The following is a 55125-nucleotide window of genomic DNA, read 5'->3' as shown; positions in this document are numbered from 1 at the left end:
CATTGCGTGCTGATCAACTATCCCGCCGTCGAAAAGCAGCAATGGGACCAGGTCGTGACGCGTATCAGCCATAGCCTGAGCGGCGGCTGAACCGGGTCACAAGCAAAAGCGCAGCCTGACCGCCAACGCGACGAGAAGACCGCGCTCGGTCGCTTCCGCGCCCGCGCGGTCCCAGCAGCCTTCAGAACGCGCCAGCGAACAGGACATATCGAAAGATCGGCATCAACAACGACCGGGCATGCAGCAAGCGCGCGCGTGCACGGCGGGCGGCGCTCAGGCAGCCCGCCGTGCGGCGGAGTTAGTCGACCTCCTGGATGACCATGCGCGATTCGGGATCGACCAGCATCACGTGGCTGCCCGAATAGACGTAGCGATACTTGGTGAGCGACGGACCCCAATCGCTTGGCACCGTCGCGAGCTCGACGTCACGCGGGACCGGCGAGCCGACCACGATCTTTTCGCGCGTCTCGACCGGGCGGATCTTGTGCTCGGTGACGTAGGAATGGATCTTGGTGCGATATTCCGGTTCGATCTGCACGGCTGCATGCCCGGCGCCGGTGGTGGTGACAACAGTGGATTGCGCCATTGCGCTCGTCGACACGAGCAGAGCGGCGGCTGAAATCAGCAGGAACTTCTTCATCGCGTTCTCCCTCGCCGCTGGATGCGGCGCTGCGATGAACTCGTGATCGGCCTGCTCGTTCCGAATGAACGAGGGAACATTTGCCGGTCTTTCCTATTGCCCTTTCGCGCAGCAAGCGCGGCGATGTCGAGCGGGGAGCAGGCGCTGGAAATCGGAACCCGTGACTGCCGGCGCGCTGGGAAAAATTCAACGCCAGCCAAGCGCCGGCGCGACGTGCGTCAAGATCGCCTCGATCGCATGGGCGCAATAGTCCACGCCGAGCTGATTGGGGATGGTCAGCAGCAGCGTGTCGGCCTCGGCAATCGCCTCATCCTGTCGCAACTGCTCGATCAGCACGTCCGGCTCGGCGGCATAGGAGCGGCCGAAGATCGCGCGTGTGCTGGGATCAATGAAGCCGATCTGGTCCTCGCCTCCGCGCTCGCCGCCGAAATAGGCGCGGTCGCGATCGTCGATCAGCGCAAAGATGCTGCGGCTGACGGAGACGCGCGGCTCGCGGGTGTGGCCTGCTTCCTTCCACGCCGCGCGATAGCTACGGATTTGCGCGGCCTGCTGCACGTGAAAAGCCTCGCCAGTTTCGTCGTTCTTCAGCGTCGAGCTTTGCAAATTCATGCCGAGTTTTGCAGCCCATACCGCGGTGGCGTTCGAGCCGGCGCCCCACCAGATCCGTTCGCGCAGGCCCGCGGCATGCGGCTCCAGGCGCAACAGGCCGGGTGGGTTGGGAAACATCGGCTGCGGATTGGGCTCGGCAAAACCCTCGCCCCGCAAGAGATCGAGGAAGACTTCCGCGTGGCGCCGGCCCATGTCGGCGTCGCTCTGGCCCTCGGCCGGCCGATAACCGAAATAGCGCCAGCCGTCGATCACCTGCTCCGGCGAGCCGCGGCTGATGCCGAGTTGGAGCCGTCCGCCGGCAATGAGATCGGCGGAGCCCGCATCCTCCACCATGTAAAGCGGGTTCTCGTAGCGCATGTCGATCACGGCCGTGCCGATCTCGATCGTGCTGGTCCTGGCGCCGACCGCGGCGAGCAGGGGAAAGGGCGAAGCCAGCTGCCGCGCGAAATGATGCACGCGGAAATACGCGCCGTCCAACCCGAGCTGTTCCGCCGCGACGGCCAGCTCGATCGATTGCAGCAGCGTGTCCGCCGCCGAACGGGTCTGCGATTGCGGCGAGGGTGTCCAATGTCCGAAGGAGAGAAATCCGATTTTCTTCATGACACCAATCTATGGACGATCAGGCCTGTTTGCGATGGGCCGGCCCGAGCGAGGCGGTGTATCTTTTGCGTCGTTAGGTCGCGTTTTGCGGCGAGATATTAGACCCTCATGGTGAGGAGCCCGCCAAAGCGGGCGTCTCGAACCATGCAGGCCGAGCTCGTCCGGCCTCCCGCAGCCATATGCGATAGCCTTGCCCAAAATCCAAGGGCCTTGATGTCCAGCAGTGACGATGACGCGCCTATCGGCTTGAAATAATGCGTGGCTACGGAAAGTTGCCCGGAATTCCCATAGCGCCCATGGCGTCCGCGCTTTGCGCAGACACGGCAGGCAGTTCCCCCTTAACCATTTCGCTCTACCGTGGGCTGAATTAGCTGGCGATTGTCGGCACGGGTGTTGCCTCCTTGCGACAGCAAGGCACGTTCAGCCGGTATAGACTGGTCGAGATCCGAAGCCCCTGTGCGGTCTTCGGCTGTGAATCGTCCACTGGTGGGTCAAGTCGTGAGTAAAGCCGGTGATTGAGACGGGTCGCATCGTTGCCCCAGCAGTCTGGTTCGCCTTGTCGATCGCCGCGGCCCTTGGCGGTTGTGCCGGACGTCCCTCGCAGGGCGTTCTCGTTCCAACAGCGCAGGTCGCTCCCGGAAACACAAATGTCCCTATCTACGTCGTAACCAATCGCAAGCGATCCGACGTCGATCCGGGAGAGATGTTCAGCGGTGAACGTTCGGACGAACTGTCCTTTGCCGAGGTGACCGTCTCGATCCCGCCGGATGCCGCGCGGAAGATCGGCGAAGTGCAGTGGCCGGCGAGCCTGCCCGGCGACCCCCAACGGGATTTCACGACCGTGTCGGCGGACTATCTCGACAAGACGCACTTCGCTGCGTCTGTCACCGCGGCGATGAAGCAGTCCGGTCGCAACAAGGTGCTTGTCTTCGTCCACGGCTTCAACAACCGCTTCGATGATGCGGTCTACCGCTTCGCGCAGATCGTTCACGATTCCAAGGTGCCGGTCGTTCCTGTGCTTTTCACCTGGCCATCGCGCGGCGAGCTGAGGCTGCGCGCCTATACGTATGACCGGGAAAGCGCCAATTTCTCGCGAGACGCGCTCGACAATCTGTTGAGCACGCTCGACGCCTCCCCTGCCGTCGGCGAAGTCTATCTTCTGGCTCATTCGATGGGCAATTGGATCGCACTGGAAGCGCTGCGTACGCGTGCGATCCGCGGCCCTTCTGTCGCGTCGAAACGCAGCAAGCTGAAGAATGTGATACTGGTGGCACCCGACGTGGATGTCGATGTCTTCCGCTCGCAACTGAACCGGATGGGCGGCGCGCGGCCCCCCATCTCGCTGTTTGTCTCGCGTGACGACGGCGCGCTCTCGCTGTCGAAGACGATATGGGGCGACGTCGCCCGCCTGGGCGATATCGACCCGACTCAGGAGCCTTACCGAAGCGAGCTCGCGCGGGATCGGATCGACGTCTACGATCTGACCAAGCTGGCGGTCGCCGGCGATGACGCGCATGACCGGGCTTTCGAGCAGGCGGGTTCTGTCGTCGCGATGATGCGCCAACGCATGGCGCACGGCCAGGTCCTCGGCGAGCAAAAGGTGGACACAAATCCGCTCGCGCGGCTCGCCGAATAGCCGTGACGCTTCATGCGTAGGCTACCCAGCCGCGGAAAGTGAACCCGGTGTAGAACAGCGTCGGGTCGGAGAAGCCGGCGTCGTGCAAAATCGCTTCATCGCGCTCGGGTGCCAGAATGCTCAATTGCCCGTCGATCGCTTTCCGGGCGGCAGCCGCCTTGTCGGGCTCGACGCCGGAAGCCGCCAGAAACGCGGAATATCGCGAGAACCAAACGGGCCGCTCGTCGGCGCCGTCGGGGATGCTGAAATGGGCAACCACGAAGGGCGCACCCGGCTTGAGGCGGCGGCGGATCTCGGAGGCTATTCGCAGCCGCTCCTCGGCGCCGACGAAGTGCAGGGTCAGGAGGCAGGTGGCGCCGTCGAATGGCCCGGCCGGTGCATCGTCGACATAGCCCCGGTGGAGATCCGCACGCGAAGCGAATGAGCCCAACGTTTGCTTCGCGAGATCCAGCATCGCCGCGGACGGGTCCACGCCGTCAAAGGTCCAGAGCGGCTGAGCCTGCGCGAAGGCCCTCAACTCCAGGCCACCGCCGGCGCCGAGGACGAGTACTCGCGCATCGTCGGTTGCGCGCTCGGCCAAGAGGATCGCAGCCATGGACAGCATCGCATTGTAGCCTGGAACGAACCGCGGCGGTCCTTCCGTGTATTTCGCCACCATCTCCGGATCGGAGAACGCGTTCTGAATGTCGGTCAAGATATTGTCCTGCTGAATGAGATCGTCACGCGTGATGCGCGCTCATGCCCTGAAGCTTTCGAGACCCGAGTCGCTTGCGCAGAACGTCGCTCAGCATCGCCAGCGTCACCTCGCCAAAGCGCGCCAGCAGCAGCGTCTCCGCATCGCTGAATGCCTGATCGAGGGCGGCATTGACGGCCTGCTCGACCAGGCAACCCGGCGCCTCGGTTCGATTGCCCATGGCGAGAAGCGAAGGGCTGCCGAGCGCAATGTAGACGTCGCGCAGCGTCACCTTCGACAGGTCGCAAGCGAGCGTCCAGCCGCCGCCGTGCCCCTTCTCGGAGCGGACGTAACCGAGGTCCCGCAAGCCCGCCATGACGCGGCGGATCACCACCGGGTTGGTGTCCATCGCCTTCGCCAGTGTCTCTGACGTGAAGGGACCGGGCTGCTGCGCCATGTGGAGGAGGACATGGAGCACGCCAGATAATCGGCTGTCTCGTTTCATGTAACTTACAATGTTGCATGATTGAGCTGACGTCAACCGGTTTCGCGCGTATGATGACGGCAAGCCTTTCTGAATTTGGACGAGAATCTAAGTTCTGGCGGTCGTTGCCAGATCGGAGGCCGAGTCATGGCTCGCACAGTTCGGAAGTCCGGAGCGAAAGAGGTCCCGCTCTCCGAGATCAAGGATAATCTGTCTCGCTACCTTCGTGAGGCCGAGACGCAGGAGATCGTTATCACGCGTCATGGCAAGCCGGCCGGTGTGCTGATTGGATTCGAATCGGGGGACGACTGGTTCGAATACCGCTTGGAGCATGATCCTCGTTTCGTGCAACGCGTCGAACAGGCGCGGAACAGCCTGCGTGCGGGACGCGGTGTGAAGCTCAAGGATATCGATACGGAGTAGCGGAGGCGCCCATATCACGATGATGCCATCCTGCGCCTGTTTTGCCCGACGGGTCAAGCGATTTTCGGTTTTTCGGAAATGTCGTGCTCGGACAACACGCTTATGCGCGATGTCGATTCATGCCCATCTCATCGCGCCTTAAGCTCTTGATTTCGCTAACCCCGGCTACTGTGCATGGGGTTGTTTTCGACTTTTGTTTTGAAGGCGCGAAGGTGTCAGGAGAGATCCGGCGTCCGCCCGCTATTTCATCACCCGCAGACCCTTGGTCGTGAACCGCTGCGTCTTGCCGCCGGGGCGGAGCGGACGCTTGGTGCCGGCGGCCTTGCCGGTGCCGGGCGGCTGGTGCGCAGGCACGAGCTGGTCGGGGCGTGAGCCGATCAGGTCGCGGCGGCCCATCTCGATTAAGGCTTCGCGCAGCACGGGCCAATTGTCGGGGTCGTGATAGCGCAGGAACGCCTTGTGCAGGCGGCGCTGACGCAGGCCCTTGATCGCTTCGACCTTGTCGCTGCCGCCGCGGCGCACGCCGCGCAGCGGATTGACGCCGGTGTGGTACATCGCCGTTGCGGTCGCCATCGGCGAGGGCAGGAAGGTCTGCACCTGGTCGGCGCGATAACGGTTCTTCTTGAGCCAGAGCGCGAGGTTCATCATGTCCTCGTCGGTCGTGCCCGGATGCGCCGCGATGAAGTACGGGATCAGATAGTATTTCTTGCCGGCCTGCTCGGCGGCAGCATCGAACATCCGCTTGAACTTGTTGTAGGCGCCGATGCCCGGCTTCATCATCTTGTCGAGCGGGCCGCGCTCGGTATGCTCAGGGGCGATCTTCAGGTAGCCGCCGACGTGATGGGTGACGAGCTCCTTGATGTATTCGGGGCTCTCGACCGCGAGGTCGTAGCGCACGCCCGAGGCGACCATCACCTTCTTGATGCCCTTGGTCTCGCGCACCTTGCGATAGAGCCGGATCAGATCGTCATGCGAGGTGTTGAGGTTCGGGCAGATCTCGGGGAAGACGCAGGACGGCCGGCGGCACGCGGCCTCGACCTTCGGGTCCTTGCACGCCATCCGGTACATGTTGGCGGTGGGGCCGCCGATGTCGGAGATCACGCCGGTGAAGCCCGGCGTCTTGTCGCGGATCTTTTCGATCTCGCGCAGGATCGAGCCTTCCGAGCGGTTCTGGATGATGCGGCCCTCGTGCTCGGTGATCGAGCAGAAGGTGCAGCCGCCGAAACAGCCGCGCATGATCGTGACCGAGAACTTGATCATGTCCCAGGCGGGGATTCTTGCCTCGCCATAGGACGGATGCGGCGCGCGCGCGTAAGGCAGGTCGTAGACCGCGTCCATCTCCTCGCTGGTCAGCGGGATCGGCGGCGGGTTGAGCCAGAGGTCGCGGTCGCCGTGCCGCTGCACCAGCGGACGCGCGTTGCCGGGATTGCTCTCACGATGCAGCACGCGCGACGCGCGCGCATAAGCTTCCTTGTCCTGCTCGACCTGCTCCAGCGCCGGCAGACGGATCACCGTCGCGCCTTTCTGGCGCGTGGCGCCCTCGTCGGCGGAATCGAGATCGTCGGCGTGCAGCTCGGCATAGTCCTCGGGCACGCGGCGAAACAGTGCGACGCCCCTGATGTCGTCGAGCTCGCGGGGCGCTTCGCCCGCGGCGAGGCGGTTGGCGACTTCGACGACGGCGCGCTCGGCGTTGCCGTAGAGCAGCAGATCGGCCTTGGCGTCGGCCAGCACCGAGCGGCGCACCTTGTCGGACCAGTAGTCGTAATGCGCGATCCGGCGCAGCGACGCCTCGATGCCGCCGAGCACGATCGGCACATCCTTGAACGCCTCGCGGCAGCGCTGCGCGTAGACGATGGTGCAGCGGTCCGGCCGCTTGCCGCCTTCGCCGCCGGCCGTATAGGCGTCGTCGCTGCGCAGGCGGCGATCCGCGGTGTAGCGGTTCACCATGGAGTCCATGTTGCCGCCGGTGACGCCGAAGAACACTTTTGGCTTGCCTAACGCCCTGAACGGCTCGGCCGACTGCCAGTCCGGCTGCGCGATGATGCCGACGCGGAAACCCTGCGCCTCGAGCAGGCGGCCAATGATCGCCATGCCAAAGCTCGGATGGTCGACATAGGCATCGCCCGTCACCAGCACGATGTCGCAGGCGTCCCAGCCGAGCGCGTCCATCTCGGCGCGGCTCATCGGGAGGAACGGCGCCGGCTTGCGCGGGCGCGCCTGGGCCATCAGGGGCTTTTCGGCGGTGATGATTTGGGTGTCCATGGCGCACAGGCATAGGGCTCCGGGCTACCGAATACAACCGACGGACGCGTGAAAGATTAAGGTTCCGCAGGCGGCAAACCGGGCGGGGCGGGCGTCGAGCCGACAGCGTATCCCTGCCGCGTGAGGAACCATCTGCCTTCGCGAACATTTTGATGGGAGAGTTCGCGGCGAGCCCGGCGCGCGCTTGTATCCAGGATCTGGATCGCCTCGATATTCGCCTCGGCGGTGGGGGAGCTGTGAGTACAGTCATCGAGAATTTGCTGTCGCGGAAGCAGAAGCTTGTGGAACAACTCGAGAAGACGCAGTCGGTCGAGGACCGCGACAAAATTGAGCACCAGCTCGAACAGATCAACACCGCGCTGGATTTTCTCGACAGGCCGGGATCGAGAGACGCGCGGTAGGATCGCTCAGTCCACGCTTAACGCTCTTGCGTAGACCAGGCCCGAATTGGTGATGTGCGTCGTCATCGCCGCTTCGAAGGAGGCGTGCTCGCCGCGCGCGAACAGATCGAGCAGCTTGCGATGCTCGTCGAAGGAGGCGCGGGTGCGCACGTCGATCGGCGAGGTCAGATTGGTGCGGAGCGCGGCGACGCGGCCCGAGACGAGCTGGTAGGATTCGGCGAGGTAGCGGTTGCCGCAATGTGCGAACAGGCCCTCGTGAAAGCTGGCGTCGGCGCGGCCATAGGCGATGTTGTCCTTGGCCTCGACCGCCGGCTCCATCGCCGCGATCGCATCGTTCATGGTCGCGATCGCGCCGTCGCGGTCGTGGCGAAAGGCGAGCTCGGCGGCCTTGGGTTCGAGCGCGATGCGGAAGGTGCAGAGCGCATTGATGTCCTCCGCGCTCGGCGTGAACACAAAACTGCCGACCTGCGGCCGGATCACCACGAGCCCCTGCGCCTGCAACTGGCCCATCGCCTCGCGCACCGGCGTACGGCTGACGCCAAAGGAATTTGCCACCATCTCCTCGGAGATGGCAGCACCGAGCGCAAACTCACCGTCGATGATCGCCTGCCGCAGCCGCAGCATCACCCGCTGCGACAGCGATTTCGGCGCATCGAGCTTCAGCGAGCGCATGGATGCTCTCAGATGACCTTGCCAGGGTTGAGCAGATGATCGGGATCGAGCGCGGCCTTCAACGTGCGCATCAGGGCGATCTCGGGCTCGCCGCGCGTATGTCCCAGCCATTTCCTCTTCAGCGTGCCGATGCCGTGCTCGGCGGAAACGCTGCCGCCCATGTCGCGCACGAGACCATAGATGATCGTGTCCATCTCCTCCTTGGGCTGCTGCTCGACGGGAAGACCCGTGACCCAGGAGACGAGGTGCAGATTGCCGTCGCCGATGTGACCGTAATAGACGCTCTCGCAGCCCGCGATGCCGGAGGCGAGCGCTGCCTTGCAGCGCGTGGCGAACTCGTCCATCCGCGCCACTGCAAGTCCGATGTCGTAGGAGATGTGCGGACCCAGCACCTGGCCGAATTCGGCGCAGATGTCGCGCACGCGCCAAAACGCCTGCGTCTGCGCCAGCGATTGCGCCACGGCGGTATCCGCGAGCAGCCCGCGCTCCATCAGCTCTTCGAGCCAGGCCTGGAAGCGCGGTGCATCAAGGCTCTCGTCGGTGCCTTGTGCCTCGACCAGCACATAGAGGCCGTGGCCGGCGGCGACCGGCGGCTTCACGCCGGCGCGCGTCGTGATGACGTTCCAATAGTCCGGCCACATCACCTCGAACGCCGAGAGCAGCGGGCCGAGCCCACTGCGTGCGGCATCGAGCAGCGCGATCACCGCCGCATAATCCTTCAGCGCGCAGAGGGCGGCCATGGTCGAGCGCGGTTTCGAAAACAGCCGCAGCACCACGCGGGTGATGATCCCAAGCGTGCCTTCCGAGCCGATGAAGAGATGCTTCAGATCGTAGCCGGCATTGTTCTTCATCAGCTTGTTGAGGCTGGTGATGATGGTGCCGTCGGGCAGCACGACTTCGAGACCGAGCACCAGCTCGCGCGTCATGCCGTAGCGGATCACGCGGTTGCCGCCGGCATTGGTCGAGAGATTGCCGCCGATCGTGCAGGAGCCGCGCGAGCCGAGATCGAGCGGAAAGAAGAAGCCGGCTTCGTCGGCAGCCTTCTGGATCGTCTCCAGCGGCGTGCCGGATTTCACCGTCATCGTCATCGAGGCACGATCGATCTCCTCGATGCCGGTCATCCGCTCCAGCGAGATCGCGACCCAGCCGGCTTCGGGCGCGGCGCCGCGGCAGAGCCCGGTCAAGCCGCCCTGTGGCACGAAGGGCAGGCGCGCCTGCCGGCAGGTTTCAATCGCATCGGCAACGCCCTGCGCGTCGAGCGGCCGGATCACTGCGAGCGGCGTCTGCGGCAGGCTCGCGCTCCAGTCGTTGCAATTGCGCGCGGGCACGTCGCTGCCGGTCAGCACGGCTGCGGCACCGAGCTTGTCACGCAAGGCAGCGAGTAACGGCTCGGGATGTCTGACGGGGGTCACCATGTTCATGCGAGACCTCCTCTCAATTTGGCTGCGCATCATGCGCGCCGTGACGGCGGAAAGGAATTGCGTCCATCTTGTATGTAAGGTACAAGATGAAAAGTAAAGCAAAAACAAGGCTCGGTAAGCTGTCTAAGGTCATTGGGGATCAGGGGGCTTATTCGGGAGCCGCAGCATGGGTGGTGCTATGACGGAGGCAATTCGCGGGTTCTGGGTGGCGTCGGCGACGCCGCTGGCGACGGACGGCAGCGTGGACTCCGCCACGCTTGCCGCTCATGCCAAAAAACTCTTCGGCAAGGGCGTCGACGGCGTCGTGCTGTTCGGCACCACCGGCGAGGGCACCTCGTTCAATGTTGCCGAACGCGTCGCAACCATCGAAGCCGTGCTCAGGGCCGGCCTGCCGGCGGAGCGCATCGGCATCGGCGGCGGCTTCCCCGCCATCAGCGACTGCATCGCGCTGACACGCGCCGTGCTCGGTCTTGGTCTGCGCCACGTGCTGTATCTGCCGCCTTACTTCGACCGCAGCGTCACGCCTGAAGGCATCGAGGACGCGTTTGCGGCGATCTTCGACAGTGTCGCCGACGATCGTCTACGCGCCTATCTCTATCATATTCCGCAGGTCTCGGGCGTCGCGATCCCAACGGCGGTCGCGGCGAATTTGCGCAAGCGTTACGGCAAGGTGGTTGCGGGCCTGAAGGACTCCAGCGGCGACTTCAAGCAGTTCCAGGCATTCCGCGCCGCTGCGCCGGAACTCGCCATCACCGTCGGCAACGAAACCGACATCGCGCGTGCGATCGCCGGCGGCGGCGCCGGCACCATCTGCGGCATGGCCAACATCACGCCGGAGCTGGTCAAGGCGATGATCGACGGCAAGGATATCGAAGCGCGCATGCAGGCCGCGGTCGATATCGTGGTGAAGTCGCCATCCTTCCTGACGACGCTGAAGGCCATTCTCGCCGCGCAGACCGGTGACGCCGGCTGGTTGCGCGTGCGTCCGCCGCTGCGTGCGTTGTCGGACGGCACCGCGCTCAAGGCGAAGCTGGACGAACTGACCAGCCCCGTGATCGCCTGAGCGCGCGTTTCATTCGCGGTGAACCTCCGCGATGCGCGCCGACATGGCGCGGGCCGCAACCAGCGCGGCCGCGAAGCCTGCCGCCGCGCCGACGCCGAGCGCCCAGCGCGGGCCCAGATTGTCCGCCACCCATCCGACAATCGGTGCGCCGATCGGCGTGCCGCCCAGCGCGACGCCGAGGCGCAGCGCCATCACGCGCCCCCTCATCCGCGGTTCGGTGGAGAGCTGCATCATGGCGTTCGAGGTATTCGTGACCGTTAGCGCCGCGACACCGATCAGGACAAGGCTGCCGGCGAACAGCCAGTAGCTGGGTGCAAGCGCGGCCAGCGTGCATCCTGCCCCGAAAGCCGCAGCCCCCAGCAGCAGCGAGACAAACCGTGGCTGTGCGCGCCCCGCGGCCAGCAGTGCGCCCGAGATCGTGCCGACCGCCATCGTCGAGGACAAGAGGCCAAAGCCGCGCGCATCGGTGTGGAAGACGCTGACTGCCATGGTCGAGATGAAGATCGGAAAATTCAGCCCGAACGTGCCGATCAGGAACAGCATGATCATGATCGCCCTGAGATCGCTGCACGACCACACGTAGCGAAACCCCTCGGTCATGCCGCCCTTGGTCCGGTGCGCCCGCGCATTGGGGCGAAGCTCCGAGGTGCGCAGCAAGGCGAGTGATCCGAGCACCGCCATGAAGGATGCGGCATTGAGCAGGAAGGCCCATCCTGTGCCGATCGAGGCGATGAAGATCCCTGCGACCGCGGGCTCGACCATCCGTGCGGCATTGAAGGACGTCGAGTTCAGCGCGATCGCATTGGAGAGCTCGCCGTCGCCGACGAGCTCGGCCACGAATGTCTGGCGCACCGGCGCGTCGAAGGCTGCGGCGCAGCCGAACAGGAAGGCAAACACGTACACATGCCAGAGCTGCACCAGGCCAGTGACGGTGAGAAGGCCGAGAACGAGCGCCAGCACGCCCATCGTCGCCTGAGTCGCGACCAGAAGCCGTCGCTGGTTGAAATGATCGGCGGCAAAGCCCGTCCACGGCATCAGCAAAAGCTGCGGCCCGAACTGGAGCGCCATCACCACGCCGACGGCCGACGCATTGTGTCGTGTGAGCTCGGTGAGCACGAGCCAGTCCTGCGCGGCGCGCTGCATCCACGTCCCGGTATTGGATACCAGCGCGCCTGCAGCCCAGACGCGGTAATTGTAGTTCCGCAGTGAGCGAAACGTGGCCGCGGCCGGCGCGCTCACGAACCCGCAGGCCGGTTGCCGCCGTGGAACTGGCCGAACCGCCGCGCGCAAAACAAGCTGAGCAGCACGGCGCCCGGTCCGAGGGCTGCGACGTCGCCGGTGTCCAGCAGTGAAAACGCTCCGACACGACAAACCAGGAGATATCCGACGACGAGGTTGAAGAAGCCCCAGAGCACGTTAACCGTCGACGAGGACAGCCCTTCTCCTCGCGGTTTTGCAAACGGGGTCTGGAACGGTTCGCCGCGCAAGCCACTGACGAGATGCGGAATGGTGTTCGCGAGACACGCGCCGCCGAAGAAATAGGATACGAAATGAAGCCAGTTCATGCCTGCGCGCTCCGTGTTGCCAATAGATCGATGATCGCCTGCGTCGAGCCGCTCTCGCCGAGCCGCGGAAAGACGTTGGCGATGCTGTAGTCGTGAGCCTCGGAACGCGGATCGGTCATGGCGTCGGTGGCAAGGGTGACGTTGAAGCCCGCCTCGTAAGCCTGGCGCGCGGTGGACTCGACGCCGGTGCCGGTGGCGACGCCGGCGATGACGACCTGCGTGACGCCGCGCTGCCGCAACTGGCTCTCGAGATCGGTGCTGGCAAATGCGCCCCATGTCCGCTTGGTCACGGCGATATCGTCGGGCTGTCGATCGAGCTCGGGAATGAGATCGGTCCATCCGTCCGGGAACGGACCGCCAGGGCGCGGCCGCTCGGTGCGGCCCGGTGCGCCGCCAGCGACATTGACCAGCACGACCGGCAGGCGATGCCGCCGAAACGCCGCGGCAAGCGTGCTGGCGCGCGCCACGACGTCGCCCATGGAGTGAACGGAAGGGAAGCCGACGATGCCGCGTTGCAGGTCGACGATGATGAGCGCGGTGATCGGGTCGAGCGTTGTCAGAGCCATGATCATGTCCTTCCGGCAGCGCGGCGTGGCTGCGTCAATCGTCGACGAGCCGTTTGAGCAAGGAGACGGCGGCGGCCAATTCGTCCTGCTCCCGCGGTGACAGCCGTGCCGAAATGGTGCGCGAGAGCCAATCCTGCCGGGCGGCGCGACCGACCCGGATCCAGTCGCGGCACGCTTTCGTCAGCGACAGAATGGTCTGACGGCCGTCCTCCGGGTCGGGGGCGCCACTGACCAGGCCTGCGGCCAGAAGAGCGGCGACTGCGGTGCTCATCGATTGTGGACGCATCTTTTCCGATCGCGCCAGGCTCGACACTGTGGCAGGGCCATCCTTTTCCAGGCGGAGCAGGATCGACACCTGAGACGGCGTCAGATCCTCCGGACCTGCTTGCTCGCGCAGCCGGCGCTTGAGCTTTCCGACCAGCGAACGGAGGTCTTCTGCGAGCGCGCCGGCGCGCGCGGACGGGCGTTGGTCCGACGAATTGATCATGGCGGAGTGAATGGCATATATGAAGCTAAACTGTAAAGACCATCTGTACAGTTAGTCTGAACAAAAGGACGTGAGCGGAAATGCCCGCCGCAACACTGGCGGCGGGGTGAGCTTGCGCGAGCGCCGAGGTCGCGGCACTCGTGCGACATGGCGTCGCGTCGATGACGCCTCGTCAGCATCGACATTGAGCAGATGCGCTCGTTTCGCGCGCGTTCCAATCGCGACGCTCCGGTCCCTGCTCACGAAAGCGTCGCAGCATCGGGCGCCGCATGATTGCGCGACCGTTCCTCCTCTTAGAACGATTCAATCCTAGAGCGATTCAAGTCGCCGCCATGTTCTCTTCTCTCGCAGCGGCTGGTAGATGCGCCAACTTCAATGCTGTGACTTGGAAGTGAATCGAAAGTGCGTGCTCCTGTGGATGGCCGTTGTGCCAGCGGTCATCGAAATCGCGCCGGCAAGAGCCGCGCTAGCCTTCTCATCGGAGCGGCCGTGCTGCTCGCCGGATATCCCTTCGACACCACCACCGTGCAGGCGCAAACGGCCCTGCCGCCGGTGAATGTGGATGCGCCGACGCAGCGGCCGAAATCGGCGCGCGCCTCGGAGCAGTCGCAACGACGCACACAGACGGCCGCGCGTCGTAACTCGAATGCAGTTTCACCCGCAGCACCGACGCCGTCCGAACGTGCTGCGGCGGACGCCGCCGCGCAACAGGCCGCAAAGCTCGGCTATCGCGCGATGCCGAGCGCGAGCACGCTGCGCTCGGGCGCGTCGCCGCTCGACACCTCACAATCCGTCAACGTCGTGCCGGCGCAGGTTCTCAAGGACCAATTGCCGCGCAACATCGACGATGCGTTGGTCAACATCAGCGGTATCACCCAGACCAACACGCTCGCGGGCACCCAGGACGCCGTGATCCGCCGCGGTTTCGGCGACAACCGCGACGGCTCGATCATGCGCAACGGCATGCCGCTGGTGCAGGGCCGCAGCTTGAACGCCGCGGTCGACAGTGTCGAGGTGCTGAAGGGACCCGCCTCGCTGCTCTACGGCATCATGGATCCCGGCGGCATCGTCAATACGATCAGCAAGCGTCCCGAGCTCTATCAGCATGGCTCGGTCACGCTGCTCGGCTCGACCTACGCGAACAATCGCAACGGCGCGGACGGCACCCTCGACCTCACCGGTCCGATCGGTGACGGTGGTCTCGCCTATCGCTTCATCGGCTATGGTGTCAGCGAGGATTATTGGCGCAATTTCGGCCGCCATCGGGAAATGCTGGTGAATCCGTCGCTCGCCTGGTACGGCGAGACCACGACGGTTCAGCTCACTTATGAGCACCGTGAGTTCATCTATCCATTCGACCGCGGTACTGCCTTCGTGAACGGCGCCCCGCTGGCGATCCCGGCGACGCGCCGGCTCGACGAACACTTCAACAACATGTGGGGCACGTCCGACCTGATGCAGGGCTCGGTCGAACAGAAGCTCGACGAGAATTGGAAGGTCACGGCGGCTTACAGCTATAACACCGAGACTTTCAGCGCCAACCAGCTCCGCATCACCAAAGTCGACGCCACGACCGGCGTCGAAACCCGCAGCAACGACGGCACCAGGAACTCGCTGAGCAACGCCAGCTACGGCACCTCCTATCTGCAGGGTGACGTCTGGGTCGGCGGCTTCCGCAACGAGATCCTGTTCGGCGGCGAGGCGATGTATCGCACGATCGACCGCCGCGACCTGATCCGCCAAGCGACTCCCAGCTTCAACTTCTACAACCCGGTCTACGGACTGGTCATACCGGGCACGACCGTCTCGGCAACCGATAGCGAGCAGACCGACAAGCTCGGCACCCGAGGGTTCTTCGCCCAGGACACGTTCCATCTGACCAACTGGCTGTCCGTGGTGGGCGGCGTGCGCTGGATGGAATACGAACAACTCGCCGGAAAGGGCCGGCCTCTGTTCATCACCAACACCAATCTGGCGGGCGACAAGGTGCTGCCGCTCGGCGGCGTCATCGTCAAGCTGAGCGACCAGCTCTCCTACTACGTGAGCTATACGCAGTCGCTGAAGCCGACGTCGGTTATCGCGGCGTTCACCACCGGCTTCGTCGTCGACTCCACTATCGCGCCTGAAGAGGGAACGCAGTGGGAGACCGGCCTGAAGTTCGACGTCAACAAGCGGCTGTCGGGCACCCTGGCGGTCTACGACATCCAGAAGAAGAACGTGCTGGTGCTGGATGACATCGGCGGCGGCAAGTCGGCGGCGCGCACCTCCGGCGCGGCCCGGTCGCGCGGTGTCGAACTCGACGTCACCGGCAGACTGACGGACGAATGGAGCATGATCGGAAGTTATGGCTATACCGACGCGCGCCTGATCAACGATCCCGCTGTTGGCAATGCAAAGTTGTTCAACGCCGCGATGAACACTGCTTCGCTCTATCTCGTCTATGATTTCGGCGACCGGCTGCCCGGACGCCTGCGCGTCGGCGGCGGCGCACACTATGTCGGCGACCGCCCGGGTGACTCCGCCAACACATTCTTCCTGCCAGCTTACACCGTTGCAGACATCTTCGCGACCTACGATACCAAAATCGACACGGTGCCTGTGACCTATCAGTTCAACGTCAAGAACCTGTTCGACAAGGTCTATTACACCTCCACAACCGGAAACGCCTTGAACGTCGCGTTGGGCGACGGCCGCCGTATCTCGCTGTCGGCGACGGTGAAGTTCTAGCGATGGAGCTGCGGCGCAAAGACGATGATGGCTCGGTCATTCCGATTGGGAGGGCCTGCGCCGATGCATAGGCTCGGGCACACCATCAAGGCGGCGCTGCTCCAGGTCCATTCCATTGCGGGCCTCGTGCTCACGCTGCTGTTCTCCCTGATCGCGCTGACCGGCGTGATCATGAGCTTTGAGGACGAGATCGTCGACCATCTGAATGCCGGCATCATGCATGTCGCGCCGCGGACGACGCCGCCGCTGCTGCCGGATCAGCTGGTGGCGCAGCTGAAGGCGGTGCCGGATGCCGGCAAGGTCGCGGCCATCATGCTGTCGAGCGATCCGTCGGCGGCTGTGCATGTCCGCTTCGCCCGCGACGAGCAGCGCGCGCGGCCGTCCTCGCTCTATGTCGACCCCTACGACGCGCACGTGCTGGGCGCGGCGCGCGGCGAGGAGTTCTTCGCAACGGTGCGCAGGCTGCATCGCTGGCTGCTCATTCTCGGCGATGCCAAGGGTTGGGGACGTCAGATCACCGGCGTTGCCGCGCTGGGCCTGATCGTGATGCTGGTCTCGGGCCTCGTGCTGCGCTGGCCGCGTCGCGCCGGCAGCGTGAAGATGTGGCTGAAGCCGAATTTCGGGCCCAGCGGCCGCGGCCTGCATCGCTCGTTGCACGCCGTCATCGGCACCTGGGTGCTTCCGGTCTATCTCGTCATGACGCTCACAGGGCTCTGGTACTCGTTTGACTGGTACAAGGACGGCGTGGTCTGGCTGCTGTCGCGTCCGCATTTGGCGGCGGCGAAGATGCAGCCGAAGCAATCGCGTCCACCCGGCCGTCCCGAACCGGCTCAACCGGTCGGGTTCGACCGCGCATGGTCGGCCCTCCAGCATGAGGAGAGCGACGGTTTCGCCAGGGCGCAGTTGACGCTCCCGGCCGGCCCGGGCACTGTGATGCGGATCCGGTCGTGGGGTAAGGATTCCTCGCTCGACACCGCACGCGACGAATTCCGCATCGATGCCGTCTCCGGTCAGGTCGTCTCGGCCGAGCGCTATGCCGACAAGTCGTTCGGCGAGAAGATCATCGCCAACGTGCTCGACATCCACCGCGGGGCGGTCCTGGGCTGGCCCGGCAAGCTCGCCTTCATGATCGCCGCAGCGCTGATGCCGCTGTTCTCGGTCACCGGCATCCTGCTCTATCTGTCGCGCCGCAAGCTGCGGCGCCCGGCGCTGCCACCGCTCGGGCGGCTCGTTCCGGGCGAGTGAGTTGCTGCCGGAAAGGCTAGCCAACACCGCGACAATCGTTCAAAAGCCCATGGCACGTCCTTGTTCGGGTTCACGCCATGAATTTTCCCTCCGTCACTCCCGCCGATATCCGCCGCGCGCTGCTGTTGCGCGAGGAGATCGCGCTGCTCGATCTCAGGCACGAGGCGGCTTTCGCTACCGGCCATCCGCTGTTCGCGGCCAACATGGCCGTCGACCGGATCGCGATCGAGGCCGCGGTGCGGCTGCCGCGCAAGGACGCGCCGGTCGTGCTCCTTGATGGCGGCGAGGGGCTGGTCGCAGCAGGCGCCGAACGCCTCGCGGCGCTCGGCTACAGCGATGTCCGCGCGCTTGATGGCGGGCTGAAAGCCTGGCGCGCAGCGGGCTACGAGGTGTTCGAGGACGTCAACTCCTACTCCAAAGCCTTTGGCGAGCTGGTCGAGGCACGTCGCCACACGCCGTCATTCAGCGCTGACGAAGTGGCAAAACTGATCGCGGACAAGGCCAACATCGCCATCCTCGACGTCCGCCGCTTCGACGAATATGCCACCATGAACATTCCGGGTTCGGTCAGCGTGCCCGGTGCGGAACTGGTGCTGCGGGCCGGTCAGGCCGCGCCCGATCCCGACACCACCATTATCGTCAATTGTGCCGGTCGCACCCGCTCGATCATCGGCACCCAGTCGCTGATCAACGCCGGCGTGCCCAACAAGGTACGGGCGCTGCGCAACGGCACGATCGGTTGGACCCTGGCGCGGCACACGCTCGATCACGGCGCCGACCGGCGCGGCGCGATCGGGTCGTTCGAGGGCGGACCCGCCAATGCTCGCGATGTCGCCTATCGCGCGGGCGTCCGCCATATCGGCGCGAACGAAATGTCGGCGCTGGTCGCGCAGTCCGATCGCACACTCTATCGTTTCGATGTGCGCGACGCGGAGGAGTATGTGGCCGGTCATCTCCCGGGCTTCCGCCACTATCCCGGTGGCCAGCTCGTGCAGGAGACCGACATGGCCGCGCCGGTGCGCGGCGCGCGCATCCTCCTGACCGACGACAAGGGCGTGCGCGCCGACATGACGGCCTCCTGGCTCGCGCAGATGGGCTGGGAGGTCTATGTGCTCGAAGGCGGCTATGCCGGCACGCTCGAGGTCGGCCCGCCGCTCGTGCTGCCGAAGCCCGACCAAGCGCATCGCTACCGCCGCCCCTATGAGGGAACCGACATCGCCGAGCGCGCGATGCAGGCCTATCTCGACTGGGAATATGGTCTCGTCGACCAGCTCCGCCGCGACGGCACGCACGGATTCTATGTGATCTGAGAGCGGCCGCGTTGATCCACCGGAGTTGTACGGGGCGGCCGCGCGGCCTTGCCACGCCGCGCGAATGATGGTCGATTTTAACCCAAATCAGTTTTGCGTTCTGCCCAGACATCCCGGCTCCCAGGGATCCCGGATCGAGCGAAGCGAAATCCTGGTTTCATGCCTATTGTGCTGCGCCTCGTCGGCGGTCTATGTGCTGCGGCAAAGCCGCCATTCATGGAGATATTATGCCAGCCCCAGGCCAAAGCCCTGAGCGGAGCGCGAAGGCGCTGCTGCTTGAAGGTGTCAACGACAGCGCGGTGGATCTGTTCAGGAGCGCGGGCTTCACCAATGTCGAGCGCCTGACCAAGGCGCTGGACGGCGAGGCACTGCGCCAGGCGCTCAAGGGCGTGACGCTGCTCGGTATCCGCTCCCGCACCCAGATCACCGACGCGGTGCTGCAAGCCGCCGATGGGCTGCTCGCGGTCGGCTGCTTCAGCGTCGGCACCAACCAGGTCGATCTGCTGGCGGCGCGCAAGCGCGGCATTCCCGTGTTCAACGCGCCGTTCTCCAATACGCGCAGCGTCGCGGAACTCGTGATCGGCGAGATCGTGATGCTGCTGCGGCAGATTTTTCCGCGCTCGGTGTCGGCCCATGACGGCGGCTGGGACAAGTCCGCCGCCGGCAGCCGCGAGGTGCGCGGCCGGACGCTCGGCATCATCGGCTACGGCAATATCGGCTCGCAACTCTCGACGCTCGCCGAAGCCATGGGCATGCGGGTGATCTATTACGATCGCACCGACAAGCTCCGCCATGGCAACACCGAGCCGGTCGAGAAGCTGGAAGAGCTGCTGGCGCAGAGCGACGTGGTCAGCCTGCATGTGCCGGAAACGCCGGAGACATCAGGCATGATCGGCGAGAAGGAGCTGCGGGCGATGAAGCCGGGCTCGTTCCTGATCAACAATAGCCGCGGCACGGTGGTCGATCTCGATGCGCTCGCAGGCGCACTGCGTGACGGCCACATCGCCGGTGCCGCCATCGACGTGTTTCCGGTCGAGCCGTCCTCGAATTCGGAGCGCTTCAAGAGCCCGCTGCAGGGCCTCGGCAACGTCATCCTCACGCCGCATGTCGGTGGTTCGACCGAAGAAGCGCAGGAGCGCATCGGCGGCGAGGTGGCGCGCAAGCTGGTCGACTATTTCATCACGGGATCGACGATGGGCGCGGTGAATTTCCCGGAAGTGCAGCTGCATCTGCGTCCCTCCGGCGTGCGCTTCAGCCATGTCCATCGCAACGTGCCGGGCATGTTGCGCCGGCTGAACGAGGTCTTCCTCCAGCGCGACATCAACATTGCCGCGCAATATCTGGAGACCGCGGGCGACCTCGGCTATGTCGTGCTGGACGCCGATCTCGGCGGCGAGGATTCAGGCGCGCTGCTGGCGCAGATCCGCGCGCTCGAGGGCACGATCGGCGCGCGGCTGGTATTCGAGCACTAGACGGCGGAACGTCACGTTCCGGTTGCATTGCTCGGCCTAAGCTCTCTAAACTGTATCATCTTTGGCGTGTGACAATTCGCGTCGAATTTGAGCTTCAGTTGCGTGGGTACCGCCATGGAACGGGACACCGTACTGATCGATCTCGCGCTTCAAGGCGGCGGTTCGCACGGCGCCTTCTCCTGGGGCGTGCTCGACCGCCTGCTGGAGGAAAAATGGCTGACCATCGCCGCGATCTCCGGAACGTCTGCCGGCGCGATGAACGCGGCGGTGCTGGCGGATGGCTGGACCGCCGGCGGCGCCGAGGGCGCGCGCGATGCGCTGGAGCAATATTGGCGCCGTGTCTCGAAGGCCGCGGCCTTCAGCCCGCTGCAGCGTTCGCCGCTCGATCGGTTGATGGGGCGCTGGACGCTCGATACGTCGCCCTTCTACATCCTGACCGATCTGATGTCGCGGGTGCTGTCGCCCTACGATCTCAATCCGACGGGCTATCATCCGCTGCGCGCGGTGCTGGCCGAGAGCATCGATTTCGAGCGGCTTGCGCGCTCGCCGATCCAGCTCTTCATCACCGCGACGCGGGTGCGCACCGGCCGCGGACGCATCTTCCGCAACGCCGAGATCACGGCGGATGTGCTACTGGCATCGGCCTGTCTGCCGACCATGTTCCGCGCGATCGAGATCGACGGCGAGCCCTATTGGGACGGCGGTTACGCCGGTAACCCGACCATCACGCCGCTGGTCCGTGAGAGCGACGCGCACGACACCATTCTCGTTCAGATCAACCCGACCGAGCGGCTGGAGGAGCCGCGAACCGCCGCGGAGATCCTCAACCGTCTCAACGAAATCTCCTTCAACTCGCCGCTGATGAAGGAGCTGCGGATGATCGCACTGCTGCGCCAGGCGGCCGATCCGGGCAGCGGCGAGGGCGCGCGCTGGGCGAAAATGCGGACGCATCGGATCAAGAGCGACATGCTGGCGAAGTTCGGCGCATCGTCGAAACTCAATGCGGAATGGGAGTTCGTCTCGATGCTGCGTGGCGAGGGGCGTATCGCCGCAGATGCGTTCCTCACCGAACACGGTGCGGATATCGGCCGGCAATCGACCGCCGATCTCGATGTCCTCCTGGCGGAGTGCTGAGGCATGGGGCTTCTCGGCCTCTTCGTCGGGCTCGGCCTGCTCGTCCTGTTTGCCTTTCGCGGCTGGAGCGTGCTGCTGCTCGCGCCGCTCGCCGCGCTCGTTGCCGCGCTGTTCGGCGGCGAGCCGCTGCTGGCGAACCTGACTCAGGTTTTCATGGTGAATGCCGCGGGATTTCTGGCGCAATTCTTCCCGATCTTCCTGCTCGGTGCCGTGTTCGGCAAATTGATGGACGATAGCGGCGCGGTGACGTCGGTTGCCGCCTTCATGGCCAAGCGTCTCGGCGAGCGCCGCGTGATCCTCGCGGTCGTGCTGGCCGGCGCGCTCGTCACCTATGGCGGCGTTAGCCTGTTCGTCGCGTTCTTCGTCATCGTGCCGATGGCTCGCTCGCTGTTTCGTGCGGCTGCAATTCCGCGCCGGTTGATTCCGGCCACGATCGTTCTGGGCACGTCGACCTTCACTATGTCGGCCTTGCCAGGCACGCCCTCGATCCAGAATGCGATCCCGATGCCGTTCTTCGGCACGACGCCGTTTGCCGCGCCGGGCCTCGGCATCGTCGCCTCCCTCATGATGCTCGGATCGGGATTTTGGTGGCTGCATCGCGCCGAGGCCAAGGCTAGGTGCGCCGGGGAGGGTTATGGTGATGACGTCGAGGATGCGACTGAACGCGCCGCATCCGACGAGCTCGTGCGCGAACGCGCGACGACGGCGCGCGAGTTCGATCCAGCCGAGATGAAGCACGGCCATCGCAGCAGCGAGCCCTCGCCGGTCCTGAGCGCCGTCCTGCCACTGGTCGTCGTCGTGGCCGTCAATCTCGTGATGTCCCTCGCGGTGCTGCCGCGGCTCGACGTCGGCTATCTCGCCGAGCGGCGTTTTGGCGAGACGTCGCTTGCCGCCGTTGCGGGCGTGTGGTCGGTCACCGTCGCCCTGGCCGCGGCGATCGTCACGACCATCGCGCTGAACTGGGCGCGCCTGCCGGCGTTGCGGCAGACCATGGACGCAGGGGCCAATGCGTCGGTGCTGCCGGCGTTCAGCGTCGCCAGTCTCGTCGGATTCGGCGCGGTTATTGCCTCGCTGCCGGCATTCGCGCTGGTGCGCGAATGGGTGCTCGCGATCGAAGGCGGCCCGCTGGTCTCGCTCGCGGTCGCGACCAATATCCTGGCGGCGCTGACCGGCTCGGCGTCGGGCGGCCTGACGATCGCGCTCGATGCGCTCGGCCAGACCTATGTCGATCTCGCTGCCCGCACCGGCATCGACCTTGCGCTGATGCACCGCGTGGCGGTGATCGGCTCGGGGACGCTGGACATCCTGCCGCACAATGGTGCTGTGGTCAGCCTGCTCGCGATCTGCGGCCTGACCCATCGCGACAGCTATTTCGACATCGTGATGGTGGGCATCGTGACGTCGCTGCTGGCGCTGGTGGCCGTGATTGCGCTGGGAGAAGCGCTGGGATCGTTCTGATCGAAAGACGTAGCCGCAGGCGCCGCCTATGCCGCCAGCCGGTCGAGCAAGGCCAGCATGACCGGCGCGTCCGGCATCGGCAGCACAGCGTCGATCCGTTCGAGCAGGCGCGACTGCAACAGCGCGTTCCGCGCCTTGCCGATGGTGCCGAGCGGTCCGCGGAAGCCGTGATCCTCCCAGGCCATTTCGAGCAGGCTCTCGCTCATCAGGGCTTCGATGAGATCGTCGGCCTGACGCTCGATGCTGATGAGCGGATGGGCCGAGAACACCGTGGGCTGCGGATAGAGGATGACGGGCTTGGCCGGTGCATTGGCCTCCAGCCGTTTCCAGCGGTCCGCATCCTGCAGCACCCATTCGACCAGCTGGTTCTCATAGCCGACGATCAGCGGCTGCGCGCCCGCGCCGCCGGCGATGTAATCGTCGAACAGCTTGCCGGATGACGGCGGCTTGAAGCCCATGCGGCGGAACACGGTGGCGACATCGCCGTCGATCTTGCCCAGCGTCTCCGACATAACGACGTCGCCAGACAACAGACTCGCTGCAAGGCCTGCGAACATAAAACCTGAATTGGATTTGTTCGGATCGGTCGAGACCACCCGGGCACGGCCGAACAGGTCGGAGACGCCGATCGCCGACCAGTTCTCGCCGGCGATGATGGCCTTGAGCAGCTTTGACAGATCCACGGTGTAGCGTGGCCCACCGGCAGGCTGGGCAATGCCGCCCTTCACGAGGCCGTCGGCAATGCGATCCCAGGAATAGAGCACGATCGGCGAGTTGAAGATCACCTGGTCGCGCGAGATCTTGACGCCCGAGGAGCGCGCCACCTCGACCAGCACGGAAGACGATGGCCAGAGGAATTGCGGCTTCTGGTCCAGCAGTGCGCGCTCGCGAACCATTTCGACAGAGCCCGCGCGGCGGCCGTCGAGGATCAATCCGAATCGGCGCTCCAGCGTGTTCTTGACACGGGCGTTGGCGAGAAAGCCCTCCTTCTCGCCGCCGGCAAAGCCGAACAGCCGCTTGGCTTCGCCGAAGCGACCGGCGATCTCGGGATGCTCGCGCAGGTAAACATAGCCGCCGGTCGCCGCCGCGCTCGCAGCGACGAGGCCGATGCCGAAGGCGCGGCGCGAGATAGCCATCAGGACGTTCCTCTCTTGGTCTCGACCGGCGTTGCCGGCGGCATCGGGCCGATGTCCTCGTCAAGCGAGCTTTTCAACAGCTTCAGCTCGATGTCCAGCTTGTCGAGGTCGGCATCCCTGAGATGGGCGGCATAGCGGGTGAAGGCGCCGTCGAGCCGCTCGATCATGTCGCCCGTGGCTGCAAGGCGCGCGGTGTCAGGCACGGCGCTCTTCTCCAGCGTGCGGTAGGCTTCGGCGATCTCGGCTGCGCGCGGCAGATAATAGGTCAGGAACCGTCGCACCCGGTCGAGCCGCAAGGGATCGTTCTCGATGGCTGCAAAAATGTCGCGGGCGATCTGCACGAGATGACGGATGCGGTCGGCGACCGCGCGGGTGCGGATTGCCGATGCGGTATATTCCATCCGTTCGGCCAGCGGCTCGGCTTCGGCCAGCAGCTCGTTTGCGAACTCGATCTTGCCGCGGGCGACGCCGCGGGCTTCCAGCGCGGCGAACCGGTTCCTCGGCGCCAGCGCCACGCCGATGCCGCCCCCGGCAGCCGCGCTGATCGCGAGCGCGATCCAGAACGGCATGGCGAGCCCGATCGCGAGCGACGGCAGCAGCACCGCAGCTGCCGCTCCACCCGCGATCCAGCCAAGCCCGGACGGCATTGCGGCCATTCAGTTGTATCCTCGTACGGCGCGGAACGCGTCGGTGAGACTCTTGCTGCCGTCGAACACGCGTCCGCCGGTCAGCTTTGCCAGATTGTCGAGCTGAGCACGATCTACCTCGGCGCCGAACGTCACCCCAAACACCGGCACGCGATGTCCATCGGCGCGCCAGGCGCTCTCGAACGTCGACATTGCGCCCTGGCTCTTGCCGTCAGTCATGATGACGATTGCCGGCAGATGCTGGCCGTCGTTGAGCTGCGGCTTCATGGCCGCGAGCGCCTGGGCACCGCAGGTATAGAAGTCGGTGCCGCCGCCGGCGCGCAATTCGAGCGCGCGTGCGAGCAGGCCGGTCTGCTCGTTCTCGTCGCCGCTGGCGCGCGCCGACCAGAGAATGTGATCGCTGAATGGCAGGACCAGGATTTCGTCCGACTTTGTCCATTGCACCAGCACCTCGCGGGTCCGCGCCGGCGTGAGCAGGAAACGCATCGCGTCGAGCAGCTGCGTTTCGCCGGCGCCTTGCATGCTGCCGGAGACGTCGAGGCAGAGCGCGGTCAGCGACGGCCGGCGCAGCGCTTCCTGATAGATCAGGAGCGCCTTCTGAATGACCGCGGGTTCCGGTGGACGGATCACGGTCACCGGCCGCGATGGATCGAGATTCGTCTTCGGGTCGGCCGCAAGCGGTGTGGCGCGGCCAATCTCGACCCGCCGGCCGGTCTTGGCGATCCTGGCTTGGGCATCGCCGTTGAGCAGAAAGGTCTGCAAATCGGTGAAAAAGCCCTCGACGTCCTTGCCGCGGCCGCGATCGACGAAGCCGAGCGGCGAGTCGGCAATCGCGACGCCGTCAGCAGGATAGATCGCATAGAGCGGCTCGTGGTTGTCGGCGATCAGCTTGTCGTTGGTCTCCTTGATGACGGCTTCGTAGTTCCAGATCGCCTGGTAATGCGCGCCATTGCGTTCGCCGTCGCGGTAGAGGTCGGCGAGCCAGCCGCTGGAGCCTGCGCTGCGTTCGACGCCTTTCAGTAATCCGCGCGCCGTGGCGAGCACCTCGGGCTTGTCGAGATCGCCGGCCTCGATCAAGTCGGGCTTACCGATCCCGGCCGCCAGCATCGCAAGATAGGCCGCGGCTCCCGAATTCGACTGCGTCGCCGACGTCATCAGGAATTTCAGCTTGCCGCCCTCGACCGCCGCGAGGATGTCCTTGGCGGTCACCTTGGCACCAATCCAGCCCAGCTCCTGCGCCTTGGAAAGCCGCACGCCGAGAATGACCGGCATCTGCACGATCGACTTGACCATCTTCACGCGCCTTGTCGTGTCGAACATGTCGATCCAGATCGAGGCGGCCGGCCACACCGCGTCTGCGCCGGGATCGCCGGCCTTCAGCGCCAGCGCGATGTCGAGCGAACCCTGATAGCGCATGGTGCAGGTCGCGTTGCGCGATTTGCAGAATTCCTGCACCAACGGCTCGAGGATGTCGTTCTCCGAGCCCGAGAGAATGGTGAATTGCGGTCCTGGCCCGCCGCAGCCCGACAACAGGGCGGCCATCAGCGGCACCGCTGCGAGCAATGCCAGCCGGCGCCGCAGGAAACGGAACATCTTCATGCGTGAGCCTTCATGCAACTGCCCTTGTGAAGACGCTTCATGGACGCAGCACGCCTCAAGGCGCAGCCTTGGAGATCGCGGTCTTCAACTCATCCGTTAGTTCCGCCATCCGGTGCTCGATCTCGGCGCGCTTGTTGCGGCCCTGCTCCTGCACGGTGAGTACGCCCGTGATGGTGTCGATCAGGTCCCGGTTGGTCTTCTCCAGGGTCTGGATATCGACGATGCCGCGCTGCGACTGCTTTTCGATCTCGATCGCCTGGGTCTTCATCATCTCGGACGCCTGGCGCATCATCTCGTTGGTCGCGTCGGTGACCGTCTTCTGCAGCTCCAGCGCAGACTTCTGCCGGTTCAATCCGAGTAGCAGGATCATCTTCTGCTTCCAAACCGGTATGGTCAGCTCGGTCGTGGCCTGCAAATTCTCGATCAGCGTCTCGTCGCCGGACTGGACGATGCGGATCTGCGGTAACTGCTGGATGCCGATCTGGCGCGCCTGCTGGAGATAGAAGACGCGCTTCTCCAGCCGGTCGAGCGCCTGGAGCGCGTCCTGATAGGTCTGCGCGGCGAGCATCGCGTCGCTGCCCGCGCCTTGAGCCTTGGCGCTTTGCTCCATCTCGATGAGCTTGCCGCCGCGGAATTCCTCAGTGAACGCCTTGCCGGCCGCGATGTGCGTATCGAGCTGGCCGAGTGCGCCGCGGGTTTGTTCATAGAGATCGTCGAGCAGTGCGATGTCGCGGCGCAGGACCTCCTTGTTGCGGTCGAGCTCGACGCAGACGCGGTCGATCTGCGAAGCGACGTCGTTGAACTGCTCGGTGAAGCGGCGCAGCCGGGCCTCCGCCGACGAGAATATCCGGGTCAGAAAACCCTTGTCCTTGAGGTCAGCGGCATCGAGCCCGCGTGCCTTGCCGAGGACATCCGTCAGCAACTTGCCGGTGCTGCCGAGCTCGCGGTTCTGGGTTTGGGCGAGAATGCGGTCGGCGAACTCGACCACCGAGCGCTGGGCCCGCTCGCCGAACGTGACGAGGCGCGACCGATCCGAAATGTCGATCTCGGACTTGATGCGCGCGACGGCCGAGGCATCCGTCGGCAGTGCCGGGACATTGATGATTTCGCTCACCATTCGCTCCTTGGTTCTTGTCGAGGCAGGATAGCACGTCCTGCCGCTCGGGCAGGAAAGCCCGGCCCATCTGACAGATTGATGACAGCCTGTGGACTTGGTCGGCGGACAGGCCGTTCGCGTTCTGTCGCCGGACGGAATTTTGCAGTGAGTTCAGTTCTTTACGGGAGACAGCGTGCCGGAATCGACCCGCGAATGGCGACGCGTGGCGATGATTGACGGCAGGCGATCAGTCGCATTGAATCGGCAGGAATGTAGGACTGAACGACAACAAGTGGGGATGGAAACGATGGCGCGCAGGATTGCGAAGCTATGTGGATGGCTGGTGGGGACGGCAGCGGCGCTGGGCGCGACCGGCGCGTTCGCGGCGACACTGGCCGAGGATGCGGATACCGTTTGCAAGGGTCTCGTCGGCGGCCCCGACGCCGTCAAGATCGACACCGCGACGTTGCAGACAGCGTCTCAGCTCGCTGTCGCCGAGCGCGGACCGACGCCGTCGGGACGCATCACGCCGGCCAATCCCGTCTTCTGCAAGGTGCTCGGTCATATCGAGCCCGTGGATCCCAAGGCACCGCCGGTCAAATTCCAGGTCAATCTGCCCGTCGAATGGAACGGGCGCTCGGTGCAATATGGCGGCGGTGGTTTTAACGGCGTGCTGATCACCGGCCTCGGTTTGCCGCCGGCCTATCCGTTCGACAAGCCGTCGCCACTCGCGCGCGGCTTCGTCACCTACGGCACCGATTCCGGTCATGAGTCCAAGCCGGGCGAGCCGCCGCAGTTGTTCGCGCTGAATGACGAGGCGTTCGAGAATTTTGCCCATCGCGCCTACAAGAAGGTGCGCGACGCCGCGGTCGTGCTGATGCAGCGCGCTTACGGCAAGAAGCCGGACAAAATGTACTTCATGGGTTCGTCCGAGGGCGGCCGCGAAGGCCTCACCATGGCGCAGCGCTATCCCGATGATTTCGACGGGATCTTTGCGCGCGTGCCTGTCATCAACTGGGTCGGCTTGCAGCATGCCGGCACCCGCTCCGGTCTCGTCACCATGGGCGAGGGCTGGATCAATCCGGCGCAGGTCAAGCTTGTCGGCGATGCGGTGCGGGCCGCTTGCGACAAGGCCGACGGCTCCGACGACGCGCTGGTGCAGGACCCTGTCGCTTGCAAGGCGGCGTTCAAGGTCGAGACATTGCGTTGCGCCGGCGGCAAGAGCGGCGATCAGTGCCTCACAGACGCGCAAATCAAGGCCGTCGATACGCTGCACGCCACCTACAAATTCCCGTTCACGCTCGCCAACGGCCTCGACGACTATCCGGGCTGGGGCGTGTCGGGTGAGGATACGCCGGCGGTCGGGCCGACCGGCGGCTGGATGGCGTGGTGGCTCGGCGCCGCGCCGCCGGCGCAGCCGCCCGCGCCCAACAACGGCATCGCCTGGGTCTACGGCGCTGGCGGCATTCAATATGTGTTCGCGCGCGATCCCAAGCTCGACGTCACCACCTACAAGGTGGAGGAGCACAAGGCGCGGCTGCTCGAGGTCTCGAGCCTCATGGATTCGACCGATCCCGATCTCAGCCGCTTCCGCGCCCACGGCGGCCGGCTGATCATGCTCGAGCACATGGCGGACTACGCGCAGAGCCCTTATGCCGGCATCCGCTATTTCGAGAGCGTCGAGCGCAAGCTCGGCAAGGCCGAGACCGCGGAGTTCGCGCGGCTTTACACCGCGCCCGGCGTCGACCATGTCGGCTCCGGCGCGCCCGCCAATGTCGATATGCTGAGCGCGCTGGTCGACTGGGTCGAGAAGGGCACCGCGCCCGGTGACCTCGAAGTCACCGAGCAGAAGGTCGAAGCGCCGTCATTTGCCGTGACGCGCGCGATGCCGCTGTGCCGCTGGCCGGCCTGGCCGCACTACAAGAGCGGCCCGGTGACGGCGGCGGCGAGCTTTGCTTGCGCGCCGTAAGGCGGCCGGAGCCGACTGCTATAGTGGCGGGTGTTACCCCGCCGCCATGGCCTGTGCGCCGCCGAGCAATTGCGCATTGAGCCGGCCGCCCGAGAACAGCATGTCATCGAGCGCCTCGTCGATATCGGCTGAAATCACCGAGTTGCCGCCATCGCGCGCCAGGCTCGCCTGCGCCAGCCGTCGCATCAATTCCTTGATGAACGCACAGCTCGTGCCCTCGCTGCGGCGTGCGGCTTCGGCGATGACCGCATCGTCGAGCGGCAGTTCCTTGCCGTAGAGCCGGACCAGCTTGCCGCGGCCAGACTCGTCAGGGAGCGGCACTTCGATCGCCTGATCGATGCGGCCCGGGCGACCGGCGAGCGCGCCTTCGAGGTCCTCGGGCCGGTTGGTGGTCAGGACGAACAGGATGTCTGCATCCTCCTTCAGTCCGTCCATCTCGTTGAGCAACTTGTTCAGCATGGATTCTTCACACGGCCCCATGTCGTCGCGATCGCGCGCGATGAGATCGACATCCTCGATCACCACCATCGACGGCTGCAGCAGCCGTGCCAGGCTCATATAGGCTCCGAGCAGGCCGATTTGCTCGGCGGTGATGATCAGCGTCGTGTGTCCAGGCAGGTGTGTCGCGAGATAGCGGATCGTATGGGTCTTGCCGGTGCCTGGCGGCCCGTACAGCAAGATCCCCTTGCGCGTCGATTGGCCAAGATGCCGCAATTGTTCGCGGATGCCGACGAAGTTCAGCACATTGCGATCGAGCAGCCGTAGGGTTTGCTCCGGCAGGATCACCTCGTTGCGCGCGACCTGCGGCAATCGATGCACGGTGATGCCGCGCGACCGCCCGCGATAGTCGGAGTCGGCATCGAGCGACAGGATCTTGCCGCGATAAGTCCGTGCGGCCTGGACGGCCTCTTCCAACTCGCTGAAGCATTGCTGGACCAGGGCCGCGCCTGCTGAGCCCGATGGCACCAGGATCTCGATCCGAATACCCGGCTCGCGACTGTATTCGCGGTGGGCGCAGAGCAAAACCGCATAGCGGAGATGATCCTGCCCGCACAGCCATAGTCCGTTATCCAGACATTTGACCGGGCTCTTCTCGCCCACGTCGACGTCTGAATATTGCAGCGGGGCGATCGCGACCGCATAGCGGCCACTCTTGAGAAGCCGCGAAATCGACAGCGTTTCATAGCGCTGCTCCTCGTTCAGCCCGAACAACCGGATCGCCTTGCCGAAGAGCCGATCGACTGCTGCCTGGACATCGACCCGCATGTGGCCAGGAAATTGGCGGATCGTGGTCACGAGTTTACTGCGCGCGATGGCGGCAAAGTGCCAATCAAGGACGTCGCAGGCAAAGTCGAAATCTTGTTCGTTCGAGGGCCCGTCCGCTGCACGCATGCATTCGCCACACAGCCAGACCGTGCGGTTGCCGATCCGAACGTCCGTCTTCCCCTCCCGCTTGCCACAGAGTTCGCAAGCAGTCTTGATCGCCTCAAGCGTGACCTGCAACCGGTGGCCGGCCACGCCGATGGATTGTTGTGCGGATTTGAAAAGGGCCTCGGCGACGGATTGCGGGTAAGGCCCGCAGATCGCCTTTTCCTTCTGCTCGATCTGAGTCATCAGCGCGGTCGCTTCACGCTCGGTTTTGCCGAAAACCTGACGGAGCAGATCCATCACGAATTGGTCCGGCGTATCGTCGTCATTATGAATGACGAGCTGGGTCGGCTGGCTCTCGCTACGCATACTACTCATCACGAAAGATCTCCGAGACAATCTATGATTGAACAGAACGAATAGGGAACATAAAACGAAGCGGCCGTCAAGCGTGACGGCCGCGACAAATTGCAATCATAGGCGAGGTCTAGTGCGCGCCACCCCCGCCGGCCGCCTTCACCCGGCGCGTCAGCAGCACTGCGATGGCGGCGAGCACCAGCACCACGCCAATGACGGCAAAGGTGTCCGAATAGCCCATCACCAGCGCCTGGCGCTTCACCGTCTTGCCCAGCGCGATGATCGCCTGCTCGCGCGCGGCGTTGGGGTCCGGCACGCCATGGGCGATGAAGTAGTCGGTCATCTGCGCGATGCGGGTGCGGACTTCCTCGCGGCCGAGCGTCACGGAATGACCGATGATGTTGGAGTGGAATTGCTCGCGCTTGGTGACAATGGTGGCAAGCACCGCGGTGCCGATGGCGCCGCCGAGGTTGCGCATCATGTTAGAGATGCCCGAAGCGGCGGGGGCATCCTGCGGCGCGACGCTGCCGAGGCTGAGCGCAGACAGCGGCGCGAGCGTCAGCGCCTGTCCCACGGCGCGCACGACGTTGGGGATGAAGAACTGATCGCCGGAGTAATCGACCGACATCATGATGTTCATGAACGAGCTCGCGGCGAACAGCAGCAGACCTACGGTGGCGATGTAGCGGGTGTCGAACCGCTGCATCAGTTTCGGCACCAGCGGAATCAGCAGGAGCTGCGGCAGGCCGGTCCAGGCCAGCACGTTGCCGATCTGCTCGGCATTGTAGCCCTGCACTTGGCCGAGATAGGCCGGCAGCAGATAGACTGAGCCGAACAGCGCGAAGCCGAGGAACACCGCGGCGAGCGTGCCGACACCGAAATTCCACTGCGTCAGCAGGCGCAGACGGAGCAACGGCTTCTCGACCACGAGCTCGTTATAGATGAACAGCAACAGGCTGACCGCGGCGATGATGGCGAGCCGCACGATGAAGGGCGAGCCGAACCAGTCATCCTTGTTGCCTTCCTCGAGCACGGCCTGGAGCGAGGCGAGACCGACCGCCATGGTCGCGATGCCAAACCAGTCGCCCTCGCGCAGCAGTCCGAGGTTGATCGGCTGACGCTCAAGGGTGAGGAAGAGGATGGTCACCATGACCGCGGTGGGCAGCACGTTGACATAGAAAATGGTCTGCCAGCCGTAATTCTCGGTGAGATAGCCGCCGATGGTCGGGCCGATTGCGGGTGCAAACGTCACGGCGAGCGAGAACATCGCGAGCCCGATCGGCTGCTGACCCTTCGGCAGCTTGGTGAAGACCAGCGTGAAGGCCATCGGGATCAGCACGCCGCCAAAGAAGCCCTGGAAGCCACGCATCGCGATCATCGATGGCAAATCGTGGGTGAACGCACATGCGACAGAGAAGGCCGCAAACAGCGAGGCGAAGCTCAGCATGATGTTGCGGAACGAGAACACCCGCGACAGATAGTCGGTCAGCGGAATCACGATGATCTCGCCGATCAGGTACGAGGTCGAGATCCAGGATCCGTTGTCGACACCGGTGCCGATGCCGCCCTCGATGTTGAGCAGCGAGGCGTTGGTGATCTGGATGTTCAGGATCGCCATGAAGGCGCCGATCATCGCCGCGAAGACGGCGATCCAGATCGTGGCGCTCGCGCGATTGGGATCGGCTGCGACGCGCTCAGGCGTCGCGGCCGGTGTTGCGGGTGCTGGCGTCGAGATTGAGAGGCTGTTTGACATGGCACGACCCTCCGGAAACAAGCTTTGCTTTCGCCTTGGGCGTCGTTGCCGCTTGCGCGGTCGGCGCTGAACGGGTTGCGATCGTCGGGATGACGGACATGCCGGGCCGCAGCTCGATCGCAGGCTGCGTTTCGGCATCCAGCGCGATCTTCACGGGGATGCGCTGCACGATCTTGGTGAAATTGCCGGTGGCGTTGTCCGGCGGCAGCAGGGCGAACTCCTGGCCGCTGGCCGGCGCGATGGAATCGACGTGGCCGTGCACGACCTGGCCCGGGAAGGTATCGACCTCGATCTCGACTTGCTGGCCGGCGCGGACGTGAGTGAGCTGGGTCTCCTTGAAATTGGCCACCACATAGGCGCCTTCGGCCGGCACGATCGACATCAGCTGTGTTCCGGCCTGGACATATTGGCCGACGCGGAGCGTGCGGTTGCCGATGACGCCGTCGATCGGAGAGACGATCGTGGTGTAGCCGAGATTGAGCTCGGCCTGGTGCTGGAGCGCGGCCGCGCGGGCAGCCGCAGCGTTGGCTTGCGCGATCTCGGCCTTGAGGAGCTCGACCTGCTTGAGCGCGGAGGCAAGATTGGCGGTGTCGCGCTGGATTGCGGCCTCGGCGCCGGCGTTGCGCGACTGCGCCTGCTGCGCGTTCTGCACGCTGCCATAGCCCGTCGCGGCGAGATCCGTGTAACGCTTGTTCTCCTGCTGCGCGAAGGTCTTCGCGGCCGTGTCGACATCGATGGTCGCCTTGGCCGCGGCGATCACTGCGTCCTGAACGTCGAGCTGCGCCCGCTTGCTCGTGATCGTCGCATTCGCGGCGGCGACATCGGCCTTGGCCTGGTCGAGCGCGACACGGAAGTCGCGGTCGTCGATGCGCGCCAGCACCTGGCCGGCCTTCACATGCTCGTTATCGCCGACCAGAACGCGGTCGAGATAGCCGCTGACCTTCGGTGCGATGGTGGTGTTGTCGGCCTTCACATAGGCGTCATCGGTGGAGACGAGGAAGCGCCCGACGGTCCAGTAATCGTAGCCATACCAGCTCGCCCCGGCGAGGGTCAGGGCGGCCACCCCCGCCAACAACAACTTGCGAAGGTTCAGCTTTCGGCGCGGCACGGTGGGCAGGAAGCCCTCCGGAGCGGCGGTTGGAACCAGTTTGGCTTCAATCTTGGACGGGTCGGTGTGCGCGGTCATGGCCGGCTCCCCTGAATTAGGAAACTTGACGATTTCCAAAATAGGACTAGCTTTGGGACTGTCAATGGAATGACAGGCATCATTTAAAAACATGGCTCAGGCAAAATCGGAAAGTGAGTGCCGCCCGCGCGGACGCCCGCCGGTGCGCAGCGACGAGGAGACGAAGACAATCGTCCTCGAAGCCGCGCGGCACACGTTCGCGGTCGAAGGCTATGCTGCGACCAGCACCGAAGAGCTGGCGCGCCGCGCGGGCATCTCGACCAAGACTCTGTATCGCCTCTTTCCCGGCAAGGCTGCGCTGTTCGAGGCGATGTGCGCAGACAGGCTCGAGCGGCTGCTCTCTGCCGTCGATCTCCAGGCCAGCGATGACGTCGACATCGAAACGGGCTTGCGCGCCGCGCTGATGGCTTGCGCCGATCTCGCGCTCGATCCGGAAGTCGTGGCGCTGCAGCGCATGGTGCTGCAGCAATCCGCCACATTTCCCGAGCTCGCTGCAAACTTCTACACCAACGGCATTGCCCGCACCGCCAAAGCACTTGCCGGCTGGCTGCGCCTTCAGGTCAAGCGCAAGCGGATCGTCATCGACGATGTCGAGGAAGTGGCCGGCATGCTGATCGGCATGGTCGCATCGGCGCCGCAGCGCGCCGCGATCTATGGCGGTGCACCTCTGCCGTCACGCAAGCAAATCGAACGTCGCGTGCAGACCTGCGCGGCGCTGTTCCTCGACGGCTGCCGCGCCAAATCGTCCTAGCGGCGCACTTTTGACAATCAAATCCGCTTCCGCTATGTATTTCGCATGCGAAGTAAAGAGACCGCGGCGAGGCATCATCGGCTGATCTATCTGCTGAACGTCGCGCAACGACGGTTGCAGCGCTGGATGGCGGCGCAGCCCTCGAACGAGGTGACGCCGGCGCAGGCGGGGCTGCTGTTCATCCTCGGCAAGCAGGACGGCGTCCTGATGGGCGAGGCGGGCGCGGCGCTCGATATGGGGCCGGCCGGCATCTCCGGCCTGGTCGATCGCAGTGCTGCGGCGAGGCTGGTCGAGCGGCGGGCTGACCGCGAGGACCGGCGCGCCTGGCGCGTGTGGCTGACGCCAAAGGGCCGCACCGTGCTGGCGCAGGCGAAGAGCGACGCGGCTACGGTCAACGCGGCGCTGACCGAAGGATTTACCAGCGCGGAGATCGACATCGTCGCGCGCTGGCTGACGAGCATTCAGGACAAGTTTCCAAGAGACCTGACGAGAGACCCAGAGGAATAACAGGAGAGACCCATGACCGAGCATGTCCGGATCGAGAACCAGGGTGGAATTCTCACGCTCACCCTGGCGCGCCCTGACAAGAAGAACGCGCTGACGGATGCGATGTACGGCAAGCTCGCCGACACCATCGAATCCGCGGAGTCTGATCCGTCCGTCCGCGTGATCCTGATCCGCGGCGAGGGCGACATGTTCACCGCCGGCAACGATGTCGGCGAGTTCGCCGCGGTCGCTGCCGGCAAGTCGGAAGGCAGCCGCAACGTCATCCGCTTCATCCAGTCGCTGGCGCGCTGCACCCGTCCGCTGGTTGCGGCGGTGCAGGGCCGCGCCGTCGGCGTCGGCACCACGATGCTCTTGCATTGCGATCTCATCGTGCTCGCCGACAATGCGCAATTGTCGACGCCTTTCGTCAGTCTTGCGCTGGTGCCGGAGGCCGCGTCGAGCCTGCTGATGCCGGCGCGCATCGGCTATGCGCGCGCCTATGAGATGTTCGCCCTCGGCGAGACCGTGCCGGCCAAAGCCGCGCTGGAATGGGGCCTGGCCAACCGCGTGGTGCCGCTCGCCAAGCTCGACGCCGAGGCGCTCGCGCTCGCCCAGCGTCTTGCCCGACAGCCGGCCGGTGCACTCACCGCAACCAAGAAGCTGATGCGCAACGGCGAGGCGCTGGTCGCGCAGATGCAGGCCGAGGGCGAGCAGTTCGCACAGCGCCTGCGCACGGCCGAGGCGCGCGAGGCCTTCACGGCGTTTGCCGAACGCCGCCCGCCGGATTTCACGAAGGTCGCGTGACGCCCAGGCCTGACTAGAGGTTTGGCAAGCCGGGAACTCCCGGCATTTGACTAAAACCTTAACGGAACGTTGGCATGTCGCAAGGCAAGGTGGCCGCTCGTGAAGCGCAGGTCCCTTGACCCATGTCCATGTTTAGGAATTCGGTAAGTTCGCTTCTCCTGACCCTGATGGCCTTGCTGGCCGCCGGCGCGCTGGCCAGCACGGCGATCCAGATGGTCGGGGCTCTCGGCCGCTACAGCGACAGTCTCGAGACGGCGCGGCTCGCCGCGGCCGACAAGGCGATCTTCCACGGGGTGCTGGCGCTGCGCAACAATCGCGGCGACGCTCAGAGCGCCATCCTTGGCGAGGACGATCCGCACAGCAAGCTCGGTGAAGCCGAAAAGGCGGAGCAGGGCGGTTATGATGGCATCAGTGCCGCGCTCGCCACTGTCGATTTCGTCCGCCGCGACGAGCTTGCCAGCACGCTGAAGCAGCGCTGGAGCGAGGCCGCACCGCAATTCCAGCTGTTCTACGACGAGGCCAAGCGTCCGCGCGCCGAGCGCAAGATCGAGCGGACCAATTCCTGGTACGACGCCGTCACCAAAGTCATCGAGACCGCGAACCTTGCCTCGACCGCGGTATCGAACCGCGCCTGGATGGACGATCCCTTTATCGCCCGCATGATCCAGGTCCGCCGTCTCGCCTGGCAGGTGCGCGACCGCTATGGAATCCATTGCTCGATGTTGCGTTCGAACGTCAACAGCAGCAAGCCGCTCGACGACACCCAGAAGCGGTCGGTGGCGCAATGGGACGGCACCATCGCCTCTGGCTGGTCCGGCATGGACGAACTGCTGGCCGCGCCCGATGTGGCGGGGGAACTGGTCACCGCGGCCAAGGAGGCGCGCGTCAAGACCGAGGGCGTCCTCAAGCAGATCGGGGATATCACCAAGAATTTTGACGGCAGCGGCAAGCCGGCGATGGCAGCTTCGGAGTGGAACACGCTGTGCCAGTCGCCGTTCCCGCTGATCGTTGCTGTCGCGACCAAGGCGCTCGACCAGTCAATCGCGCGCGCCGAGACGGTACAGGCGAAGGCGCTGACCAACCTCGTGGTGCAGTCGCTGGCCTTCCTGCTGGCGCTCGCCGTGACGCTCACCGGCGTGTACGTCGTGCGCAATCGCCTGATGCGTCCGGTGCGCGCCATTCTCGACGCCATCGCCCGGATCAGCGCCCGTGACTATGCGACGCCGGTTCCGCAATCCCGATATCCCGACGAGTTTGGCACTATGGCCGCCGCGCTCGAAAGCCTGCGCGAGAGCGCGGCGACCGCGGAACGTCTGGGCCAGGAGCGCGAATCGCAGCAGGCGCTGCAGCTTGCCCGCTCCGGTACCGTCGATGACGCGTGCCGTAGTTTCGACGACACCGTGCAAGCGGTGATCCACAGCGTCGCCGCGTCGACCAAGGAGCTCGATGCCACCGCGACCGAAGTGCGCACGCTGGTGTCGGAATCGAGCAGCCAGACGGCTGCGGTCTCTTCAGCCGCCGAGCAGGCCACCAACAATCTCGAAAGCATTGCGGCTGCGACCGAGGAGCTCTCGGCCTCCGTCGGCGAAATCTCCGCGCAGGTGCAGTCCAGTGCACGCGATGCCCGCGAAGCGGTGTCGCAGGTGGAGCAGACCAACGCCACCGTCGAGATCCTCGACCAGACCGCGGGCCGCATCAGCGAAGTCGTGAAGATGATCCACGCCATCGCCGGCCAGACCAACCTCTTAGCTTTGAACGCCACCATCGAGGCGGCCCGCGCCGGCGAAGCCGGCCGCGGCTTTGCGGTGGTTGCCGGCGAGGTCAAGAGCCTCGCGGCGCAGACCGCGACCGCAACGGAAGAAATCTCGCGTCAGGTCGAGGAAATTCAGGGTGCGACCGGGCAGGCGGTCGCCGCCATCCGCTCGATCGGGGGCGCCATCAGCGGCATCGACGAGAAGATGACCGCGATTGCCGCCGCCGTGGAACAGCAGCGTGCGGCCACCACCGAGATCTCGCGCAACTTCCAGCATGCCGCCCAGGGCACCCGTGAGGTCACCGATACCATCGGCAGCGTCGCCAAGCTCAACCAGAAGACCGGCAATGCCGGCACGGTGCTGTTCCAGTCCGTGACCAAGATGTCGGCGGACGCCGACCGCCTCCGCGTCGCGGTCGAGGGCTTCCTTGGCGCGGTGAAGACTGCTTAAGCTTGCATTCCCTGTTCAACGGCGCGCGGATCGGCATTGCCGCGCGCGCGTGCGCCCTGTAAATGGTAGCGGTACCATGCTCTAACATACCCCGCAGGCGCATCAAAACTAGCGGCAAGACCACAGGGAGATAATTTCGATGCCGGTCACCCCACACAGCGCCCAGCGCCCCTATCGCGGCGTATTCCCGGTTGCGCCCACCATCTTCGATGAGCACGGCGAGCTCGACCTCGAGGGCCAGCGCCGCTGCATCGATTTCATGATCGATGCCGGCTCGAACGGCATCTGCATTCTCGCCAATTTCTCCGAGCAGTTCGTGCTGACCGACGCCGAGCGCGAGACCGTGATGCATGCGGTGCTGGAGCAAGTCGCAGGCCGCGTGCCCGTGATCGTCACCACCACTCATTTCAGCTCGGCCGTGTGTGCGGCGCGGAGCCAGCAGGCCGAGGCCGCCGGTGCGGCCATGGTCATGGTGATGCCGCCCTATCACGGTGCCACCTTCCGCGTGCCGGAGAAAGGCATCGTCGAATTCTTCAGGGTGCTTTCGGGTGCGATCAACATCCCGATCATGATCCAGGATGCGCCGGTGGCCGGCACGCCACTGTCGGTCGAGCTGCTGGCGCGGCTGGCGCGCGACTTCGGCAACATCCGCTATTTCAAGATCGAGGTCGCAGGCGCGGCATCAAAGCTCCGCAGCCTGATCGAAGCGGGCGGCAAGGATATCGAAGGTCCCTGGGACGGCGAGGAGGCGATCACGCTGCTCGCCGATCTCGATGCGGGCGCGACCGGCGCCATGACCGGTGGCGGCTATCCCGACGGCATTCGCCAAATCATCGATCCCTATTTTGCCGGCAAGCGCGAGGAGGCGAAGGCCGCCTATGAACGCTGGCTGCCGCTGATCAACTACGAGAACCGCCAATGCGGCCTGATCGCCTGCAAGGCGATGATGCAGGCCGGCGGTGTGATCAAGTCAGACACGGTCCGTCATCCGCTGCAGCCGCTGCATCCGGCGACACGGGCGGGATTGCTGGAATTGGCCAAGGAGCGCGACGCGCTGGCGTTGCGGTGGGGGAAGTAGGTCTCTCCACCGTCATTGCGAGGAGCTCTTGCGACGAAGCAATCCAGACTATCACCGCAGAGACATTTCTGGATTGCTTCGCTTCGCTCGCAATGACGGAGATTGCCGTGCGACCCGGGCTAACTCGCCAGCTTCCACTCGCCGACGATGCGGAACCGCGCCTTGGCATCATCCTGCCTGAACAGTGTGACGCGATCGATCTCCAGCGTAGCGAGCTTTAGCGTCGCAAATCTCGCCCGCAGCATCTCCAGAATCGGCCAGCGCCGCTCCGCATCCAGCCGCCCCGTCAGCGTCATGTGGAAGCGGAATTCTTCCATGACGTAAGGATAGCCCCAGAGGTCGAGATATTCACGCTGCCGCTCGCTGAGCTTTTCGGGTCTTCGCCGCGCGCGGTCTTCCGCCGTCAGGGGCCGACGAAATGAATCGAAATCGCGAGCGCAGTCGGCCGCCAGTTGCCGGAGTGCGTCGATTGGCTCGGCCGGGATGACGGCAATGAAGCCGCTGATGGTATCGACCACCGGCTGGATCACCGGCATCGGCCGCGCCTTTTCGGCGAATGTCGCGCAGGCCGCTACGAGCTCGGCCTCGGTCCTGCCGGGCGCCAGCGCCATCGGCGCCTTCAGCGTGCCGTGAAAGCCGTATTTGCGGGGATCGGCGGTAATGTCGCGCCAGTCCGGCGCGACATGCAGGGCGTCCTGCGGAAACGAAATCTCGTCGCCCGTATAGGCATCATAGCCAAGCAACCCGGCGCCGAAGCGGGACAGCGCATGGTCGGCGCCGGCGGCAAAATAGATCGCGTAGCGGGGAAAACCTGTCATTGCCTGAGCGTAACCAATTTATGCCGCGACGACAGTCTCGCGCGGCATCACCGCAGTGCCGAGCAGCCGCGTCGCATCGGTGAGATGCGCGAGCTTGCCGGCGGCGATCACTGCGACCAGCCGCGGCCGCTGCGGCGTGCTGTCGTCGACCAGCAGGATGTCGGCGCGATGGCCTGCGGCGAGCGTGCCGCGATCGGTGAGGCCTGTCGCTTGCGCCGGTGCTAACGAGATCAGCTTCCAGGCCTCCGTCAGCGGCAGCACGCCGTCTGCGGCAAGGCGGAAGGCGGCGAGCAGCGGCGCCGGATAGTAATAGTCGGATGCCAGCACCGAGCAGAGCCCCTTCGCGATCATGTCCGAGGCCCTGGTCCAGCCGGTGTGGCTGCCGCCGCGCACGACGTTCGGCGCGCCGTAGACGATGGCGTCGCCATGATCTGCGGCTTCGCGTGCCGTCTCCTCGTTGATCGGGAACTCGGCGAGCCTCACGCCCAGGGCACGAAAGCCCTGGCGCATCGCCGGGGTGGCATCGTCATGCGACAGCATCCGCACCTCGGCCGCACGAGCCGCCGCGGCGAGCCGGGTGATCGAAGCCGGAACATCGGCGGCGCGCGAGACAATATGCGCGACGAGCTTGTCGAACGCCTCGCTCGACAGTCCGGTGCGCTCCACCATGCGGTTGCGCTTGCGCGGATTGGAGATGTCGGCGACGACGCCGTCCATGTGGTCGTTGAAGGCGAACAGGTCGACGCGCCCCTCGGCGAGCCATTGGCCGATCTCGGCCTCGGCATCGAGATTGTAGGTCTCGTGCCGCAGGTGAAAGCGGGTGTCGGCGGCGAAGTGCGGACGCTGCCGCTCGATCGCCTCGAGCAGGCGCCTTGCATTGTCGCCGCTGCGCAGGCCCGGCTCCCACGACCAGGTCGTGGCGTGGAACACCGTGGTGATGCCGTTGCCGATGACCTGGCGATCGGTGTCGGCAAGCGCGACGTCGATCGGGAAATCGACGCCGGCGCGCGGCATCATCTGTCGCTCGAAGGCATCGCCGTGCAGATCGACGATGCCCGGCAGTACCAGCAGGTTGCGCGCATCGATCGCCAGCCGCGCGCGGCCGCGAGACGCATCGATCTGCGCGATGTCGGTTCCCGATACTGCAAGGGAGGTTTCGGCGAGCTCGGAGCCGATCAGGGCCCGGCCACCTTCGATGAAAATGTCTGTCACGCGACCGCGCTTCGTTTGCTGGCAGAGGAATGTGCCCCTGCTTCGTATGCCGTCAGGAAATCTTCAATTGCGAGCTTGCGGAAATCGGGCAGTGCCGCACGCAATTTGTCGTGATCCCAGTCCCACCATGCCAGCCTGGCGAGCCGTCCGGCAACCTCTTCCGAGAACCGCCGCCGCACGATGCGCGCCGGATTGCCGGCGACGATGGTCGGTTGGACCGAAGGCACCTTGGCCATGCTGCATCCTAGAATTTCGGGGGCGGGCGCTCGTCATCGAGTGGCTTGATGACAATGTCATGACAGCACGATGACGGGGGTGGGGTGTGTAGGATCGCCGCACTGCGATGTGCATGTCACACAAGTGTCAAGTGCCGGCGCTAGCGGTGGCCTCCAGCTACTCTGGAGCCCTGCATGCTGGTGGTGGAAGGTCTGACGTGCCGCTTCGGCGCAAAAGCCGCGGTGGACGACGCTTCGTTTCAAATCTCCCCCGGCGGCTTCGTCGGTGTGATCGGGCGCTCCGGCGCCGGCAAGTCGACCCTGCTGCGAACCATCAACCGCCTGGTGACGCCGACGCAGGGCCGCATCATGTTCGACGGCCTCGACGTTACGGCGCTGCGCGGCAAAGAGCTGCGGCAGTGGCGGGCGCGATCTGCGATGATCTTCCAGCAGTTCAACCTGGTCGGCCGGCTCGACGTGCTGACCAACGTGTTGATGGGACGTCTGGCCACGATGCCGGCCTGGCGCTCGCTCACGCAGACCTGGCCCGAACACGACAAGGCGCTGGCGATGTCGGCGCTGGAACAGTTCGACATTGCCTCGCTCGCCGCCCAGCGCGCCGACCAGCTCTCCGGCGGCCAGCAGCAGCGCGTCGCGATTGCCAGGGCGCTGGTGCAGCAGCCCGACATTATCCTCGCCGACGAGCCGATCGCATCGCTCGATCCGCGCAACACCAAGATCGTCATGGATGCGCTTCTGCGCATCAACAAGCATTTTGGCATCACCGTGCTCTGCAATCTTCATTCGCTCGACCTGGCGCGCAGCTATTGCGACCGCCTGATCGGCATGGCGCAGGGCCGCGTGGTGTTCGACGGCGCGCCGTCCGCGCTGACCGACCTTGTCGCACGTGAGCTCTACGATCTCGAAGCCGCCGACGTCATGGGCGGCACGCCTGCGCCGGCACCCGAGGGTGTTCCGGCACTCGGTACCGCCGCGGCCGCTTGAGCCGCGCCGCATCCTCGATTGCCAGTTTTTGCGTCCACAGACCCCAACCGATGAAGAGGGTATCATGATCACTCGCAGATTAATTCTCGCAGGCGCCGCCGCGCTCACCTTCGCCGGATCCGCTTCCGCCGAAGACTGGAAGTCGAAGTATCCGGAGATCACCTTCGCCGTGATCCCGGCCGAGAACGGCTCGGGCGTCACCGAGCGTTATGGTCCCTTCATCAATTATCTGTCGAAGGAGCTCGGCGTGAAGGTGACACTGCGTGTCGCCAACGACTACGCGGCTGTCATCGAGGGCCAGCGCGCCGGCAACATCCACATCGGCTATTACGGCCCGGCCTCGTTCGCGCGCGCCCGCCTGACCGGCGTCAAGACCGACGCGTTCGTCATCGACGTCAATGCCGACGGCTCGAAGGGCTACTACTCGGTGTTCTACGTACTGGCGAAGTCACCGTACCAGAAGATCGAAGACCTCAAGGGCAAGAACCTCGGGCTTGTCGATCCGAACTCGACCTCGGGCAACAACATGCCCCGCTTCAAGCTGAACGCAATGGGCATCGATCCCGACGCCTACTTCTCCAAGGTGGTCTTCACCGGCAGCCACGAGAATGCTGTGCTGGCGCTGGCCCAGGGCACCGTCGACGTCGCCGCCAACTGGTGGAACGCCGACGACGATTCCAACCTGACCCGCATGCTCAACAAGGGCATGGTGAAGTCGACCGACGGCACCGTGATGAAGAAGGAAGACTTCCGGATCATCGTGAAGTCCGACCTCATCATCAATTCGCCCTACGCCTATCTCAGCGATCTGCCCGACGACATGAAGGCCGCGATCAAGAAGGCCTTCCTCGATGCGGCGCAGAAAGACCCCGAGGCGTTCAAGAAGCTCTCCGACGGCAAGAACAAGCCGTGGGAGCCGATCGCCAACGACGACTACAACAAGACCATCGAGCTGATAAAGTTCGTCGACGCTCTGCGCAAGAAGGCGACCTGACCTCGTCAGGACGACGTACTGGAGCCGGGTCGCTGGACCCGGCTCTTTTTCTTGATGGACTATCGAAGACATGACCCTCGCCGTTTCGATCCTTCCCGAGCCGCAGCTTGCGGCGCTGAACATCGCTTACCGCAAGGCAGTCGCGCGCAAGCGTTTGCGGCTTCTGGCAGGCGCCGCGCTGTTCATCGCCGCGCTAATCGTGGCCTCGATCGGCGCCGAGGTTAACCTGCGCACCTTCTTCACTTATTTCGGCAATTTCATCAGCTATTTCGACCGCATCCTCACGCTCGACAGCGGCCAGCGGGTTTGGACCAATGTCGGCGAGTGGTTCTGGGGCTGGCACAAATGGCTGAAGCTACTCGGCGAGACGCTGCTCATCAGCTATGTCGGCACGCTGACCGGCGCGGTCCTTGCCTTCGCGCTCAATTTCTTCGCCGCTGAAAACACCTCGCCCGCGCCCTGGCTGCGCTTCACGGTGCGGCGCCTGCTCGAGTTCGCCCGCACGGTGCCCGGCATCGTCTTTGCGCTGATCTTCGTGATCGCCTTCGGCCTGGGGCCGATGGCTGGCGTGCTCGCAATCGCGATCCACTCCACCGGCGCGCTCGGAAAGCTGTTCTCGGAGATCGTCGAGAATGCCGATATGAAGCCGGTCGAGGGCATCCGCTCCACTGGCGCGAGCTGGGTCGCCTGCATGCGCTTTGCGATCCTGCCGCAGGTCTCGGCGGGCTATGCCAGCTACGCGCTCCTGCGCTTCGAGATCAACGTGCGCGAGGCCTCGGTGATGGGCTTCGTCGGCGCCGGCGGCATCGGGCAGGAACTGATCGTCGCGATCCGAAAATTCTACTACTCCGACGTCAGCGCGATCCTCGTGACGATCATCGTCGCGGTCTTCCTGATCGACATTACGACCGGCTGGGTGCGCGGCCGCCTGTTCGGCAAGGAGGCGCGGACGTGAGCAAGCCGCCGGAAGTGAATACCGCGGAAATCCGCGCGCGCTATCCCGATGTCTTCAACCGCCCGGCGTCGTCGCGGCTGGCGACGCCCTTGATGCTCGTCGCGGCGCTGGCGATCTTCGTGTTCGGCCTGGTCGATCTCGATTTCTCGCCTGCGCGCCTGATCTCCGGACTGAGCCAGCTCGGCTGGATCAGCATGATGATGATCCCGCCCGATCCCGGCTCGTCGCTGCCGCTCTATCTGAAGGCGCTGGGCGAGACGCTCTCGATCGCTCTGCTCGGCACCACGCTGGCCGCGCTGCTGGCGCTGCCGGTCAGCCTGCTCGCCGCGCGTAATATCGTGCCGAATATTCTCCGCTTCCCCGTGCGCCGCTTCCTCGATTCGATCCGCGGCGTCGACACGCTGATCTGGGCGCTGGTGTGGATCAACGTCGTCGGGCTCGGGCCGTTTGCCGGCGTGCTCGCCATCGCGGTGTCGGATTTCGGCGCCTTCGGCAAACTGTTCTCCGAGGCGATCGAAGGCGCAGACCAGAAGGAGGTCGAAGGCATCCGCGCCTCCGGCGGCAGCACGCTGCACGAAATCCGGTTTGGCCTAATGCCCCAGGTGCTGCCTGTGATCGCCGGCCAGGTGCTCTATTTCATCGAGTCCAACACCCGCTCGGCCACCATCATCGGCATCGTCGGCGCCGGCGGCATCGGCCTCCAGCTCGCCGAGCAGATCCGTGTGCTGGAATGGCAGAAGGTGTCGTTCCTGATCCTGATGATCCTGGTCGCGGTCGCCGCGATCGATTTCATCTCGGGCAAGCTGCGGTTCGCGATCATCGGGCGAAGGGCTGTGGCGTAGCTTCTTCGCCTCTCCCCGCGTGCGGGGAGAGGCCGACGCGCGCAGCGCGGCGGGTGAGGGGGACTCTCCGCGAAACTAGCTCTCACCGTGATCGTGGAAACAGCCCCTCACCCCAACCCTCTCCCCGTAAGAACGGGGCGAGGGAGATCAGGCAGCTCCCCCTACGGCTCCACCAAAAACTCCACCCGTTCCGCCGCAAAGCGCGAGTGCTTGGTCACCAGCGGCTTGCCCTCGAGATCGAGGTCCGTCGCATCGACCACCAGGATCGGCCGCCCCAGCGGCAGGTCGAGCCGCGCGGCGTCGGTGGCGTCGACGATGCCGGCGGTGATCCGGGTGGCGCCGCGGCGGTAGTCGCGGACGCCGTAATGCTCGAGCAGCTTTGTCATCGAGCGCGTCGCGGCAAACACCTCGCCCGCGCCCGGAAACAGTTCCGCCGACAGCCAGGTGGTGGAGACGCAGATCGGCGTGCGGTCGGCGAGGCGAATGGCCTCGATCCGCACCAGCGGCGCGCCGACCTTCAAGCCCAGCTCGCGCGCGAGGTCGCGGGTCGCGACATCATCGGACGCCTCGATCAACCGGCCATGCGGCTCGCGGCCTTCGGCGCCGACGATCTCGGAGAAGCGCGTGCGCGAACGCAGCGGATAGGCGAGCTTCTGCGCCTCGACATAGGTTCCACTGCCGCGCTCGGCGCGCACGATGCCGCGTTCGGCAAGGGCCGCCAGCGCGCGCCGCACCGTGTGGCGATTGACGCGATAGGTTTCGGCGATCTCCATCTCGCCCGGCAACTTGTCGCCGGCGGCAAAACGGCCGTCGGCGATGCCGCGCTCGATGCCATCGGCAACGAGGCGCCACAGCGCGACGCCTGATGAGGCGGTGTCCTGCATGCTCATGTCGGCGGCCAGCCTAGCCCGAAAATCACAGGTTTGTCACGAAACAGTCATGGCGTTTCCGTATCAAGTTGTCTAGTATCATAGACAACTTGAATTCGGCAAGGTCGGTAGATTCGGTGACCCAGCACAACACTCAACAAGCCCAGCGCCAGGCCGCCATGGCCGTGCTGGCGCACGCGGAGGCAGGCGAGATCGCCGCCCGCCTCCGCGCGATCCCCTTGCCCGGCCATCAGGATTTGCGCGCGCCGGAGAACGGCCTGGTGATGTTGCGCGGCCGGGTCGGCGGCGACGGCGCGCCGTTCAATCTCGGCGAAGCAACGGTGTCGCGCGCCGCGGTGCGGCTTGCGAGCGGCGAGGTCGGCTTCGGCTACACGCTCGGGCGCGATGGCGAGAAGGCGCGGTTGATCGCGCTATGCGACGCGCTGGCGCAGTCGCGCGATTTTGGCGGGCTCGTGGAGCGCGACGTTATCGCGCCGTTGCGTGAGGAGCTTATGATTCGGCGCAAGCAGACGGCGGAAGAGACCGCTGCGACGAAGGTTGATTTCTACACCATGGTGCGCGGTGAGGGGTGAGGCCATGACCACGATTGCGGAACTGCCGCCGGGGTTCGTCGACAAGGTGTTGTCGGCGCAATCGACTTTTCGCTCGGTCATGGACGCGATGGCCCGTCCGGGCTCGGTCCAGCGTATCGTGCCGATGGCGGGAGCGCCCGCTACGATGATGCGCGGCACCGCCGCGATCGCGCTGACGCTGTTCGACCACGACACGCCGCTCTGGCTCGATGCGCGGATGTCGGAAAGCTCCGACGTCCTGAAATGGCTGAAGTTCCACACCAGCGCGCCGGTGATCCAGGATCCCTCCATCGCGGCCTTTGCGCTGATCAGCGACGGCGGCGCGCTGCCCTCGCTCGAGCGCTTCGCGCTCGGCACCAACGAATATCCTGACCGTTCGACCACGGTGATCATTCAGGTCGACAGCCTGGACGCAGGCCGCAGCTTCGAGCTGCGCGGCCCCGGCATCGACGGAACCGCGACGCTGCAGGCGTCGATCAAACCGTTCGATCTGTTCGAGCGCTTAAGTTTCAACGAGACGCTGTTTCCGCGTGGCATCGACGTGGTTCTGGTCGCCGATGATTCCGTGGTTGCGATCCCGCGCACCACCCGCGTCATGAGCAAGGGAGGCTAGAGGCATGTATGTCGCAGTCAAAGGCGGCGAACGCGCCATCGAGAACGCTCATCGCCTGCTCGCCAACGCGCGGCGTGGGGACCAAAGTGTTGCGGAAGTCTCGCTTGACCAGATCTCGGAACAGCTTGGGCTCGCCGTCGACCGCGTCATGAGCGAAGGTTCGCTCTATGACCGTGAGCTCGCGGCGCTGGCGATCAAGCAGGCGCGCGGCGATTTGATCGAGGCGATTTTCCTGGTCCGCGCCTTCCGCGCCACCTTGCCGCGTTTCGGCGCCAGCGAGCCGGTCGACACCGGCGCCATGCGGGTGCAGCGGCGGGTGTCCTCGACCTTCAAGGACATTCCCGGCGGCCAGATCCTTGGACCCACCTTCGACTACACCCACCGCCTGCTCGATCCCTCGCTGGCCGAAGGCCTTATGCCGGAAGCGCCGGCTGTGGCCGAAGCCTCGACGGCGCCGACGCCGCGCGTGACCGACATCCTGGGCCGCGACGGGCTGATCGAGACCTCGCCGCAAGCCGAAGACGGTGCCAGCGTCGGCGATATCACCCGCGAGCCGCTGAACTTTCCTGCGGACCGCGATTTGCGCCTGCAGAATCTCGCGCGCGGCGATGAAGGCTTCCTGCTGGCGATGGGCTACTCCACCCAGCGCGGCTACGGCCGCAACCATCCCTTCGCCGGCGAGATCCGCTTCGGCGAGGTCGAGGTGGAGTTCGTTGCCGAAGACGTCGGCTTTGCTGTGCCGCTGGGCTCGATCGAGCTGACGGAGTGCCAGATGGTCAACCAGTTCAAGGGCTCGGCGACGGAAGCGCCGTGCTTCACCCGCGGTTACGGCCTTGCCTTCGGCCAGAGCGAGCGCAAGACCATGTCGATGGCACTGGTCGACCGCGCGCTCCGTGCCCGCGAGCTCGGTGAAGAGGTGGGAGCCCCGGCGCAAGATGAAGAATTCATCATGTCACATTCGGACAACGTCCAGGCGACCGGCTTCGTCGAGCATCTCAAGCTGCCGCACTATGTCGACTTCCAGTCCGAGCTCGGCCTGCTGCGCAAGCTGCGCAAGGAATTTGCCGAAGCCTCGAGCGAGGCCAATGCGCCCGATGCCATGAAGGAGGCCGCGGAATGAACGCGCCCGCCTACAATTTCGCCTATCTCGACGAGCAGACCAAGCGGATGATCCGCCGCGCGATCCTGAAGGCGATCGCGATCCCCGGATATCAGGTACCATTCGCCAGCCGCGAAATGCCGATGCCCTATGGTTGGGGCACCGGCGGTGTGCAGGTGACCGCCGCGATCCTGGGACCGCAGGACGTGCTGAAGGTGATCGACCAGGGTTCCGACGACACCACCAACGCAATCTCGATCCGCAAATTCTTCGCCAAGACCGCCGGCGTCGCGACCACGACGTCGACGGACGAGGCGACCGTGATCCAGACCCGTCATCGCATTCCCGAGACGTCGCTGCACGCAAACCAGGTGCTGGTCTATCAGGTGCCGATCCCGGAACCCTTACGCTTCCTCGAGCCACGCGAGACCGAGACGCGGCGCATGCATGCACTCGCCGAATACGGCCTGATGCACGTAAAACTCTACGAGGACATTGCCCGCTTCGGTCACATCGCGACCGCCTACGCCTATCCGGTCAAGGTGAACGCGCGCTACGTGATGGATCCGTCGCCGACGCCGAAATTCGACAATCCCAAGATGGACAATTGCCCGGCGCTGCAATTGTTCGGCGCCGGCCGCGAGAAGCGCATCTATGCGATCCCGCCCTATACAAAGGTGGTGTCGCTCGATTTCGAGGACCACCCGTTCGAGCCATATCGTTTCAACGCGCCTTGCGCGCTGTGCGGCGCCGAAAATTCCTACCTCGACGAGATCGTCACCGACGACAAGGGCAGCCGCATGTTCGTCTGCTCGGACACCGACTACTGCGAGGGACGTCAGGCCGCCGGCCATCACGGTGCCCTAAGTGCTGCGCCCTACAAGGACAAGGCGCAGGGAGGAGCAAATGGCTGATCCGGATCTGCTCGAAACCGATCAGCCGCTGCTGGTCGCCGAAAGCCTCAGCAAGTCCTACGGCCGCATCGCCGCTTGCCGTGACGTGTCATTCTCGCTCTATCCCGGCGAGGTGCTGGCGATCGTCGGCGAGTCCGGCTCCGGCAAGTCGACGCTGTTGCAACTGCTGTCGGGCCAGCTCGCTGCGAGCGGCGGGCAGGTGTCCTACCGGATGCGCGACGGCGTCACCCGCGATCTCGCTGCGCTTGGCGAGGCCGAGCGGCGCCTGCTGTTCCGTACCGATTGGGGTTTCGTGCACCAGGACCCGGCGCAGGGCCTGCGCATGGCCGTTTCGGCCGGCGCCAATGTCGGCGAGCGCTTGATGGCGGTGGGCTGGAACCATTACGGCCGCATTCGCGAGACTGCTTCCGACTGGCTTACGCGGGTCGAGATCGACGTCGCGCGCATTGACGACGCGCCGCGCACCTATTCGGGCGGCATGCGCCAGCGCCTCCAGATCGCGCGCAACCTCGTCACCGGGCCGCGGCTGGTGTTCATGGACGAGCCGACCGGCGGGCTCGATGTTTCAGTCCAGGCCCGCCTGCTCGACCTCCTGCGCAATCTCGTCGCCGAATTGCATCTCGCCGTCGTCATCGTCACCCACGATCTCGCGGTCGCGCGCCTGCTGTCGCATCGCGTGATGGTGATGAAGGGTGGCCGCGTCATCGAGACCGGGCTCACCGACCAGGTGCTGGACGATCCGCGCGAGCCCTATACCCAACTTCTCGTCTCCTCGATTCTGCCGCCATAATCCTTCCAGGATGAGCCTTCCTATGACAGCCATGATCGACATCGCCGACGCCAACAAGACCTTCACGATGCACCTGCAGGGCGGCATCGAGCTGCCGGTGGTGAGCGGCGTGACCTTCCGCGTCGAGCCCGGCGAGTGCGTCGTGCTGTCCGGTCCGTCCGGCGCGGGAAAATCGTCGATCCTGAAGATGATCTTCGGCAATTACCGTTGCGATTCCGGCCGGATCGGCATCCGCCATCGTGGCACGCTGATCGATCTCGCCACCGCCGAGCCGCGGCAGGTCCTTAACGTCCGCCGCGCGACCATCGGCTATGTCAGCCAGTTCCTGCGCGCCGTGCCGCGGGTCGCCACCATCGACGTCGTCGCCGAGCCCTTGATCGTCAACGGCCTCGCTCGCACCGATGCGCAGGCGCGCGCCGGCGAGCTCTTGCATCGCCTCAACATCCCTGAAAGACTCTGGCAGCTTCCGCCCGCGACCTTCTCCGGCGGCGAGCAGCAGCGCGTCAACATCGCGCGCGGCTTCATCTCGGATCTGCCGATCCTGCTGCTGGACGAGCCGACCGCTTCGCTCGATGCCGCCAACCGCGCCGTCGTGGTCGCGCTGGTCGCCGAGAAGAAGCGCCAGGGCGTCGCCATGGTCGCCATTGTCCACGACGACGAAATCCGCCATTTGATTGCCGACCGCATCGTCGACGTCACCAGCTTTGCCGCCGCGGCCTGAAGGAAGAGGGACATGAACGCCAAGCCGAAGGACATCGTGATCGCCAATGCCAGGATCGTGCTGGCTGACCGGGTGATCGAACAGGGCTGGCTTGCTCTCGCGGACGGACGCATTGCCGAGATCGGCGAGGGCAGGGCGCCCGCGGGTGCAGAGGATGCCGGCGGCGATCTCATCATGCCCGGCCTGATCGAGCTCCACACCGACCATCTCGAAGCGCACTACGTGCCGCGCCCAAAGGTGTTCTGGAATCCGGTCGCGGCCGTCATCTCCTATGACGGTCAGCTCGCCACGTCGGGCATCACCACCGTGTTCGACTCGCTCCGGGTCTGGCGCGAGGACGGCGCCGAGGAGGTCGATGGCCGTGCCGGCGTGCTTGCCGCCGCGATCACGACTGCGCGTGACTCGAGCCTGCTGCGCGCCGACCACTTCCTGCATCTGCGCTGCGAAATCCCGATGCCGAGCGTGGTCGAGGAAGCCAAGGAGCTGATCGACCGTCCCGACGTCAAGCTGATGTCGCTGATGGACCATACGCCCGGCCAGCGCCAGTTCCGCGACGAAGTCAAACTGCGCGACTATTACCGCGGCAAGGGCGGCGGCAAGACCGATGCTGAGCTCGACGAGCTGTTCGCAAAGCGCTTCGAGTACCAGAAGGCCTATGCCGCGACCAACATGCGCCAGATCGTGGCGCTGGCGCGTCAGTACAAGATCCCGCTCGCAAGCCATGACGATACCACCGAGGAAAACGTTGCGGACGCTGTGCGTGACGGTGTCGCGGTGGCGGAATTCCCGACCACGCTCGAGGCTGCGCGCGGCCTGCACCAGGCCGGCATCGACATCCTGATGGGCGCGCCCAACGTGGTGCGGGGCGGCTCGCATTCCGGCAACATCGCCGCGGTCGATCTCGCGCGCGAAGGCCTGCTCGACATCCTGTCGTCCGACTACATCCCATCGAGCCTGCTGATGGGCGCGCTGCAACTGCCCGAGCATGCGCCGTCGATCAGCCTGCCGGCGGCCATTCGCACCGTGACAAAAGCGCCCGCCGATGCGGTCGGCCTCATCGATCGCGGGGAGATCGCAATCGGCAAGCGCGCCGATCTGATCCGCGTGCACGTTGCCGGCAGCGTTCCCGTGGTTCGCAGCGTCTGGCGGGAAGGGGGCCGTGTCGCATGAGCGAGACGATCGCGACGGCGAAGGACGCGGCGGGCGCGATCGGACCCGGGCGGCTCGTGCTCGTGGTCGGCCCAAGCGGCGCCGGCAAGGATACGCTGCTGCGATTGGCGCAGGCGGCCTGTGCCGACGATCACGAGATCGTCTTCCCGCGCCGAATCGTGACACGCGCGTCCTCAGCCGACGAGGATAATATTGCGGTGAGCCCCGACGAATTCGCCCGCGCGCGCGAACATGGCGATTTCGCCGTGCATTGGGACGCGCACGGTCATTGCTACGCGTTGCCGCTGGAGATCAACGACGACATCCGCGCGGGGCGCGCCGTCGTCGCCAACGTCTCGCGCACGGTCATTGGCACGCTACGCCAAGCCTATGCCAACGTCATCGTGGTCGCGATTACGGCGCCGCCGGACGTGCTGGCGCAGCGGCTTGCCGCGCGCGCGCGTCACAGTGACGGCAATATCGCAGACCGGATCGCGCGCAGCGTCGACGACGCCTCGGCCAATGCCGATATCACCATCCTCAACGCCGGCAGTGCGGATTATCACGGCCGCCAGCTCGTGCGTGTGATCAAAAACGAATGCTGGCGCGAGTGACCGCTGGCGGAACAGGAGAGCGTGGAATGAAGGTGATCAATACGGTCGAGGAACTCGAAGCCATCTACGGCGCCACCAACGACGCCTCGACAGTGAAAGTCGCCGACCACGTCACCCCGCTCTACCGCATCTTCATCGAGAAGGCGCCGTTTGCCGCACTCGCCACCATCGGGCCCGAGGGCATCGATTGCTCGCCGCGTGGCGATCTGCCCGGCTTCGTGCGAATCCACGATCCGAAGACGCTGATGCTGCCGGATCGCCGCGGCAACAACCGGGTCGATTCCCTGCGCAACATCGTGCGCGACCCCCGCGTGTCGCTGATGTTCCTGATCCCCGGCTCAGGCAACGCGGTCCGCGCCAACGGCCGCGCGCATCTCTCGGTCGATCCGCAGCTGCTCTCTTCGTTCAAGGTCGAGGGCAAGGCGCCGCGCAGCGTCATGGTGATGAATGTGGAAGAGATCTACTTCCAGTGCGCCCGCGCCATCGTTCGCGCCGACCTCTGGAATCCCGACAAGCGCATCGACCCGAAGATGCTGCCGACACCCGGCCAGATCCTCGCCGAGATGAGCCAGAACAAGGTCGGCGGCGCCGAGTACGATCGGGCCTGGCCGGCGCGGGCTGCGGCGACGATGTGGTGAAGCGCGGCTCGCGCTCTCAGCTTCGATCGATTTCATGACGAGGGGAGCCGCCTTGCAGCGCCGCTCCGGCAGTCGTCGCACCGCGGATGATTTCCTGTCTTGGCATGGGTCGAGTTCCCTTTTCGAATCGCAGGGATGTCCGACCGCAACGCACTAGCGCGAAGTTTGATCCTATCAGCCTCTCAATGCCGCCAGCAACTCATCCGGGCGCTCGGCCATGATCATGTGGCCAGCGCCCGGCACCACGACGGTCTTCGCGTGCGGGATCGCCGCGGCGAGCGCCTTGCCGGCCTTTGCGGGCGTCATCATGTCCCGTTCGCCGAGAATAAGCGTGGTCGGCACCTTGATGGTCGCAGCCGCTTGAAGCGCATTCGCATAGGCATTGCAGGCCGACAAATCCCTGAATAGCACGCCCGGCTGGCAATGCTTCAGCACCGCTTGCGCGCCGCCGTGCATCCACAGGCCCGGCGCGAGGCTGCCGCCGAGCTCGGCCTTGAAGCCAAGGCCCCAGATCGACACCATGTCGAGCGCGTCCTGCTCGTTGGCTTCGGCCGCCCTAAGCAGATCCGGCCCGACCGTCATGGTCGCGGCGGTACCGATCAGGCTCAGCGCCGAGACCTTGTCGGGGTGACGGGCCGCGGTTTCCAGCGAGATCAGCGATCCCATGGAATGGCCGATCAGGTGAGCCTTCTCGGCTCCAGCGGCATGGAGCAGCGCCGCCGTCCAGTCGGCCATCTCGGCGATGCTCGACAGCGAAGGTCCGGCCGAGCGGCCGTGGCCGGGCAGATCGGGCGCCAGCACCCCAAAGCCGTGATGGGCGAACCAGCGCGTATGCAGCGCCCAGGTCGAATGATCGAAGCCGGCGCCGTGGATGAAGACGACCGTTGGCAAGGCTCTGTCGAATTCGCGGCCGCCGGTCGCGGCAAATACCTCGGCGCCGTTGACGGAAAACTTCATCGTGTCAAACCTTCTGCGAGATGCGCAGCGCCTGCGCGAGATCGTCGATGATGTCGCTGGCCGTCTCGATGCCGACCGACAGCCGCACCAGCTCCTCGCCGACGCCGGCGGTCTTGAGCTGCTCGGCGTCCATCTGCTGATGCGTGGTCGAGGCGGGATGGATCACCAGGGTCTTGGCGTCGCCGACATTGGCGAGATGGCTGATCATGCGCAGCTGTTCGATGAACTTTCGCCCCGCAGGCCGGCCGCCCTTGATGCCGAACGAGACGATCGAGCCCGCGCCACGCGGCAGCAATGTCCTCGCGAGCTGATGGTCCGGGTGGTTTTCCAGCGAGGGATGCAGCACCCAGTCGACCGCCTTGTTGGACTTCAGCGCCTCCAGCACGAGGTGCGTGTTCTGCATATGCCGATCCATGCGCACGCCGAGCGTCTCGACGCCCTGCAGCAGCTGGAATGCGTTGGTCGGCGACAGGCAGGCGCCGAAATCGCGCAGGCCCTCGGTGCGCGCGCGCATGATGAAGGCGGCGGTGCCGAACTGCTCGTCGAAGACGATGCCGTGATAGCCGCCATAGGGTTCGGTCAGCACGGCGAACTTGCCGGAGCCGCGCCAGTCGAAGCGGCCGCCGTCGACGATGGCGCCCCCGATGGCGATGCCGTGGCCGCCGATCCATTTGGTTGCCGAATGCATCACGATGTCGGCGCCAAGCTCGATCGGCCGGCTGAGATAGGGGGTGGCAAAGGTGTTGTCGATCAGCAGCGGAATCTTTGCGTCATGCGCGATTGCCGCGACCTTCGGGATATCCAGCACCTCGAGCCCGGGATTGCCGATCGTCTCGCCGATCACG

53 protein-coding genes and 1 pseudogene (2 of these 54 only partly in view) are annotated in these 55125 nt (G+C 65.1%); 30 read left to right on the top strand and 24 right to left on the bottom strand.

Annotated elements, in window-relative coordinates; translation table 11 throughout:
• On the top strand, positions 1-90 hold the 3' end of the coding sequence (locus ACP2YP_RS37320; RefSeq protein WP_426421284.1) for a hypothetical protein. It extends 372 nt beyond the left edge of the window; 90 of the gene's 462 nt are visible here — the last part of the coding sequence; the start codon falls outside the window, past its left edge; it ends in the stop codon at positions 88-90.
• A 208-nt stretch (positions 91-298) separates the two neighbouring features.
• On the opposite strand, the gene ACP2YP_RS37315 is transcribed toward ACP2YP_RS37320, so the two are convergent.
• Positions 299-640, bottom strand: coding sequence for a DUF1236 domain-containing protein (locus ACP2YP_RS37315; RefSeq protein WP_426421283.1), 342 nt, complete (start codon positions 638-640; stop codon positions 299-301).
• A 186-nt stretch (positions 641-826) separates the two neighbouring features.
• Positions 827-1849, bottom strand: a complete 1023-nt coding sequence (locus ACP2YP_RS37310; protein ID WP_426421282.1) for an LLM class flavin-dependent oxidoreductase — start codon at positions 1847-1849, stop codon at positions 827-829.
• Positions 1850-2552: 703 nt separating this feature from the next.
• On the opposite strand from ACP2YP_RS37310, the gene ACP2YP_RS37305 reads away from it, so the two are divergent.
• Positions 2553-3485 carry an alpha/beta hydrolase gene (locus ACP2YP_RS37305; protein ID WP_426421281.1) on the top strand — a complete coding sequence of 311 codons (933 nt, stop codon included), beginning with the start codon at positions 2553-2555 and terminating at the stop codon, positions 3483-3485.
• A gap of 10 nt (positions 3486-3495) precedes the next feature.
• Here the strand turns inward: ACP2YP_RS37305 and ACP2YP_RS37300 are convergent, their stop codons facing one another.
• Positions 3496-4143, bottom strand: a complete 648-nt coding sequence (locus ACP2YP_RS37300; RefSeq protein WP_426426413.1) for a class I SAM-dependent methyltransferase — start codon at positions 4141-4143, stop codon at positions 3496-3498.
• A 61-nt stretch (positions 4144-4204) separates the two neighbouring features.
• A complete protein-coding gene (locus tag ACP2YP_RS37295; protein ID WP_426421280.1) occupies positions 4205-4663 on the bottom strand; it encodes an Rrf2 family transcriptional regulator in 459 nt (152 codons plus the stop codon).
• Between the two features lie 126 nt (positions 4664-4789).
• Between ACP2YP_RS37295 and ACP2YP_RS37290 the strand changes: the two genes are divergently transcribed.
• Positions 4790-5065, top strand: coding sequence for a type II toxin-antitoxin system Phd/YefM family antitoxin (locus tag ACP2YP_RS37290; RefSeq protein WP_426421279.1), 276 nt, complete (start codon positions 4790-4792; stop codon positions 5063-5065).
• A gap of 240 nt (positions 5066-5305) precedes the next feature.
• On the opposite strand, the gene ACP2YP_RS37285 is transcribed toward ACP2YP_RS37290, so the two are convergent.
• Positions 5306-7327, bottom strand: coding sequence for a YgiQ family radical SAM protein (locus tag ACP2YP_RS37285; protein WP_426421278.1), 2022 nt, complete (start codon positions 7325-7327; stop codon positions 5306-5308).
• 152 nt (positions 7328-7479) lie between these two features.
• Between ACP2YP_RS37285 and ACP2YP_RS37280 the strand changes: the two genes are divergently transcribed.
• On the top strand, positions 7480-7728 hold the full coding sequence (locus ACP2YP_RS37280) for a hypothetical protein (RefSeq protein ID WP_426421277.1): 249 nt from the start codon (positions 7480-7482) through the stop codon (positions 7726-7728).
• A 6-nt stretch (positions 7729-7734) separates the two neighbouring features.
• On the opposite strand, the gene ACP2YP_RS37275 is transcribed toward ACP2YP_RS37280, so the two are convergent.
• Positions 7735-8400: a GntR family transcriptional regulator gene (locus ACP2YP_RS37275; protein ID WP_426421276.1), complete on the bottom strand. Its 666-nt coding sequence runs from the start codon at positions 8398-8400 to the stop codon at positions 7735-7737.
• Positions 8401-8408: 8 nt separating this feature from the next.
• Complete coding sequence (locus tag ACP2YP_RS37270; protein ID WP_426421275.1) at positions 8409-9821, bottom strand: FAD-binding oxidoreductase; 1413 nt, start codon at positions 9819-9821, stop codon at positions 8409-8411.
• Positions 9822-9999: 178 nt separating this feature from the next.
• Here ACP2YP_RS37270 and ACP2YP_RS37265 point away from each other — a divergent pair, with 178 nt between their 5' ends.
• Positions 10000-10884: a dihydrodipicolinate synthase family protein gene (locus ACP2YP_RS37265; RefSeq protein ID WP_426426412.1), complete on the top strand. Its 885-nt coding sequence runs from the start codon at positions 10000-10002 to the stop codon at positions 10882-10884.
• 9 nt (positions 10885-10893) lie between these two features.
• Here the strand turns inward: ACP2YP_RS37265 and ACP2YP_RS37260 are convergent, their stop codons facing one another.
• The 4 genes from ACP2YP_RS37260 to ACP2YP_RS37245 are packed head-to-tail and all read right to left on the bottom strand — an operon-like array spanning position 10894 to position 13502.
• Positions 10894-12123, bottom strand: coding sequence for an MFS transporter (locus ACP2YP_RS37260; protein ID WP_426421274.1), 1230 nt, complete (start codon positions 12121-12123; stop codon positions 10894-10896).
• Positions 12120-12449 carry a hypothetical protein gene (locus ACP2YP_RS37255; RefSeq protein WP_426421273.1) on the bottom strand — a complete coding sequence of 110 codons (330 nt, stop codon included), beginning with the start codon at positions 12447-12449 and terminating at the stop codon, positions 12120-12122. Before ACP2YP_RS37255 ends, ACP2YP_RS37260 begins: the two co-directional genes overlap by 4 nt.
• On the bottom strand, positions 12446-13015 hold the full coding sequence (locus ACP2YP_RS37250; RefSeq protein ID WP_426421272.1) for an isochorismatase family protein: 570 nt from the start codon (positions 13013-13015) through the stop codon (positions 12446-12448). The genes ACP2YP_RS37255 and ACP2YP_RS37250 overlap by 4 nt, the downstream gene beginning before the upstream one ends.
• 34 nt (positions 13016-13049) lie before the next feature.
• The gene (locus ACP2YP_RS37245) at positions 13050-13502 is read right to left on the bottom strand and encodes a MarR family winged helix-turn-helix transcriptional regulator (protein WP_254135209.1); all 453 of its coding nucleotides are present in this window, start codon (positions 13500-13502) and stop codon (positions 13050-13052) included.
• A gap of 402 nt (positions 13503-13904) precedes the next feature.
• On the opposite strand from ACP2YP_RS37245, the gene ACP2YP_RS37240 reads away from it, so the two are divergent.
• From ACP2YP_RS37240 to ACP2YP_RS37215, 6 genes are all read left to right on the top strand, one after another.
• Positions 13905-16229 carry a TonB-dependent siderophore receptor gene (locus ACP2YP_RS37240; protein WP_426421271.1) on the top strand — a complete coding sequence of 775 codons (2325 nt, stop codon included), beginning with the start codon at positions 13905-13907 and terminating at the stop codon, positions 16227-16229.
• A gap of 63 nt (positions 16230-16292) precedes the next feature.
• A complete protein-coding gene (locus tag ACP2YP_RS37235; RefSeq protein ID WP_426421270.1) occupies positions 16293-17474 on the top strand; it encodes a PepSY-associated TM helix domain-containing protein in 1182 nt (393 codons plus the stop codon).
• Between the two features lie 77 nt (positions 17475-17551).
• A complete protein-coding gene (locus tag ACP2YP_RS37230) occupies positions 17552-18784 on the top strand; it encodes a rhodanese-like domain-containing protein (RefSeq protein ID WP_426421269.1) in 1233 nt (410 codons plus the stop codon).
• 227 nt (positions 18785-19011) lie between these two features.
• Complete coding sequence (gene serA / locus ACP2YP_RS37225) at positions 19012-20256, top strand: phosphoglycerate dehydrogenase (RefSeq protein WP_426421268.1); 1245 nt, start codon at positions 19012-19014, stop codon at positions 20254-20256.
• Between the two features lie 114 nt (positions 20257-20370).
• Positions 20371-21390: a patatin-like phospholipase family protein gene (locus ACP2YP_RS37220; RefSeq protein ID WP_426421267.1), complete on the top strand. Its 1020-nt coding sequence runs from the start codon at positions 20371-20373 to the stop codon at positions 21388-21390.
• 3 nt (positions 21391-21393) lie between these two features.
• Positions 21394-22848: a GntP family permease gene (locus ACP2YP_RS37215; RefSeq protein WP_426421266.1), complete on the top strand. Its 1455-nt coding sequence runs from the start codon at positions 21394-21396 to the stop codon at positions 22846-22848.
• A 26-nt stretch (positions 22849-22874) separates the two neighbouring features.
• Here the strand turns inward: ACP2YP_RS37215 and ACP2YP_RS37210 are convergent, their stop codons facing one another.
• The 4 genes from ACP2YP_RS37210 to ACP2YP_RS37195 all read right to left on the bottom strand — a co-directional run bounded on the left by ACP2YP_RS37210 (position 22875) and on the right by ACP2YP_RS37195 (position 27344).
• The gene (locus tag ACP2YP_RS37210) at positions 22875-23984 is read right to left on the bottom strand and encodes a hypothetical protein (RefSeq protein ID WP_426421265.1); all 1110 of its coding nucleotides are present in this window, start codon (positions 23982-23984) and stop codon (positions 22875-22877) included.
• Positions 23984-24640 carry a 5-bromo-4-chloroindolyl phosphate hydrolysis family protein gene (locus ACP2YP_RS37205; protein ID WP_426421264.1) on the bottom strand — a complete coding sequence of 219 codons (657 nt, stop codon included), beginning with the start codon at positions 24638-24640 and terminating at the stop codon, positions 23984-23986. Before ACP2YP_RS37205 ends, ACP2YP_RS37210 begins: the two co-directional genes overlap by 1 nt.
• Positions 24641-26224, bottom strand: a complete 1584-nt coding sequence (locus ACP2YP_RS37200) for a substrate-binding domain-containing protein (RefSeq protein WP_426426410.1) — start codon at positions 26222-26224, stop codon at positions 24641-24643.
• Positions 26225-26285: 61 nt separating this feature from the next.
• Positions 26286-27344: a toxic anion resistance protein gene (locus ACP2YP_RS37195; RefSeq protein ID WP_426421263.1), complete on the bottom strand. Its 1059-nt coding sequence runs from the start codon at positions 27342-27344 to the stop codon at positions 26286-26288.
• A 289-nt stretch (positions 27345-27633) separates the two neighbouring features.
• Between ACP2YP_RS37195 and ACP2YP_RS37190 the strand changes: the two genes are divergently transcribed.
• Entirely contained in the window at positions 27634-29295 is a 1662-nt protein-coding gene (locus tag ACP2YP_RS37190; protein WP_426421262.1) for a tannase/feruloyl esterase family alpha/beta hydrolase, read from the top strand.
• A 33-nt stretch (positions 29296-29328) separates the two neighbouring features.
• Here the strand turns inward: ACP2YP_RS37190 and ACP2YP_RS37185 are convergent, their stop codons facing one another.
• The 3 genes from ACP2YP_RS37185 to ACP2YP_RS37175 form a co-directional block, all read right to left on the bottom strand.
• The gene (locus ACP2YP_RS37185; RefSeq protein ID WP_426421261.1) at positions 29329-31041 is read right to left on the bottom strand and encodes an ATP-dependent Clp protease adaptor ClpS; all 1713 of its coding nucleotides are present in this window, start codon (positions 31039-31041) and stop codon (positions 29329-29331) included.
• A gap of 109 nt (positions 31042-31150) precedes the next feature.
• Complete coding sequence (locus tag ACP2YP_RS37180; protein ID WP_426421260.1) at positions 31151-32773, bottom strand: MDR family MFS transporter; 1623 nt, start codon at positions 32771-32773, stop codon at positions 31151-31153.
• Positions 32715-33959: an HlyD family secretion protein gene (locus ACP2YP_RS37175; protein ID WP_426421259.1), complete on the bottom strand. Its 1245-nt coding sequence runs from the start codon at positions 33957-33959 to the stop codon at positions 32715-32717. The genes ACP2YP_RS37180 and ACP2YP_RS37175 overlap by 59 nt, the downstream gene beginning before the upstream one ends.
• 142 nt (positions 33960-34101) lie before the next feature.
• Between ACP2YP_RS37175 and ACP2YP_RS37170 the strand changes: the two genes are divergently transcribed.
• From ACP2YP_RS37170 to ACP2YP_RS37150, 5 genes are all read left to right on the top strand, one after another.
• Positions 34102-34710 (top strand): TetR/AcrR family transcriptional regulator, encoded by a 609-nt coding sequence (locus tag ACP2YP_RS37170; protein ID WP_426421258.1) that lies wholly within the window; start codon positions 34102-34104, stop codon positions 34708-34710.
• 45 nt (positions 34711-34755) lie between these two features.
• A complete protein-coding gene (locus ACP2YP_RS37165; protein ID WP_426421257.1) occupies positions 34756-35217 on the top strand; it encodes a MarR family winged helix-turn-helix transcriptional regulator in 462 nt (153 codons plus the stop codon).
• A gap of 12 nt (positions 35218-35229) precedes the next feature.
• Positions 35230-36000, top strand: a complete 771-nt coding sequence (locus ACP2YP_RS37160; RefSeq protein ID WP_426421256.1) for an enoyl-CoA hydratase — start codon at positions 35230-35232, stop codon at positions 35998-36000.
• Between the two features lie 122 nt (positions 36001-36122).
• Positions 36123-38204 carry a methyl-accepting chemotaxis protein gene (locus tag ACP2YP_RS37155; RefSeq protein WP_426421255.1) on the top strand — a complete coding sequence of 694 codons (2082 nt, stop codon included), beginning with the start codon at positions 36123-36125 and terminating at the stop codon, positions 38202-38204.
• Positions 38205-38343: 139 nt separating this feature from the next.
• Complete coding sequence (locus ACP2YP_RS37150) at positions 38344-39282, top strand: dihydrodipicolinate synthase family protein (RefSeq protein WP_426421254.1); 939 nt, start codon at positions 38344-38346, stop codon at positions 39280-39282.
• 119 nt (positions 39283-39401) lie between these two features.
• Here ACP2YP_RS37150 and ACP2YP_RS37145 read toward each other — a convergent pair whose 3' ends face one another.
• The 3 genes and pseudogenes from ACP2YP_RS37145 to ACP2YP_RS37135 form a co-directional block, all read right to left on the bottom strand.
• Positions 39402-40100 (bottom strand): DUF1045 domain-containing protein, encoded by a 699-nt coding sequence (locus ACP2YP_RS37145; protein WP_426421253.1) that lies wholly within the window; start codon positions 40098-40100, stop codon positions 39402-39404.
• Positions 40101-40118: 18 nt separating this feature from the next.
• On the bottom strand, positions 40119-41312 hold the full coding sequence (locus ACP2YP_RS37140; protein ID WP_426421252.1) for an alpha-D-ribose 1-methylphosphonate 5-triphosphate diphosphatase: 1194 nt from the start codon (positions 41310-41312) through the stop codon (positions 40119-40121).
• Positions 41309-41521: pseudogene (locus tag ACP2YP_RS37135) on the bottom strand (chloramphenicol acetyltransferase); the annotation flags it as partial. The pseudogene ACP2YP_RS37135 and the gene ACP2YP_RS37140, both read right to left, overlap by 4 nt.
• 201 nt (positions 41522-41722) lie before the next feature.
• Between ACP2YP_RS37135 and phnC the strand changes: the two are divergent.
• From phnC to phnE (ACP2YP_RS37115), 4 genes are all read left to right on the top strand, one after another.
• Positions 41723-42532: a phosphonate ABC transporter ATP-binding protein gene (gene phnC / locus ACP2YP_RS37130; RefSeq protein ID WP_426421251.1), complete on the top strand. Its 810-nt coding sequence runs from the start codon at positions 41723-41725 to the stop codon at positions 42530-42532.
• A 64-nt stretch (positions 42533-42596) separates the two neighbouring features.
• Positions 42597-43526 carry a phosphonate ABC transporter substrate-binding protein gene (gene phnD / locus ACP2YP_RS37125; RefSeq protein WP_426421250.1) on the top strand — a complete coding sequence of 310 codons (930 nt, stop codon included), beginning with the start codon at positions 42597-42599 and terminating at the stop codon, positions 43524-43526.
• 70 nt (positions 43527-43596) lie between these two features.
• Positions 43597-44481, top strand: a complete 885-nt coding sequence (gene phnE / locus ACP2YP_RS37120) for a phosphonate ABC transporter, permease protein PhnE (RefSeq protein WP_426421249.1) — start codon at positions 43597-43599, stop codon at positions 44479-44481.
• Positions 44482-44573: 92 nt separating this feature from the next.
• Entirely contained in the window at positions 44574-45323 is a 750-nt protein-coding gene (phnE, locus tag ACP2YP_RS37115) for a phosphonate ABC transporter, permease protein PhnE (RefSeq protein WP_426426408.1), read from the top strand.
• A gap of 161 nt (positions 45324-45484) precedes the next feature.
• Here the strand turns inward: phnE (ACP2YP_RS37115) and phnF are convergent, their stop codons facing one another.
• Positions 45485-46213 (bottom strand): phosphonate metabolism transcriptional regulator PhnF, encoded by a 729-nt coding sequence (gene phnF / locus ACP2YP_RS37110; RefSeq protein ID WP_426421248.1) that lies wholly within the window; start codon positions 46211-46213, stop codon positions 45485-45487.
• A gap of 158 nt (positions 46214-46371) precedes the next feature.
• Between phnF and phnG the strand changes: the two genes are divergently transcribed.
• Genes phnG through ACP2YP_RS37065 form a run of 9 tightly spaced genes read left to right on the top strand, consistent with a single transcriptional unit; the run spans position 46372 to position 53323 of the window.
• Positions 46372-46785 (top strand): phosphonate C-P lyase system protein PhnG, encoded by a 414-nt coding sequence (gene phnG / locus ACP2YP_RS37105; protein WP_426421247.1) that lies wholly within the window; start codon positions 46372-46374, stop codon positions 46783-46785.
• 4 nt (positions 46786-46789) lie between these two features.
• Positions 46790-47398 carry a phosphonate C-P lyase system protein PhnH gene (gene phnH / locus ACP2YP_RS37100; RefSeq protein ID WP_426421246.1) on the top strand — a complete coding sequence of 203 codons (609 nt, stop codon included), beginning with the start codon at positions 46790-46792 and terminating at the stop codon, positions 47396-47398.
• A 4-nt stretch (positions 47399-47402) separates the two neighbouring features.
• A complete protein-coding gene (locus tag ACP2YP_RS37095) occupies positions 47403-48518 on the top strand; it encodes a carbon-phosphorus lyase complex subunit PhnI (protein ID WP_426421245.1) in 1116 nt (371 codons plus the stop codon).
• The gene (locus ACP2YP_RS37090; protein ID WP_426421244.1) at positions 48515-49411 is read left to right on the top strand and encodes an alpha-D-ribose 1-methylphosphonate 5-phosphate C-P-lyase PhnJ; all 897 of its coding nucleotides are present in this window, start codon (positions 48515-48517) and stop codon (positions 49409-49411) included. The genes ACP2YP_RS37095 and ACP2YP_RS37090 overlap by 4 nt, the downstream gene beginning before the upstream one ends.
• Positions 49404-50201, top strand: a complete 798-nt coding sequence (gene phnK, locus ACP2YP_RS37085) for a phosphonate C-P lyase system protein PhnK (protein ID WP_426421243.1) — start codon at positions 49404-49406, stop codon at positions 50199-50201. Before ACP2YP_RS37090 ends, phnK begins: the two co-directional genes overlap by 8 nt.
• A gap of 22 nt (positions 50202-50223) precedes the next feature.
• The gene (gene phnL, locus ACP2YP_RS37080) at positions 50224-50922 is read left to right on the top strand and encodes a phosphonate C-P lyase system protein PhnL (protein WP_426421242.1); all 699 of its coding nucleotides are present in this window, start codon (positions 50224-50226) and stop codon (positions 50920-50922) included.
• A gap of 12 nt (positions 50923-50934) precedes the next feature.
• Positions 50935-52092: an alpha-D-ribose 1-methylphosphonate 5-triphosphate diphosphatase gene (locus ACP2YP_RS37075; RefSeq protein ID WP_426421241.1), complete on the top strand. Its 1158-nt coding sequence runs from the start codon at positions 50935-50937 to the stop codon at positions 52090-52092.
• On the top strand, positions 52089-52685 hold the full coding sequence (phnN, locus tag ACP2YP_RS37070; RefSeq protein ID WP_426421240.1) for a phosphonate metabolism protein/1,5-bisphosphokinase (PRPP-forming) PhnN: 597 nt from the start codon (positions 52089-52091) through the stop codon (positions 52683-52685). Before ACP2YP_RS37075 ends, phnN begins: the two co-directional genes overlap by 4 nt.
• A 26-nt stretch (positions 52686-52711) precedes the next feature.
• Positions 52712-53323, top strand: coding sequence for a pyridoxamine 5'-phosphate oxidase family protein (locus tag ACP2YP_RS37065; RefSeq protein WP_426421239.1), 612 nt, complete (start codon positions 52712-52714; stop codon positions 53321-53323).
• Between the two features lie 174 nt (positions 53324-53497).
• On the opposite strand, the gene ACP2YP_RS37060 is transcribed toward ACP2YP_RS37065, so the two are convergent.
• Together ACP2YP_RS37060 and ACP2YP_RS37055 are read right to left on the bottom strand one after the other, a co-directional pair.
• A complete protein-coding gene (locus ACP2YP_RS37060) occupies positions 53498-54280 on the bottom strand; it encodes an alpha/beta fold hydrolase (RefSeq protein ID WP_426421238.1) in 783 nt (260 codons plus the stop codon).
• Positions 54281-54284: 4 nt separating this feature from the next.
• Positions 54285-55125, bottom strand: partial view of an O-acetylhomoserine aminocarboxypropyltransferase gene (locus ACP2YP_RS37055; protein ID WP_426421237.1) — the 3' portion only. The gene runs 455 nt beyond the window's last position; only the last 841 of its 1296 coding nucleotides appear in the window; its start codon lies beyond the right edge, outside the window — the gene reads right to left on this strand; it ends in the stop codon at positions 54285-54287.

The sequence above is a fragment of the Bradyrhizobium genosp. A genome (genome assembly GCF_049949275.1).
In the GTDB taxonomy this organism is placed as follows: domain Bacteria; phylum Pseudomonadota; class Alphaproteobacteria; order Rhizobiales; family Xanthobacteraceae; genus Bradyrhizobium.
This window is presented reverse-complemented; position numbering and strand designations above follow the sequence as displayed.

Excerpts from the sequence above, each read along its gene's own strand:
- ACP2YP_RS37250 (WP_426421272.1), bottom strand. The coding sequence starts at position 13,015 with ATGGCTCTGACAACGCTCGACCCGATCACCGCGCTCATCATCGTCGAC.
- ACP2YP_RS37205 (WP_426421264.1), bottom strand. The coding sequence starts at position 24,640 with ATGGCCGCAATGCCGTCCGGGCTTGGCTGGATCGCGGGTGGAGCGGCA.
- phnN (WP_426421240.1), top strand. The coding sequence starts at position 52,089 with ATGAGCGAGACGATCGCGACGGCGAAGGACGCGGCGGGCGCGATCGGA.
- ACP2YP_RS37160 (WP_426421256.1), top strand. The coding sequence starts at position 35,230 with ATGACCGAGCATGTCCGGATCGAGAACCAGGGTGGAATTCTCACGCTC.
- ACP2YP_RS37235 (WP_426421270.1), top strand. The coding sequence starts at position 16,293 with ATGCATAGGCTCGGGCACACCATCAAGGCGGCGCTGCTCCAGGTCCAT.
- ACP2YP_RS37315 (WP_426421283.1), bottom strand. The coding sequence starts at position 640 with ATGAAGAAGTTCCTGCTGATTTCAGCCGCCGCTCTGCTCGTGTCGACG.
- ACP2YP_RS37270 (WP_426421275.1), bottom strand. The coding sequence starts at position 9,821 with ATGAACATGGTGACCCCCGTCAGACATCCCGAGCCGTTACTCGCTGCC.
- ACP2YP_RS37200 (WP_426426410.1), bottom strand. The coding sequence starts at position 26,224 with ATGTTCCGTTTCCTGCGGCGCCGGCTGGCATTGCTCGCAGCGGTGCCG.
- phnK (WP_426421243.1), top strand. The coding sequence starts at position 49,404 with ATGGCTGATCCGGATCTGCTCGAAACCGATCAGCCGCTGCTGGTCGCC.
- ACP2YP_RS37245 (WP_254135209.1), bottom strand. The coding sequence starts at position 13,502 with ATGATCAATTCGTCGGACCAACGCCCGTCCGCGCGCGCCGGCGCGCTC.
- ACP2YP_RS37295 (WP_426421280.1), bottom strand. The coding sequence starts at position 4,663 with ATGAAACGAGACAGCCGATTATCTGGCGTGCTCCATGTCCTCCTCCAC.
- ACP2YP_RS37290 (WP_426421279.1), top strand. The coding sequence starts at position 4,790 with ATGGCTCGCACAGTTCGGAAGTCCGGAGCGAAAGAGGTCCCGCTCTCC.
- ACP2YP_RS37285 (WP_426421278.1), bottom strand. The coding sequence starts at position 7,327 with ATGGACACCCAAATCATCACCGCCGAAAAGCCCCTGATGGCCCAGGCG.
- ACP2YP_RS37150 (WP_426421254.1), top strand. The coding sequence starts at position 38,344 with ATGCCGGTCACCCCACACAGCGCCCAGCGCCCCTATCGCGGCGTATTC.
- ACP2YP_RS37220 (WP_426421267.1), top strand. The coding sequence starts at position 20,371 with ATGGAACGGGACACCGTACTGATCGATCTCGCGCTTCAAGGCGGCGGT.
- ACP2YP_RS37060 (WP_426421238.1), bottom strand. The coding sequence starts at position 54,280 with ATGAAGTTTTCCGTCAACGGCGCCGAGGTATTTGCCGCGACCGGCGGC.
- ACP2YP_RS37155 (WP_426421255.1), top strand. The coding sequence starts at position 36,123 with ATGTCCATGTTTAGGAATTCGGTAAGTTCGCTTCTCCTGACCCTGATG.
- ACP2YP_RS37275 (WP_426421276.1), bottom strand. The coding sequence starts at position 8,400 with ATGCGCTCGCTGAAGCTCGATGCGCCGAAATCGCTGTCGCAGCGGGTG.
- ACP2YP_RS37165 (WP_426421257.1), top strand. The coding sequence starts at position 34,756 with ATGCGAAGTAAAGAGACCGCGGCGAGGCATCATCGGCTGATCTATCTG.
- phnG (WP_426421247.1), top strand. The coding sequence starts at position 46,372 with ATGGCCGTGCTGGCGCACGCGGAGGCAGGCGAGATCGCCGCCCGCCTC.
- ACP2YP_RS37305 (WP_426421281.1), top strand. The coding sequence starts at position 2,553 with ATGTTCAGCGGTGAACGTTCGGACGAACTGTCCTTTGCCGAGGTGACC.
- ACP2YP_RS37230 (WP_426421269.1), top strand. The coding sequence starts at position 17,552 with ATGAATTTTCCCTCCGTCACTCCCGCCGATATCCGCCGCGCGCTGCTG.
- phnE (WP_426426408.1), top strand. The coding sequence starts at position 44,574 with ATGCTCGTCGCGGCGCTGGCGATCTTCGTGTTCGGCCTGGTCGATCTC.
- ACP2YP_RS37090 (WP_426421244.1), top strand. The coding sequence starts at position 48,515 with ATGAACGCGCCCGCCTACAATTTCGCCTATCTCGACGAGCAGACCAAG.
- ACP2YP_RS37075 (WP_426421241.1), top strand. The coding sequence starts at position 50,935 with ATGAACGCCAAGCCGAAGGACATCGTGATCGCCAATGCCAGGATCGTG.
- phnH (WP_426421246.1), top strand. The coding sequence starts at position 46,790 with ATGACCACGATTGCGGAACTGCCGCCGGGGTTCGTCGACAAGGTGTTG.
- ACP2YP_RS37300 (WP_426426413.1), bottom strand. The coding sequence starts at position 4,143 with ATGGTGGCGAAATACACGGAAGGACCGCCGCGGTTCGTTCCAGGCTAC.
- ACP2YP_RS37145 (WP_426421253.1), bottom strand. The coding sequence starts at position 40,100 with ATGACAGGTTTTCCCCGCTACGCGATCTATTTTGCCGCCGGCGCCGAC.
- ACP2YP_RS37310 (WP_426421282.1), bottom strand. The coding sequence starts at position 1,849 with ATGAAGAAAATCGGATTTCTCTCCTTCGGACATTGGACACCCTCGCCG.
- phnL (WP_426421242.1), top strand. The coding sequence starts at position 50,224 with ATGACAGCCATGATCGACATCGCCGACGCCAACAAGACCTTCACGATG.
- ACP2YP_RS37065 (WP_426421239.1), top strand. The coding sequence starts at position 52,712 with ATGAAGGTGATCAATACGGTCGAGGAACTCGAAGCCATCTACGGCGCC.
- ACP2YP_RS37180 (WP_426421260.1), bottom strand. The coding sequence starts at position 32,773 with ATGTCAAACAGCCTCTCAATCTCGACGCCAGCACCCGCAACACCGGCC.
- ACP2YP_RS37265 (WP_426426412.1), top strand. The coding sequence starts at position 10,000 with ATGACGGAGGCAATTCGCGGGTTCTGGGTGGCGTCGGCGACGCCGCTG.
- ACP2YP_RS37215 (WP_426421266.1), top strand. The coding sequence starts at position 21,394 with ATGGGGCTTCTCGGCCTCTTCGTCGGGCTCGGCCTGCTCGTCCTGTTT.
- ACP2YP_RS37175 (WP_426421259.1), bottom strand. The coding sequence starts at position 33,959 with ATGACCGCGCACACCGACCCGTCCAAGATTGAAGCCAAACTGGTTCCA.
- serA (WP_426421268.1), top strand. The coding sequence starts at position 19,012 with ATGCCAGCCCCAGGCCAAAGCCCTGAGCGGAGCGCGAAGGCGCTGCTG.
- ACP2YP_RS37255 (WP_426421273.1), bottom strand. The coding sequence starts at position 12,449 with ATGAACTGGCTTCATTTCGTATCCTATTTCTTCGGCGGCGCGTGTCTC.
- phnE (WP_426421249.1), top strand. The coding sequence starts at position 43,597 with ATGACCCTCGCCGTTTCGATCCTTCCCGAGCCGCAGCTTGCGGCGCTG.
- ACP2YP_RS37280 (WP_426421277.1), top strand. The coding sequence starts at position 7,480 with ATGGGAGAGTTCGCGGCGAGCCCGGCGCGCGCTTGTATCCAGGATCTG.
- ACP2YP_RS37190 (WP_426421262.1), top strand. The coding sequence starts at position 27,634 with ATGGCGCGCAGGATTGCGAAGCTATGTGGATGGCTGGTGGGGACGGCA.
- ACP2YP_RS37210 (WP_426421265.1), bottom strand. The coding sequence starts at position 23,984 with ATGGCTATCTCGCGCCGCGCCTTCGGCATCGGCCTCGTCGCTGCGAGC.
- phnC (WP_426421251.1), top strand. The coding sequence starts at position 41,723 with ATGCTGGTGGTGGAAGGTCTGACGTGCCGCTTCGGCGCAAAAGCCGCG.
- ACP2YP_RS37185 (WP_426421261.1), bottom strand. The coding sequence starts at position 31,041 with ATGAGTAGTATGCGTAGCGAGAGCCAGCCGACCCAGCTCGTCATTCAT.
- ACP2YP_RS37095 (WP_426421245.1), top strand. The coding sequence starts at position 47,403 with ATGTATGTCGCAGTCAAAGGCGGCGAACGCGCCATCGAGAACGCTCAT.
- phnD (WP_426421250.1), top strand. The coding sequence starts at position 42,597 with ATGATCACTCGCAGATTAATTCTCGCAGGCGCCGCCGCGCTCACCTTC.
- phnF (WP_426421248.1), bottom strand. The coding sequence starts at position 46,213 with ATGAGCATGCAGGACACCGCCTCATCAGGCGTCGCGCTGTGGCGCCTC.